The 56,426-nt window shown below is 57.0% G+C and carries 54 protein-coding genes (2 of these 54 cut by a window edge); 26 read left to right on the top strand and 28 right to left on the bottom strand.

What is annotated here, in order from left to right; translation table 11 throughout:
- Both Electrica_RS18880 and Electrica_RS18875 read left to right on the top strand, forming a co-directional pair.
- A protein-coding gene (locus Electrica_RS18880; RefSeq protein ID WP_141965169.1) for a serine hydrolase domain-containing protein crosses the window boundary here: on the top strand, positions 1-722 show its 3' portion. Its footprint begins 472 nt before the window's first position; only the last 722 of its 1,194 coding nucleotides appear in the window; its start codon lies off the left edge, out of view; the stop codon is at positions 720-722.
- Positions 719-1,891 (top strand): MFS transporter, encoded by a 1,173-nt coding sequence (locus tag Electrica_RS18875; RefSeq protein ID WP_141965168.1) that lies wholly within the window; start codon positions 719-721, stop codon positions 1,889-1,891. Before Electrica_RS18880 ends, Electrica_RS18875 begins: the two co-directional genes overlap by 4 nt.
- 215 nt (positions 1,892-2,106) lie before the next feature.
- On the opposite strand, the gene lldD is transcribed toward Electrica_RS18875, so the two are convergent.
- Positions 2,107-3,285 (bottom strand): FMN-dependent L-lactate dehydrogenase LldD, encoded by a 1,179-nt coding sequence (lldD, locus tag Electrica_RS18870; RefSeq protein ID WP_100685995.1) that lies wholly within the window; start codon positions 3,283-3,285, stop codon positions 2,107-2,109.
- 433 nt (positions 3,286-3,718) lie between these two features.
- Here lldD and Electrica_RS18865 point away from each other — a divergent pair, with 433 nt between their 5' ends.
- Positions 3,719-4,933: an MFS transporter gene (locus Electrica_RS18865; RefSeq protein WP_141965167.1), complete on the top strand. Its 1,215-nt coding sequence runs from the start codon at positions 3,719-3,721 to the stop codon at positions 4,931-4,933.
- A 137-nt stretch (positions 4,934-5,070) separates the two neighbouring features.
- Here Electrica_RS18865 and Electrica_RS18860 read toward each other — a convergent pair whose 3' ends face one another.
- Positions 5,071-5,421, bottom strand: coding sequence for a DUF1304 domain-containing protein (locus Electrica_RS18860; protein WP_100685997.1), 351 nt, complete (start codon positions 5,419-5,421; stop codon positions 5,071-5,073).
- Positions 5,422-5,593: 172 nt separating this feature from the next.
- On the opposite strand from Electrica_RS18860, the gene Electrica_RS18855 reads away from it, so the two are divergent.
- A complete protein-coding gene (locus Electrica_RS18855; RefSeq protein ID WP_100685998.1) occupies positions 5,594-6,880 on the top strand; it encodes a citrate synthase in 1,287 nt (428 codons plus the stop codon).
- A gap of 188 nt (positions 6,881-7,068) precedes the next feature.
- On the opposite strand, the gene Electrica_RS29370 is transcribed toward Electrica_RS18855, so the two are convergent.
- Positions 7,069-7,182, bottom strand: coding sequence for a YnaM/YnfT family protein (locus Electrica_RS29370; protein ID WP_407081239.1), 114 nt, complete (start codon positions 7,180-7,182; stop codon positions 7,069-7,071).
- 804 nt (positions 7,183-7,986) lie between these two features.
- Here Electrica_RS29370 and ymcF point away from each other — a divergent pair.
- From ymcF to Electrica_RS18840, 3 genes are all read left to right on the top strand, one after another.
- Positions 7,987-8,175, top strand: coding sequence for a cold shock small protein YmcF (gene ymcF, locus Electrica_RS18850; RefSeq protein ID WP_100686000.1), 189 nt, complete (start codon positions 7,987-7,989; stop codon positions 8,173-8,175).
- 88 nt (positions 8,176-8,263) lie between these two features.
- A complete protein-coding gene (locus Electrica_RS18845; protein WP_100686001.1) occupies positions 8,264-8,494 on the top strand; it encodes a hypothetical protein in 231 nt (76 codons plus the stop codon).
- A gap of 141 nt (positions 8,495-8,635) precedes the next feature.
- Positions 8,636-8,848: a hypothetical protein gene (locus tag Electrica_RS18840; protein WP_004858906.1), complete on the top strand. Its 213-nt coding sequence runs from the start codon at positions 8,636-8,638 to the stop codon at positions 8,846-8,848.
- A 9-nt stretch (positions 8,849-8,857) separates the two neighbouring features.
- Here Electrica_RS18840 and Electrica_RS18835 read toward each other — a convergent pair whose 3' ends face one another.
- Entirely contained in the window at positions 8,858-9,130 is a 273-nt protein-coding gene (locus Electrica_RS18835; RefSeq protein ID WP_100686002.1) for a hypothetical protein, read from the bottom strand.
- Positions 9,131-9,414: 284 nt separating this feature from the next.
- Here Electrica_RS18835 and Electrica_RS28960 point away from each other — a divergent pair, with 284 nt between their 5' ends.
- Positions 9,415-9,579 carry a YnfU family zinc-binding protein gene (locus tag Electrica_RS28960; protein WP_224742492.1) on the top strand — a complete coding sequence of 55 codons (165 nt, stop codon included), beginning with the start codon at positions 9,415-9,417 and terminating at the stop codon, positions 9,577-9,579.
- A gap of 109 nt (positions 9,580-9,688) precedes the next feature.
- Here Electrica_RS28960 and Electrica_RS18830 read toward each other — a convergent pair whose 3' ends face one another.
- On the bottom strand, positions 9,689-10,555 hold the full coding sequence (locus tag Electrica_RS18830) for a GNAT family N-acetyltransferase (protein WP_100686003.1): 867 nt from the start codon (positions 10,553-10,555) through the stop codon (positions 9,689-9,691).
- A gap of 371 nt (positions 10,556-10,926) precedes the next feature.
- Here Electrica_RS18830 and Electrica_RS28475 point away from each other — a divergent pair, with 371 nt between their 5' ends.
- The gene (locus Electrica_RS28475; RefSeq protein WP_167686211.1) at positions 10,927-11,079 is read left to right on the top strand and encodes a hypothetical protein; all 153 of its coding nucleotides are present in this window, start codon (positions 10,927-10,929) and stop codon (positions 11,077-11,079) included.
- A gap of 211 nt (positions 11,080-11,290) precedes the next feature.
- On the opposite strand, the gene Electrica_RS28470 is transcribed toward Electrica_RS28475, so the two are convergent.
- Positions 11,291-11,446 (bottom strand): hypothetical protein, encoded by a 156-nt coding sequence (locus Electrica_RS28470; protein WP_165457116.1) that lies wholly within the window; start codon positions 11,444-11,446, stop codon positions 11,291-11,293.
- Positions 11,447-11,700: 254 nt separating this feature from the next.
- On the opposite strand from Electrica_RS28470, the gene Electrica_RS18825 reads away from it, so the two are divergent.
- Positions 11,701-12,339 (top strand): CatB-related O-acetyltransferase, encoded by a 639-nt coding sequence (locus Electrica_RS18825; RefSeq protein ID WP_131047559.1) that lies wholly within the window; start codon positions 11,701-11,703, stop codon positions 12,337-12,339.
- Here the strand turns inward: Electrica_RS18825 and Electrica_RS18820 are convergent.
- Positions 12,336-12,629: a hypothetical protein gene (locus tag Electrica_RS18820; protein ID WP_141965166.1), complete on the bottom strand. Its 294-nt coding sequence runs from the start codon at positions 12,627-12,629 to the stop codon at positions 12,336-12,338. The two genes, Electrica_RS18825 and Electrica_RS18820, sit on opposite strands and share 4 nt — an antisense overlap.
- A gap of 33 nt (positions 12,630-12,662) precedes the next feature.
- Between Electrica_RS18820 and cadC the strand changes: the two genes are divergently transcribed.
- The 8 genes from cadC (at position 12,663) to Electrica_RS18770 (ending at position 26,000) form a co-directional block, all read left to right on the top strand.
- Complete coding sequence (cadC, locus tag Electrica_RS18815; RefSeq protein WP_131047561.1) at positions 12,663-14,195, top strand: lysine decarboxylation/transport transcriptional activator CadC; 1,533 nt, start codon at positions 12,663-12,665, stop codon at positions 14,193-14,195.
- 364 nt (positions 14,196-14,559) lie between these two features.
- Positions 14,560-15,897: a cadaverine/lysine antiporter gene (gene cadB / locus Electrica_RS18805; protein ID WP_141965165.1), complete on the top strand. Its 1,338-nt coding sequence runs from the start codon at positions 14,560-14,562 to the stop codon at positions 15,895-15,897.
- An 81-nt stretch (positions 15,898-15,978) separates the two neighbouring features.
- Positions 15,979-18,126 carry a lysine decarboxylase CadA gene (gene cadA / locus Electrica_RS18800; protein ID WP_141965164.1) on the top strand — a complete coding sequence of 716 codons (2,148 nt, stop codon included), beginning with the start codon at positions 15,979-15,981 and terminating at the stop codon, positions 18,124-18,126.
- Between the two features lie 140 nt (positions 18,127-18,266).
- On the top strand, positions 18,267-19,730 hold the full coding sequence (gene dtpD / locus Electrica_RS18795; protein WP_141965163.1) for a dipeptide permease DtpD: 1,464 nt from the start codon (positions 18,267-18,269) through the stop codon (positions 19,728-19,730).
- A 457-nt stretch (positions 19,731-20,187) separates the two neighbouring features.
- Entirely contained in the window at positions 20,188-21,705 is a 1,518-nt protein-coding gene (lysS, locus tag Electrica_RS18785; protein ID WP_141965162.1) for a lysine--tRNA ligase, read from the top strand.
- 811 nt (positions 21,706-22,516) lie between these two features.
- Entirely contained in the window at positions 22,517-23,440 is a 924-nt protein-coding gene (locus Electrica_RS18780; protein WP_100686009.1) for a sugar ABC transporter substrate-binding protein, read from the top strand.
- A gap of 33 nt (positions 23,441-23,473) precedes the next feature.
- Positions 23,474-24,958, top strand: coding sequence for a sugar ABC transporter ATP-binding protein (locus tag Electrica_RS18775; protein WP_100686010.1), 1,485 nt, complete (start codon positions 23,474-23,476; stop codon positions 24,956-24,958).
- Between the two features lie 19 nt (positions 24,959-24,977).
- Complete coding sequence (locus tag Electrica_RS18770; protein WP_191121248.1) at positions 24,978-26,000, top strand: ABC transporter permease; 1,023 nt, start codon at positions 24,978-24,980, stop codon at positions 25,998-26,000.
- A 45-nt stretch (positions 26,001-26,045) separates the two neighbouring features.
- Here Electrica_RS18770 and Electrica_RS18765 read toward each other — a convergent pair whose 3' ends face one another.
- From Electrica_RS18765 to Electrica_RS18735, 7 genes are read right to left on the bottom strand one after another with little or no spacing between them, the layout of a single operon-like run.
- A complete protein-coding gene (locus Electrica_RS18765; protein ID WP_141965161.1) occupies positions 26,046-27,287 on the bottom strand; it encodes a Zn-dependent hydrolase in 1,242 nt (413 codons plus the stop codon).
- Positions 27,284-27,766 (bottom strand): L-2-amino-thiazoline-4-carboxylic acid hydrolase, encoded by a 483-nt coding sequence (locus tag Electrica_RS18760; protein ID WP_141965160.1) that lies wholly within the window; start codon positions 27,764-27,766, stop codon positions 27,284-27,286. The genes Electrica_RS18765 and Electrica_RS18760 overlap by 4 nt, the downstream gene beginning before the upstream one ends.
- Positions 27,767-27,783: 17 nt before the next feature.
- Positions 27,784-28,941 carry a branched-chain amino acid ABC transporter substrate-binding protein gene (locus Electrica_RS18755; protein WP_100686014.1) on the bottom strand — a complete coding sequence of 386 codons (1,158 nt, stop codon included), beginning with the start codon at positions 28,939-28,941 and terminating at the stop codon, positions 27,784-27,786.
- A 27-nt stretch (positions 28,942-28,968) separates the two neighbouring features.
- Positions 28,969-29,688 carry an ABC transporter ATP-binding protein gene (locus Electrica_RS18750; RefSeq protein ID WP_131047566.1) on the bottom strand — a complete coding sequence of 240 codons (720 nt, stop codon included), beginning with the start codon at positions 29,686-29,688 and terminating at the stop codon, positions 28,969-28,971.
- The gene (locus Electrica_RS18745; protein ID WP_141965159.1) at positions 29,681-30,448 is read right to left on the bottom strand and encodes an ABC transporter ATP-binding protein; all 768 of its coding nucleotides are present in this window, start codon (positions 30,446-30,448) and stop codon (positions 29,681-29,683) included. Before Electrica_RS18745 ends, Electrica_RS18750 begins: the two co-directional genes overlap by 8 nt.
- Positions 30,445-31,551 carry a branched-chain amino acid ABC transporter permease gene (locus tag Electrica_RS18740; RefSeq protein ID WP_131047568.1) on the bottom strand — a complete coding sequence of 369 codons (1,107 nt, stop codon included), beginning with the start codon at positions 31,549-31,551 and terminating at the stop codon, positions 30,445-30,447. The genes Electrica_RS18745 and Electrica_RS18740 overlap by 4 nt, the downstream gene beginning before the upstream one ends.
- A gap of 9 nt (positions 31,552-31,560) precedes the next feature.
- Positions 31,561-32,511 (bottom strand): branched-chain amino acid ABC transporter permease, encoded by a 951-nt coding sequence (locus Electrica_RS18735; protein ID WP_131047569.1) that lies wholly within the window; start codon positions 32,509-32,511, stop codon positions 31,561-31,563.
- A 171-nt stretch (positions 32,512-32,682) separates the two neighbouring features.
- Between Electrica_RS18735 and Electrica_RS18730 the strand changes: the two genes are divergently transcribed.
- Positions 32,683-33,612 (top strand): LysR substrate-binding domain-containing protein, encoded by a 930-nt coding sequence (locus Electrica_RS18730; protein ID WP_131047570.1) that lies wholly within the window; start codon positions 32,683-32,685, stop codon positions 33,610-33,612.
- Positions 33,613-33,628: 16 nt separating this feature from the next.
- Here the strand turns inward: Electrica_RS18730 and Electrica_RS18725 are convergent, their stop codons facing one another.
- The 8 genes from Electrica_RS18725 to Electrica_RS18690 form a co-directional block, all read right to left on the bottom strand.
- A complete protein-coding gene (locus Electrica_RS18725; RefSeq protein ID WP_131047571.1) occupies positions 33,629-34,633 on the bottom strand; it encodes a LacI family DNA-binding transcriptional regulator in 1,005 nt (334 codons plus the stop codon).
- A gap of 30 nt (positions 34,634-34,663) precedes the next feature.
- The gene (locus tag Electrica_RS18720) at positions 34,664-36,064 is read right to left on the bottom strand and encodes a sucrose-6-phosphate hydrolase (RefSeq protein WP_141965158.1); all 1,401 of its coding nucleotides are present in this window, start codon (positions 36,062-36,064) and stop codon (positions 34,664-34,666) included.
- Entirely contained in the window at positions 36,064-37,434 is a 1,371-nt protein-coding gene (locus Electrica_RS18715) for a sucrose-specific PTS transporter subunit IIBC (RefSeq protein WP_131047573.1), read from the bottom strand. The genes Electrica_RS18720 and Electrica_RS18715 overlap by 1 nt, the downstream gene beginning before the upstream one ends.
- Positions 37,435-37,570: 136 nt before the next feature.
- Positions 37,571-39,088 (bottom strand): carbohydrate porin, encoded by a 1,518-nt coding sequence (locus Electrica_RS18710; RefSeq protein WP_141965157.1) that lies wholly within the window; start codon positions 39,086-39,088, stop codon positions 37,571-37,573.
- Between the two features lie 166 nt (positions 39,089-39,254).
- Complete coding sequence (locus Electrica_RS18705; RefSeq protein ID WP_141965156.1) at positions 39,255-40,178, bottom strand: aminoimidazole riboside kinase; 924 nt, start codon at positions 40,176-40,178, stop codon at positions 39,255-39,257.
- Positions 40,179-40,475: 297 nt separating this feature from the next.
- Positions 40,476-41,267, bottom strand: coding sequence for an ABC transporter ATP-binding protein (locus Electrica_RS18700; RefSeq protein ID WP_141965155.1), 792 nt, complete (start codon positions 41,265-41,267; stop codon positions 40,476-40,478).
- Entirely contained in the window at positions 41,264-42,289 is a 1,026-nt protein-coding gene (locus Electrica_RS18695; protein ID WP_160702570.1) for a FecCD family ABC transporter permease, read from the bottom strand. The genes Electrica_RS18700 and Electrica_RS18695 overlap by 4 nt, the downstream gene beginning before the upstream one ends.
- Positions 42,290-42,351: 62 nt before the next feature.
- A complete protein-coding gene (locus Electrica_RS18690; protein ID WP_131047576.1) occupies positions 42,352-43,470 on the bottom strand; it encodes an ABC transporter substrate-binding protein in 1,119 nt (372 codons plus the stop codon).
- Between the two features lie 268 nt (positions 43,471-43,738).
- Here Electrica_RS18690 and Electrica_RS18685 point away from each other — a divergent pair, with 268 nt between their 5' ends.
- The 4 genes from Electrica_RS18685 (at position 43,739) to Electrica_RS18670 (ending at position 47,863) form a co-directional block, all read left to right on the top strand.
- Positions 43,739-44,161: a hypothetical protein gene (locus tag Electrica_RS18685; RefSeq protein ID WP_131047577.1), complete on the top strand. Its 423-nt coding sequence runs from the start codon at positions 43,739-43,741 to the stop codon at positions 44,159-44,161.
- Positions 44,162-44,802: 641 nt separating this feature from the next.
- Positions 44,803-45,981: a M20 aminoacylase family protein gene (locus tag Electrica_RS18680; protein ID WP_141965154.1), complete on the top strand. Its 1,179-nt coding sequence runs from the start codon at positions 44,803-44,805 to the stop codon at positions 45,979-45,981.
- A 19-nt stretch (positions 45,982-46,000) separates the two neighbouring features.
- Positions 46,001-46,777 carry an ABC transporter substrate-binding protein gene (locus Electrica_RS18675; protein WP_131047579.1) on the top strand — a complete coding sequence of 259 codons (777 nt, stop codon included), beginning with the start codon at positions 46,001-46,003 and terminating at the stop codon, positions 46,775-46,777.
- Between the two features lie 132 nt (positions 46,778-46,909).
- Positions 46,910-47,863, top strand: coding sequence for an aldo/keto reductase (locus tag Electrica_RS18670; protein ID WP_131047580.1), 954 nt, complete (start codon positions 46,910-46,912; stop codon positions 47,861-47,863).
- A gap of 38 nt (positions 47,864-47,901) precedes the next feature.
- Here Electrica_RS18670 and Electrica_RS18665 read toward each other — a convergent pair whose 3' ends face one another.
- Both Electrica_RS18665 and Electrica_RS18660 read right to left on the bottom strand, forming a co-directional pair.
- Positions 47,902-48,693: a MoaF C-terminal domain-containing protein gene (locus Electrica_RS18665; RefSeq protein WP_141965153.1), complete on the bottom strand. Its 792-nt coding sequence runs from the start codon at positions 48,691-48,693 to the stop codon at positions 47,902-47,904.
- Positions 48,694-48,718: 25 nt separating this feature from the next.
- Entirely contained in the window at positions 48,719-49,495 is a 777-nt protein-coding gene (locus tag Electrica_RS18660) for an SDR family NAD(P)-dependent oxidoreductase (protein WP_141965152.1), read from the bottom strand.
- Between the two features lie 530 nt (positions 49,496-50,025).
- On the opposite strand from Electrica_RS18660, the gene Electrica_RS18655 reads away from it, so the two are divergent.
- From Electrica_RS18655 to Electrica_RS18645, 3 genes are all read left to right on the top strand, one after another.
- Positions 50,026-50,709 carry a helix-turn-helix transcriptional regulator gene (locus tag Electrica_RS18655; RefSeq protein ID WP_131047583.1) on the top strand — a complete coding sequence of 228 codons (684 nt, stop codon included), beginning with the start codon at positions 50,026-50,028 and terminating at the stop codon, positions 50,707-50,709.
- 116 nt (positions 50,710-50,825) lie between these two features.
- Complete coding sequence (locus Electrica_RS18650) at positions 50,826-52,016, top strand: MFS transporter (protein ID WP_141965151.1); 1,191 nt, start codon at positions 50,826-50,828, stop codon at positions 52,014-52,016.
- A gap of 1 nt (position 52,017) precedes the next feature.
- A complete protein-coding gene (locus tag Electrica_RS18645; protein ID WP_100686143.1) occupies positions 52,018-53,133 on the top strand; it encodes a class II histone deacetylase in 1,116 nt (371 codons plus the stop codon).
- Between the two features lie 78 nt (positions 53,134-53,211).
- Here the strand turns inward: Electrica_RS18645 and Electrica_RS18640 are convergent, their stop codons facing one another.
- The 4 genes from Electrica_RS18640 to Electrica_RS18625 all read right to left on the bottom strand — a co-directional run.
- Positions 53,212-53,769, bottom strand: coding sequence for a DUF3156 family protein (locus Electrica_RS18640; protein ID WP_141965150.1), 558 nt, complete (start codon positions 53,767-53,769; stop codon positions 53,212-53,214).
- Positions 53,747-55,246, bottom strand: a complete 1,500-nt coding sequence (locus tag Electrica_RS18635; RefSeq protein ID WP_100686145.1) for an APC family permease — start codon at positions 55,244-55,246, stop codon at positions 53,747-53,749. Before Electrica_RS18635 ends, Electrica_RS18640 begins: the two co-directional genes overlap by 23 nt.
- A gap of 191 nt (positions 55,247-55,437) precedes the next feature.
- Positions 55,438-55,803, bottom strand: coding sequence for a cupin domain-containing protein (locus tag Electrica_RS18630; protein WP_100686146.1), 366 nt, complete (start codon positions 55,801-55,803; stop codon positions 55,438-55,440).
- 13 nt (positions 55,804-55,816) lie between these two features.
- A protein-coding gene (locus tag Electrica_RS18625; protein ID WP_141965149.1) for an NAD(P)/FAD-dependent oxidoreductase crosses the window boundary here: on the bottom strand, positions 55,817-56,426 show its 3' portion. 692 nt of this gene lie beyond the right edge of the window; only the last 610 of its 1,302 coding nucleotides appear in the window; its start codon lies beyond the right edge, outside the window — the gene reads right to left on this strand; the stop codon is at positions 55,817-55,819.

Below are 56,426 nucleotides of genomic sequence, written 5' to 3'. Positions count from 1 at the left end.
GCCTTGCGGAGAACCTGCGCCGTATCGCCAGCGTGCCGTTGCTGTACGAGCCAGGTACGAGCTGGGGCTATTCACTGGCAACCGATGTGCTGGGGGCCTTGATCGAACGGGTGTATGGCGAACCGCTTGATATCGCCGTACATCAGCTCGTGACCGGCCCGTTGGCCATGGCGGATACCGGCTTTATCGCGCGGGATGCGCAGCGCGTAGCGACCGCTTACGTGAACGATGAACCTCAGCCGCACCCGCTGGCGGAAGGGGAAATCGTTTCGCCCTTCGACGGGGTGGTCGGTATTCGCTACAGTCCTCAGCGCATCTTCAATCCGCAGGCATTTCCTTCGGGCGGCGCGGGCATGGCGGGAACGGCCGAAGACTTTATGCGCCTGCTGGAAGCCCTGCGTCAGGGGCAGGGGGCGATTTTGCCCAACGAACTGATTGCGGAAATGGCGCGCGAGCGGACAACGAATATGGCGCTGCCCAATGTACCGGGCTTCGGCTTTGGGCTGGGATTTTCGGTTCTGCGCGATCCGACTCTGGCCGCCTCACCTGAATCAGAAGGCACCTGGCGTTGGGGAGGCGCCTATGGCCACTCATGGTTCGTGGATCGCGCGCAGGGGCTTAGCGTCGTCGCTTTCACCAACACCCTGTATGAAGGCATGTCGGGGCGCTTCGTCACCGATCTGCGCGATGCGGTCTACGGCGCTCCGGGGGCTGAGCGATGAATTCGACGATGCAGGAACCTATGCCCGTCGCATCGCTGCTGGCGCTTGCGATGGCGGCTTTCATTACCATTCTGACCGAAGCGCTGCCGGCTGGCCTGTTGCCCCAAATGGCGCAAGGCCTGGCCGTCAGTGAAGCATGGGTCGGCCAGACGGTCACTGTCTATGCCATCGGCTCTCTGGTGGCCGCCATTCCGCTGACCGCCGCCACTCAAGGCGTCCGTCGCCGGCCGTTGCTGCTGGCCGCCATCGCGGGTTTCGCTATCGCCAACCTGGTGACGACGCTCTCCGCCAGCTATGCGCTGACCATAGTGGCACGTTTCCTGGCAGGCGTGTCGGCGGGGCTACTATGGGCGCTGCTGGCGGGCTATGCGGCGCGGATGGTGCCTGACGCTCAGAAGGGCCGCGCCATCGCTATCGCGATGGTGGGTACACCGCTGGCGCTGTCGCTGGGCGTACCTGCCGGTACTTTGCTCGGCAATTTGCTGGGATGGCGCATGTGCTTTGCCATCATGAGCCTGATGGCGCTAATGCTGATGGTCTGGGTGAGACTGAGAGTGCCGGACTTTGCGGGGCAGCCCGCGGGCAAACGTTTCTCGTTGCGCCAGGTGTTCAGCCTGCCGGGGATTCGCCCGGTGTTGTTCGTCGTGCTGGCCTTCGTTCTTGCGCATAACATCCTTTATACCTACATTGCGCCATTTCTGATGAGGGCGGGAATGGCGGAGCGCACCGATGTGGTGCTGCTGGTTTTTGGCATGACCTCGCTATTCAGCATCTGGGTTGTCGGCGTGCTGATCGACCGGTACCTGCGCGCGCTGACCCTGGCAAGCACGGTCTTATTCGGCCTGGCGGCATGGCTGCTGGGGATAGCGGGCGGCGATCCCATCGCGGTCTACGCGGCGGTAGTGATGTGGGGTGTGGCTTTCGGCGGGGCGGCGACCTTGTTTCAGACCGCGCTGGCGAGAAGTGCGGGCGAGGCTGCCGATATGGCGCAGTCCATGCTGGTTACCGCCTGGAATGCGGCGATTGCCTGCGGCGGGACTGTTGGCGGCTTGCTGTTAGAGAGTCTCGGCGTAGAGGCATTCTCTCCTGCGCTGCTGGTGCTGTTGCTGGCTACGCTCCTGGTGGCGTGGTCTGCCAGGCGTCACGGTTTCCCCGCTTCAGCGGCATGAGACAGGAGAGAAGCGCGGCATCCTGACGGTGTAAAACCGCTCACTTTATCCGCGCAGATATCCCTCATGTGCCATAAACGAGACCTGGATCAATACGATGCCATGATGAAAGTCGCATAAATCAGCCACTATTGTCGTTTCCAGATGATAAATTAGCGGGCGACCAGCCGCGCTAAGCTTAGCGCCGGTCTGGTCGCGTGGCTCTCATGCACCGTTTATTGTCCGGAATGCGTCCTGGCTAGCTGCGCCATCTCTTTCTCTAAACGGTCGAGGCAGTCAGCGCGAATATCCGCCGGTGATGCTGCGCCTGTCAGAGTCATCGTCACCTTCATATCTTCAGCATACAGGCGCAGCAGGTGTGCAACGCCAGCTTCTCCTGCCGTCGCCAGCGCATAAATATATGAACGTCCCAGCAGTACCCCTTTCGCGCCAAGGGCAAGCATCCGGATAACGTCCACCCCGGAACGCACCCCGGAATCGACCAGAACCGTGAGGTCATCGCCGATGGCATCCACCACCCGGGGCAGCGCCCTGGCCGTTGGGATTGCGCCATCAAGCTGCCGGCCCCCGTGGTTAGAAACCACGATGCCATCAGCGCCCAGACGGACGGCATTCTTTGCATCCTCAGGGTCAAGGATGCCCTTGATAATCAACTTCCCTTTCCAGCTGTCGCGTATCCACTCCAGATCGTGCCATGCAATGGAGGGGTCGAAGTTATTGCTTATAAACCCCATATAGTCGTCCATCGTCATCTTGTGTCCGGTGTAGGCTTCAATGTTGCCAAACGACAGGGGTCTGCCAGCCAGCCCAACGTCTATGGCCCAGCGGGGATGGGTACAGGCCTGCAGGTATTGTCTCAGGGTGGCGCGCGGTCCGGACATCCCCGAGCGATTATCGCGATAGCGCGAGCCGGGGATGGGCATATCGACGGTGAAAACCAACGTTTTCATCCCTGCGGCCCACGAGCGTTCGAGGGCATTGCGCATGTAACCGCGATCTTTAAGTACGTACAGCTGTGACCAGAGTTCACCGGAGGCATGCTGTGCAACTTCTTCAATCGGGCATACCGATACCGTGGAAAGAGTATACGGGATGCCAGCGTCGGTTGCGGCGCGCGCCGCTTTGACTTCACCGCGCCGTGCGTACATGCCAGTGGCTCCGACAGGGCCCAGCGCGACCGGCATTGCCCATGACGTTCCAAGGATATTCGTCGTCAGCGTCGGGTCGCCAACACCGCAAAGCACCCGCTGACGCAGCGCAATTGAGGCGAGTTCAGTTGAGTTCGCGTGCATGGTATTTTCTGCTACCGCGCCGCCGTCAATATAATCAAACAGAAATCGAGGAAGACGATGACGGGCGGCCTCACGATAATCGGCGGGTGCTGAAACGATCATTTTTCTTTCCTTATGGGTCTTAACTAAGTTTATGTTCTGCAAGCAGAAAGACTATAGGCCCAATAAAATGAGGGGGAAAATGAAATTTTAGAATCCCGGTCATGCAGAAAGGGAATAACCTGTTTTTTTTAACGCTGTTGATTTTCCTGATGAAATATTTCTGGTGAAAATGCGTTCATTCGTTGACAGCAATATTTGCTAGTGAAATAACAATCTCGCTCTTGGGTTTTACTCTACGATTGTGTATTGTCCGGACGACATCTTACTTTCAATTTCACTACCCATAATGAATGGTGACCCTTTATCGGGTTGTTTAACAATGACGTTAATGAGGACAATAATGAGAGTCCTCATTATATTAATTCTTCAGGAATATGCTGGTTTGAACGTTTTCGTGCATGAAGCGGTGCAAACAGGCTAAAGGGTAGAAAATATGACTCTGCGTTCATTACAGGCATTGTGTCTGACGAGTTTTTTTATTGCCGATGTTCGTGACGGACTGGGACCTTTTCTCGGCATTTTTCTGACCCAGCATCACTGGCAACCGGATGATATCGGTTTACTGATGACCGCCGGCGGCATGGCAGGATTGCTGGCGACGCTGCCCGCAGGGTTCATCACCGACGCTTCGCAGAACAAGCGTCTGATGCTGGCGCTGCTCTGCGTCATCATTACCGGGAGCACACTTTTGCTCTGGTTCAGTCAGGGAAACGGCGTTGTCGCACTCTCGCAAATCGTCAGCGGCATATGCGCGGCTTTTGTCGGCCCGCTTATCACCGGCATTACGCTGGGTCTGACGGGGCAAAACGGCTTCAGTGCACAGATGGGCAAAAATGAGGCCTTCAACCACGCGGGAAATTTCGCCACGGCATTGATTGCCGGAGGGATCGCCTGGCGCTGGGGGATTGGCGGTATTTTCATCTTAATGGCCTGTACGATGTTATTAACCCTTGTTGCCTTGCTGGCTATACGCCGCGGCGATATCGATAACCAGGCGGCGCGAGGGCTGGAGTTGACGGATACCCCACAGATCCCCGACTTCTCGGTACTGACCAAAAACACCGCGCTGTTGATTACCGGATTGACGCTGCTGCTGTTTCATCTGGCGAATGCGGCGCTGCTGCCGATGCTCAGCATGCGAATTGCCTCCGCTCCCGGCGCCATCAACCCCGGGCTGTACGCTGCGGCCACGGTGATTATTTCTCAGGCGGTCATGATCCCGGTGGCAATCTGGACCGCCGGACGAATCGATAAATATGGATACTGGCGATTGATTATGCTGGCTCTGCTGATTATGCCGGTCCGCGCGGCGCTGGCGGCAAGCACTGCGGCACCGTTGATGATGGTGCCGGTACAAATACTGGATGGCTTAGCGGCCGGTGTGCTGGGCGTGGTGGTGCCGAGTTTCATTGTGGCGCTGCTGCGCGGAAGCGGGCACGTCAATGCCGGCCAGAGCGTGGTGATGCTGATGCAGGGAGCTGGCGCGGCCATGAGCCCGGCGCTGACAGGGATGATTGCCGGTCATTACTCGTTTGCCGCGGCCTTCAGCGTCCTGAGCGTTATCGCCCTGGCGGCGCTGATTATCTGGTGGCGTAATGCGCCGACGCTCTGCACATCGATAGTCACGCCCACCCGGTCATACGATTGATCCCGGAAGCGGCGAGCCCGTGCGGGCGCTGTTCCGTCTCCGGGCGGCATCAATCCTGACCTGTCCTTTCGCGCCGGGGGAGCGACCCGCATCCCGGCGCCGTCAAGGGCGGTCGGCGCGCTTTGCTGGCGTCAGCGCTAGCTGACGTACAGCGCTATCAGCGCCACCGTTGCCGGGAGAGCCTGCACATACAGTATTTTCCGACTGGCGGTTGCGGCGCCGAACAGTCCGGCAATGATCACGCAGATCAGAAAGAACGCTTTAAACTCAAACCCGCTCTGCGCACTCCAGAGTCCCCACAGCAAACCGGCGGCCAGAAAACCGTTATACAGGCCCTGATTGGCTGCCATCACCCGGGTCTCGCGGGCAAAGTTTGCACTGAGGCTGAATGCTTTGCGTCCGGTCTTACTCTCCCACAAAAACATTTCCAGGATCAGAATGTAGATATGGATGGCGGCGACGATAAAAATAAGCGTATTGGCTAACACGGTAGTCCTTATTCAGGTTAGAGCACAGGGAACCCAGGTAAAACCCGCTTTTTATCGCGTGTTTTACCGTTTATATCAAAGAATAGCCGCATCACCCTGGCTATGTTGGAAATTCGGCCTGGAGAATGTCTCCAGGGTGATCATGCGCTGGCTGTTGAGGGGAATTTACAGGATGGGAACGAAACCGTTAATACTTTCTTTGGATGGACAAGAGGCCATCCCTCTGAATACGGTGTCCGGGACGCTGGGTCACCTCGGTATTGATCTCCGCGCGCTCGCGAATTCAGGAATGTGCAGTTTTGATCCGGGCTTCAGCAATACCGCCGGGTGTGAGTCGGCCATTTCCTATATCGATACTGAGAATAGCGTCCTGCTGCACCGTGGCTACCCGGTGGATCAGCTTGCCAGGCAGTGTGAATTTCTGGAAGTGGCGTACATTATGCTGCACGGAGAGGCGCCCGATGAGGAGAGCTATCAGGCCTTCCGGGAAAAAATTACCCGCCACACCCTGGTGCATGAGCAGATGTCGAAAATGTGCAGCGGATTTCGTCGCGACTCCCATCCGATGGCGCTGATGTGTGCCATGGTGGGCGCGCTGGCCGCTTTCTATCACGATGTGCTGGACGTCGAAAATCCCGAGCATCGTGCGCTGGCCGCCACCCGCTTGCTTTCCAAAATGCCGACGCTTGCGGCGATGAGCTATAAGTTTTCCATCGAGCAACCCTCGGTCTACCCGAGAAATGACCTCTCTTACGCCGGGAATTTCCTGCATATGCTGTTTGCGATTCCTGCGGAAAAGTACCAGGTGAACCCGGTTATCGAACAGGCGTTGAACCAGATTATGGTGCTCCATGCCGATCACGGGCAGTGCGCGTCGACCACCACGGTACGAGCGGCCGGCTCCTCCGGAGCGAATCTCTTCGCCTGCGTGGCGGCCGGTCTGGCGTCGATGTGGGGGCCAATGCACGGCGGCGCCAACGAGGCCAGTATGCAAATGCTGGGGGATATTGAGAGCGTCGAACAGGTCCCGGCGTTTATCAGCAAGGTAAAAAGGGATCCCCTGGCTTTCCGTCGGCTGGGCTTTGGCAACTCGCGCTACAAATATCTCGATCCCCGGGCGGCCATTCTGCGCGAAACCTGCCATAAAGTGCTGGCGGAGCTGGGCATGTCGGATCGGCTGCTTCAGGTGGCAATGGCTCTGGAAGAGGTGGCGCTCCACGATCCTTACTTTGTTGAGAATGGACTTTCGCCGAGCGTTGATTTCTATACCGCCGTGATCCTGAAGGCGATGGGACTCCCTTCGTCGATGTTTGTCGTCATGACCGCGGTGGGACGCACGCTGGGTTGGGTCGCGCACTGGAACGAAATGCACGAGTCGCCGCTGAAGATTTACCGCCCACGGCAGATTTACACCGGAGAAGCGGCGCGGGATTACGTTTCGCGTCGCGGGATAAAATAAGGACATGCCTAGTCCGGCGATGAAAGCCATTGCCGGACTTTCCACTGGCGAGGCAGGACCCGGTGCGGTTAGCCGAAGAGGCGTCGCTATGCTACCTGAAACACCGCCAGTGGCGCGTTTCAGAATATCCGCGCAAGCGAAAGCGCAGAGGCGCTGGCCTTTACAGGAAGATTAAATGGAGATGAAGTTTATATATCTGTGTTATCCGGATTATTTGAAACGGCAATCCACAGCAGGGACAGAGAAAATAAAGCCAGCGCGGCGACGGAACCGATAATTCCGAGATAAATGAATACTGTCATCAACATAGTGTGACCTTCGGTGTGGTTAATCTGTGTCGGTTATATTTTTTTACAATCGAAAACGCTCTTCCAGGGCATTAATCGCATCGGTAAGAGTGGGTCTCCGGCGGACCAGCGCTGTCTGCCTCTGGGTTTTTCCGCAGTCCTGCAGGTGCACTGCCCCTGATAATGAGCGGACCAGCGTTCCTGATAATCGCTCTGACCGGCGGTCGCTGGATAAAGTTCCCGTCAAGAATCTATTTTGCTGTCATAAACATTCCCGGGACAGACCGAAGACCAAAAAATAAGTAGGCAATGGGGTGGCAGCAGGAATAAGTTACTGATTAAGTTGTCAGTAACGGTAAGTATGTGCATAGTTTTATCGGCAAAAAATACGGTAAAAAAACGGTAAAAAAATAATGCTTGCTAATTGCTGGCCTACATGCGTTAATGACTTCAACGGTTTGAGTCTTAAAAATTATCTGCAGTAGTTTCTGGAATTTTCTCATCACATTTATCTTCTGATATCTCCTTTTGGGTATTTTTCTCTTCGATAAGTTTTTTTGCAGGCCAGAGATGCCCTTGGGGCAAATTAAAAAAACGAACAACATATCTCAGACAATCACTACAATAAGTCATGATTAAGCCGGTGAAAAACCTCAGGTTAATCATGCAGAGAATGGTCGCAAAAGAAAGCGTATTCTTTGCCTGCTGTTCAGTACGGTGATTTCTGCACTAACCTTGAAAACCAGCGATCGGTTTTCAGCAGAGTATCACCTGTGGTCCCTGCGGTAGTGAATGTTGTCACACATAAAGGTTAACATCATGACTGAATACATTCATTTCAGATGCCCGTGTTGTCATGGGTCACAATACAGAACATCGCATTACGATGTGACGGAAAAAAATCCCTTTGGCGCAAAATGTATCTTTTGTAAAACATCAATGGTTACATTTGATAATATTGCTCCTTACATTTCCAGCGGCACGGCGACAATGACGTGTCAGAAATAACGCAAGGGCCCCGGACGGGGCCTTTTCTTTTTTCATCCCGTAATGCATGGCATAGCCAGCATTATGCTTGCAGCCAGGTGGTAGACTCATGAAGAAAGTCATCGTTTTTTTCAATGCATTACCGGCGGTTGTCGCAAAGATAGTACCGGGCGTAACAACAATATTACGTGAGTATCCTGACGGCGAACAAAAACAGCTGCAGATCATGTCTGCGGAATTTCCTTCCTTGACGGGCGATCATCGTATTGTGCACGTTGCCTCCGATCGCGATTTAACATCAGCCGAGATTCAACACGCGGCGGGAAAACTGTTGTCATAGCGCGGCGATGACCGGTGGCCGGCGGCAAGATGAGTCAGGCTTTATGCCGCGCCGACAGGGGCGACAGCATGATTTAACCGGTTAAGATCCTGTGAGCGCCTATAATTTAAAGGCGTGTGTTGCTAGCTGAGGTAAAGTTGTATGATTACGCACCCGGAAGTTCGCCGCTGGGCATCGGTCATGCTGACCTCCGCTTTACGCGGAGAGATGTCCCAGGAGGAAATATTGAAGCAGGTTCATATGATTTGTGAGAATCATGGTTCAGCGTGTCTGGAAGATGTTATCGATGAAATTTTAATTGAGGCGGGTCGTATTGGCTCAGGGCATAGCGACGGCACGTTTTATCGACATTGAGCCTGAGCATTAAAAGGCTATTGTGAAAGATCCTTTTTCATCGGAGATGGTCAGCTCTTTGCTTTCCGCCGCCCATACCATCTCCTGATTCTTAGAGCTAAAATAAGACCCGCGCATAATTTTTTCGTCGCCAAAATCAAATGTGATCTCAACAGGATGAACGGTGATATCAATCATATAGAGATGCCCATTGACATAACCTTTTACGCTGGCGGTGATTTGTTTTCCAATCCCGATATCGGTACGACAATTTTGAGCGTGAATTGTTGAGTTTCCAGTCATTTCTTATCTCTTGTTTGTCTGTAATCATTCGATATGAATGAACATTACCATATCTCATTCATCATATTAGAGTTAAATTAAGACTCATGCTATTTATCTTATTTTTATCGGGTTTTCTGCATTTAATAGGGCGATTGGGCTGTTTTTAGTGAAAACCCCTGAAACATAGCGATTAAAACCGCGATAAATTACCCACGATGGCCATTTCCCGGTATGTTTAGTGCTGTATGTTTTTCAATCGGCTAGTGGTATGATAGACCACATTCATTCAGCGGGTAAGATCTATGTCATTCTTCGACAACGCAATGAAGCGCTTGAGTTCCACCTCTGAGACCACGGTAACCTGTCCGGAATGCGGGCATAAGTCACGGCAGCCTGTTAACAAAATAAAGCATGGCGCGGCATTATTGTGTCCGCGCTGCAAGTCGATGTTTATCGTCACTAAATAATGTTTTCACCTCTCCCGTCACGCCCCTGGCGGGGTCGTGACGGATGTGGTTGCCGCCCGGACTTCAGTGTCAGAACGGACTTCGGCCAGTCGCAAGGTGCCCGGCCGATTCAGGCATGCGAGAGCGTCGGGAACATGAGCTTACGTTCCTTAAAGATATTTTCTTTTGCCGTATAGATGAAAAGAAAATCATCAATTTCAATCTTTTCGTATTCGCCCACGCGATCTTCCGTAGGGGTAAAGCCTAAAATAACCTGGCGGGTATGCTGCGCCGCAAGTTCATTCACGATCTTCGTCAGCGAACTCTCGCTGTCACAGAAAATATCAAAACAGAGCAGGGCATGATCGTTTTGCATGGCGATCGCCACGGCATTATTATTCTCCGAATAATAGACGAAGTGCTTCATAAACGCCGAGCAGTAGAACATCAACAGGCCGAAGTTATTGCGTGCCGAGAGGCGAGAAAATGGGTTGGATTTCTGATAATAGTATTTGAGGATATTCACATCGCTCTCTTTGTCCATATCCAGCTTGCGAAAATCTCCGGCGACAGGCGTAACCGGCAGGGCGTACTGGTACTCGTCGGTTTGTTCAAAGCCGAATTTGGGATAGAAATCAACGGTTGTGGAGTTCGCGAAGAGAAAAATACCGTCGGCCTGCTCCTGCCAGTCAGCCAGAATATGGTTAATCAGCTGGCTGGCCAGCCCCTTCTCGCGATGATCGGTGGCGGTCATCACGGTCCCAATCTGGATATAGCGCCGCGGCTGCCCCTGCCACATCAGATCGATAATGTTAGCCGACGCATTGGCAATGACTTTATTATGTTCGACAAATGCATAAGGAATATAGGACTCGCTCCAGTAGCCTTTTTTGTACCACTCTTTAAAAGAGAGGTCGAAGGTCTTAATTGCCAAATTAATGAAGCTGTTTCTTAACACATCATCATGGACAACCTGCTTGACTAATTTGTATTTCATTGGCCTGTATTCCTTTTTATAAGTTCTGAGACCCGACATGGCGACTACCAGTTTAATAGCAAAAATATTGGCTCATTTATAGCGTTGAGTATGAACTTTTCCTGATGTTTGTACAGTTTGTCCCGTCAGCGGTTTCTCAGGACGTTGGCTCGGTCACAGTACGCCGGGCCGGAAGGGGAGGCGGCCGACGAATGCGCTGAGCGATGGCCCGCGACCGCTATCATTTTTGCGGCCTCATTTTCCGATATCAGTCTCACCGGTAAAACTTATTCGCGCTGAGATTTAATTTCTATTAACTCTCACCTTTTTCACTCAGTACAAACTTGAAAATATATTTCGCATTGCGAATAGTTAAGCTGCCAGCTTAAATAATGAAAAGTTTAATCGATGCAACTCAGCATCGTGAATCGCGCCGTCCGCTTTATCTGCTGACGCCGGGGCGGAAGTGTCTACCCGGTCTCAATGGTAACAACAGTGATGAGGTCATCGCCGCGATTCTCGATGTGACCCCCGCCCGTCGCTAAGGCCGGAACCGATGAAAGAGCGCCAGCGGTTTGATGAGATGGCGCAGCGCCAGGGCGGACGGCAGAAGAGCTTATCGCCGGGCAGATGTCGATGGTGGCGTATCGTCTTTGGCCTGGGATCGAGTCCTTCTCCACCACCCTACCTACAGCCTGCATAATTTTATCGCTGGCGGCAGGAGAGGCGAAGAGTCCGGTGGCGAGCGCTTACTCATTACGCGTTCCTCCTGTCGCCGATAATCACGTGGTGACGACTCCGGCAGCCACAGCGGGCGGTATCGTCACCTTGCGTCTCTTGTGGCAGCGGCGAAAAATATCCCGCGCGGGAGGCCAGCGTCAACGGCAAAGGGAGAATGACAAGTCTGGACACAGAAAAACCTGGCAGAGTGGGAGAAACGGCCCGTTTTTATCATTAAGAATATGATCGGGGGTGGAGCTATTTTGTTTAATTATGGATAATGGCGGCGCGAGTAAATAAACATAATGTCTGTCAGTTTATTCTCAACAAAATATTTCCGGAGTCAGCCATCATGATACCGGCAGCGCTTGCTCCGGTATTAGGTTTTTCCGGCTTATGATGACGGGTCAGCAAGTGGATATATTAACGCAAGAAGGAATGCCTCGATGGCCAATAAACACTGGTCAATCACCGAACGCCTGCACCAGACGGTAACCAACCCTAATGTGATCATCCGCGGCAGTCACAGCTACTACAGCGACTGCTGGGATCGCGGGTTTGAACGTTGCGTGGTGCGCTACCTGCACGGCGATGCCGTTAGCGAAGGGTGGGAGCCCTTAGGCCATGTCGATAAGCTCTTTATTGGCAATTTCGTCTGCATCGCGCCGGAAGTGGTGATCCTGATGGGCGGCAACAGTACGCATCGGATGGACTGGGTCAGCCTCTATCCGTTTGTATCGTGCGTCAACGAAGCCTACCAGCATCGTGGCGATACCGTGCTGCAGGATGGCTGCTGGATTGGCATGCGGGCGATGATTATGCCGGGCGTCACGATTGGCGAGGGCGCCGTGGTGGCGGCGGGTGCGGTGGTCACCAAAGACGTACCGCCCTATAGTGTGGTAGGCGGAAATCCGGCCACTTTTATCAAGCACCGTTTTCCTGAGCCCGACATTGCGCGGCTGCTGAAGCTGAAGCTCTATGAATTAGAGGAAGAGACGCTGTTGACTCTGCAACCGCTGCTGTCGAGCCCGGATATTAGCGCGCTGGAACAGGCGGTGGCACGGCATCGGCAGGAGCGCCGTTAACTTGGCGGCAAGCGCGCCATGTGGGGTTTGCGGATCTGCTGCGCGGCGACGGCGGGGGAGTCCAGATAACCGGCTTTACCGCCGCCGAAGAAAGCCTCTTTTAATCGGCGAGAGTACCGCGGCCAATGATGCAGCAGGCGATTTTTGGGAAAAAATAGTGCAGATGTTAATAAAGTATTGCCGGTTTTGTTTAGAGGTAAAAACTGGATATTAGAAATAAGTGCAGAATGATATAACGCGATCAAGGTAATGACCCCTATCATAAACAGGGCGGGGGAATGTGCTATCATCGCGCCTTTCCCTTTTCGTTTCGGGCTCTTTTTATGCAACAACCTGTTGTTCGCGTGGGAGAATGGCTGGTTACACCCTCTGTTAACCAAATCAGTCGGAAGGGGCGTCAGCTTACTCTTGAACCGCGCTTAATCGATCTGTTGGTCTTCTTTGCCCGTCATCCTGGTGAAGTGCTCAGCAGGGACGAGCTTATTGATAATGTCTGGACACGTAACGTGGTGACCAGCCATGTCGTCACGCAGAGTATTTCCGAGCTACGTAAATCGTTGAAAGATGGCAACGATAGTAGCCCAGAATATATTGCGACGGTACCAAAGCGCGGCTATAAGCTTACGGTGCCGGTGATCTGGTGTACGGAAGAGGGGGAAGAACCGGCGATGGCGATCCCGTCCGCGCTCCCCGTAGCAACGCCTGAGCTGACGACCCTGGCGCTCTCGGTCGCCGGGGTTGAGCAAGGCCAGGCGCCGGTCGTAAAACCGGAGAAGCGCCGACGTATCACGACCTTTTGGGTATGGGTGCTGTTCCTGCTGGCGCTGGGGAGCTGCGTGGCCCTGGTTGCGCTGTCGACGATCGAATCGCGGCCACCGGTGAATAAAGCGCGCTTGCTGCTGAACCCGCGCGATATCGATATCCACCTGCTGAAAGGTAATTCCTGCACCAACTGGGTATCGCAGCACTCGTATGCGGTGGGCTTAGGCAGCCTGGTGACCACGTCGCTCAACAGCTTCTCGACCTTTATGGTGCACGACAAAACCAACTACAACATTAATGAGCCGAGCAGTTCAGGTAAAACGCTGACGATTGAGTTCGTCAATCAGCGGCACTATCGCGCGCAGCAGTGCTTTATGTCTGTGCAGATGGTGGATAATGCCGACGGTTCAACCATGATGGATAAACGTTATTTCATCACCAGCGACAACCAACTGGCGATCCAAAACGATCTGCTGAACAGCTTATCGGAGGCCTTAAAGCAGCCGTGGTCGGAACGTATGCAGACGATGCTGAAACAGTATCAACCATCGCACAGTACGGCGCTGACGCATTTCTACGAGTCGCATCAGTTATTAATGAACGGCGATGTCGATTCATTAGGTAAGGCCAGCGCGCTGCTTGATGATGTGATTAAAGACTCGCCCGAGTTTTCTTATGCCTATGCGGAAAAAACGCTGGTGGATGTATTACGTCATTCGCAACAGCCGTTAAATAAAGAGCAGCTCGGCGCGCTGTACGCTGAAATCTCCCGGGTCGGCGATATGCCGGGGATCAAAGATACGGCGGTCTTTTACCAAATTAAAACAGTGGATTTGCTGGGCCAGGGCAAAGTCGATGAAGCGTATAACGCGATTAATACCGGAATCGATCTTGAGATGTCGTGGATGAATTACGTGCTGCTGGGTAAAGTCTACGAGATGAAAGGAGAGAACCGGGAAGCGGCCGATGCTTATCTGACGGCATTTAATTTACGTCCGGGCGAGAACACCTTTTACTGGATTGAAAATGCGGTCTTCCAGACTTCCGTCACCCGCGTTGTACCTTACCTCGATAACTTCCTCTCTTCAGAATAAATAAACCCTCACCATACTCAGGATATTGCGCGTGGTGAGGTTAATTTTATGTTTCTCATGAGCACCCTGATTGTTATATGTGTTTAACGCGTAAATCGCGGGGTGCAACACAAAATCAACACACGCTCTTTAACGTAACTACTTGTAAATAAACAGTGTTTATCTTTTTATGATATCAACATGTCATCCTGATATGTTAATTGAAAAAGGTCAAAATATCATTTGTCTGATGTTTGTAGTTATTTCACTTTATCTTTAGGACTTATCGCGTACTAATCCGTAATCTGGTTGGCAGTTGGTCGGGTCAATAAAAGTTTCATCATCATGATCTGTACCGCAAAATAAACTCAGGAGAAAAGAAAGCATGAGTTCTGCCAAGAAGATCGGGCTATTTGCCTGTACCGGTGTCGTAGCCGGTAATATGATGGGGAGCGGTATTGCATTATTACCTGCAAACCTCGCTAGTATCGGTGGTATTGCCATATGGGGGTGGGTGATTTCTATTATTGGCGCGATGTCTCTGGCTTATGTTTATGCCCGGCTGGCGACCAAAAATCCGCAGCAGGGTGGCCCTATTGCCTACGCGGGTGAACTATCTCCGGCGTTCGGTTTCCAGACCGGTGTCCTTTATTATCACGCCAACTGGATCGGTAATCTGGCCATCGGGATTACCGCCGTCTCTTATTTATCAACGTTCTTCCCAATTTTAAATAACCCGGTGCCGGCAGGCATTGCCTGTATTGCCATCGTATGGATATTTACCTTCGTGAATATGCTCGGCGGGACCTGGGTTAGCCGTCTGACGACGATTGGCCTGGTGCTGGTGCTTATTCCGGTCGTCATGACCGCAGTGGTCGGCTGGCACTGGTTTGATGCCGCAACCTATCAGGCGAACTGGAACACCTCCAGAACCACGGACAGCCACGCGGTCATCAAAAGTATCCTGCTCTGCCTGTGGGCCTTCGTCGGGGTAGAATCCGCCGCCGTCAGTACCGGGATGGTGAAAAACCCGCAACGTACCGTGCCGTTGGCTACCATGTTGGGCACCGCGATGGCCGGTATCGTCTACATCGCCGCGACGCAGGTTATCGCCGGTATGTATCCTGCCTCGCAGATGGCCGCCTCCGGTGCGCCGTTCGCGATCAGCGCCTCGACCATTCTCGGCGGCTGGGCTGCGCCGGTAGTGTCGGCCTTCACCGCCTTTGCCTGCCTGACGTCTCTCGGCTCCTGGATGATGCTGGTGGGCCAGGCCGGCGTACGTGCCGCTAACGACGGTAACTTCCCGAAAGTGTACGGTGAAGTGGATAACAACGGTATTCCGAAAAAAGGTCTGCTGCTGGCTGCGGTGAAAATGACTGCGCTGATGGTGCTGATTACCCTGATGAACTCCACCGGCGGTAAAGCTTCCGACCTGTTCGGTGAATTGACCGGTATCGCCGTCCTGCTGACCATGCTGCCTTACTTCTACTCCTGTGTTGACCTGATTCGCTTCGAAGGCATCAATGTACGCAACTTCGTCAGCCTGATTTGCTCCGTACTGGGCTGCGCGTTCTGCTTCATCGCCCTGATGGGAGCAAGCTCCTTCGAACTGGCCGGTACCTTTATCGTCAGCCTGATTATCCTGATGTTCTACGGCCGCAAAATGCACCAGCGTCAGAACAACGACAACTCCGCTGATAGCAACACCGCCAGCGCGCATTAATCAGCAACCCTATTCCTGAGGCTCCTTCCATCACCTGTCACAACGTGGCGGGAGGGGCTTTCTTTATCTGGAGATTTGACTATGAACGTTATCGCAATCATGAATCACATGGGTGTCTACTTCAAAGAAGAACCCATCCGTGAACTGCATCGCGCCCTTGAACGCCTGGACTTCCGTATTGTCTATCCGAACGACCGCGAAGATTTACTGAAACTGATCGAAAACAATGCCCGTCTGTGCGGGGTGATCTTCGACTGGGATAAATACAATCTCGAACTGTGCGAAGAGATCAGCAAGCTGAACGAATATATGCCGCTGTATGCTTTCGCTAACACCTACTCCACGCTGGACGTCAGCCTCAACGATCTGCGGATGCAGGTACGCTTCTTCGAATATGCGCTGGGGGCCGCCGATGACATCGCCGATAAAATCAGACAGAACACCGATGAATACATCGATACCATTTTGCCGCCGCTGACCAAAGCGCTGTTCAAATATGTGCGTGAAGGTAAATACACCTTCTGTACCCCAGGCCATATGGGCGGGACCGCCTTCCAGAAAAGCCCGGTCGGCAGCATCTTCTATGATTTCTTTGGTTCAAACACCATGAAATCCGATATCTCGATTTCCGTTTCTGAACTGGGTTCCCTGCTGGACCACAGCGGCCCGCATAAAGAAGCGGAAGAGTATATTGCGCGCGTCTTTAACGCCGAACGCAGTTACATGGTGACCAACGGCACCTCAACGGCGAACAAAATCGTCGGCATGTACTCCGCACCAGCTGGCAGCACCGTACTGATTGACCGTAACTGCCACAAATCGCTGACTCACCTGATGATGATGAGCGACATTACGCCAATCTACTTCCGTCCGACCCGTAACGCTTACGGCATCCTCGGCGGTATTCCGCAGAGTGAATTTCAGCACGCCACTATCGCCAAACGGGTAAAAGAGACGCCGAACGCCACCTGGCCGGTACACGCGGTGATCACCAATTCCACCTACGATGGTCTGCTGTATAACACCGACTTCATCAAGAAAACGCTGGATGTGAAATCTATCCACTTTGACTCCGCGTGGGTGCCTTACACCAACTTCTCGCCAATCTATGCCGGTAAATGCGGGATGAGCGGCGATCGCGTGGAAGGGAAAGTGATTTATGAAACCCAGTCCACGCACAAACTGCTGGCGGCGTTTTCTCAGGCTTCGATGATTCACGTTAAAGGCGCTGTCAACGAAGAGACCTTTAACGAAGCCTACATGATGCACACCACCACCTCTCCACACTACGGCGTGGTCGCCTCGACTGAAACCGCCGCGGCGATGATGAAAGGCAATGCCGGCAAGCGGCTGATCGATGGCTCTATCGAACGTTCCATTAAGTTTCGTAAAGAGATCAAACGTCTGAAAGGCGAATCCGAAGGCTGGTTCTTCGACGTCTGGCAGCCGGAACATATCGATGGCCCGGAATGCTGGCCGCTGCGTTCCGATAGCGCATGGCACGGTTTCAAAAACATCGATAACGAACACATGTACCTCGACCCGATCAAAGTCACGCTGCTGACGCCGGGGATGAAGAAAGACGGCACCATGGATGAGTTCGGTATTCCGGCAAGCATCGTGGCGAAGTATCTCGACGAACACGGCATCGTGGTGGAGAAAACCGGTCCGTACAACCTGCTGTTCCTGTTCAGTATCGGTATCGACAAAACCAAAGCGCTGAGCCTGCTGCGTGCGCTGACCGATTTTAAACGTGCCTTCGACCTGAACCTGCGCGTGAAAAACATGCTGCCGTCGCTGTACCGCGAAGATCCTGAATTCTACGAAAACATGCGTGTGCAGGAACTGGCGCAGAACATTCACAAACTGATTACGCATCATAACCTGCCGGAGCTGATGTTCCGCGCTTTCGAAGTGCTGCCGACCATGATGATCACGCCGTATGCCGCGTTCCAGAAAGAGCTGCACGGTCAGACCGAAGAGGTGTATCTCGAAGAGATGGTGGGGCGCGTCAACGCCAACATGATCCTGCCGTATCCTCCGGGAGTGCCGCTGGTTATGCCGGGAGAAATGATCACCGAAGAGAGTCGTCCGGTACTGGAGTTCCTGCAGATGCTGTGCGAAATCGGTGCCCACTATCCGGGCTTCGAAACCGATATCCACGGCGCTTATCGTCAGGCGGATGGTCGCTACACCGTGAAAGTGCTGAAAGAAGAAAACAACAAGTAATTGAAGCTCCTGGGAAGTGGCGGGCCACTTCCCTTTTTTCATTGCCGGGTGGCGCTGCGCTTACCCGGCCTACGATCCGCATGTCGGCCCGTGCGAGCAACGCGCCGCCGGGCAAATTTGACAGACCGCAGGGAGACCTCATGAAAACACCCTCACAACCGCGTGCGATCTATTACATCGTCGCGATCCAAATCTGGGAATATTTCAGCTTTTACGGCATGCGTGCCTTACTCATCCTCTACCTCACCCATCAGCTTGGCTTCGATGACAGCCACGCCATCAGTCTGTTCAGCGCTTACGCTTCTCTGGTTTACGTTACCCCCATTCTCGGCGGCTGGCTTGCCGACCGCCTGCTCGGCAATCGCACGGCGCTCATTGTCGGCGCGCTGTTGATGACGCTCGGCCACGTCGTGCTGGGCGTTGAATCGGATGCAACCTGGAGTCTGTACCTCGCGCTGGCGATCATTATCTGCGGCTACGGCCTGTTCAAATCCAACATCAGCTGCCTGCTGGGTGAACTCTACGCTGCTGACGACCCTCGCCGCGACGGCGGTTTCTCGCTGCTGTACGCTGCCGGGAACGTCGGCTCCATCGCGGCACCCATCGCCTGCGGGATGGCGGCGCAGTGGTATGGCTGGCATATCGGTTTTGCGCTGGCGGGGATCGGCATGTTTATCGGGCTGCTGATTTTCCTCAGCGGCCATCGCCATTTCAGCCACACCCGCGGCGTCGACAAACAGGCGCTGCGTACGGTGAAATTTGTTCTGCCGACCTGGGGCTGGCTGGTGGTCATGCTCTGCGTGGCGCCGGTGTTTTTCACCCTGCTGCTGGAAAATAACGGCGCTGGCTATCTGCTGGCCATCGTCTGCGTTTTCGCCGCCCAAATGGTGGCGCGCATTATGGTGAACTCCCCGCAGTACCGTCGCGCGCTGTGGCAAATCGTACTGCTGATGCTGACCGGCACGCTGTTCTGGGTTCTGGCGCAGCAGGGCGGTAGTTCGATCAGCCTGTTTATCGATCGCTTTGTTAACCGCCAGCTGTTCGCCATTGAGGTGCCGACGGCTCTCTTCCAGTCGGTAAACGCCGTTGCCGTGATGGCGGCGGGCGTGGCGCTGGCCTGGCTGATGCGCCCGGAAGGCAGCACGCGATCGGTGCTGCGCGTGTGGCTGAAATTTGCTTTTGGCCTGCTGCTGATGGGCTGCGGGTTTATTGTGCTGGCCCTCAACGCACGTCACGGTGCGGCGGAGGGGCAGGCATCGATGGGCATGATGGTGGCCGGCCTGGCGCTGATGGGCTTTGCCGAACTGTTTATTGACCCGGTAGCGATGGCGCAGATCACCCGCCTGAATATGCCGGGCGTGACCGGGGTGCTGACCGGCATTTATATGCTGGCGACCGGGGCGGTGGCCAACTGGCTGGCGGGTATCGTCGCGCAGCAGACCACCGAGTCGCAAATCAGCGATACGGCGATTGCCGCGTATCAGCACTTCTTTGCCCAGATGGGCGAATGGACGCTGGGCAGCGTGGCGGTCATTGTCGTCGTCGCCTTCGCCGCCGTGTTCAGCGTTGGCAAACGCCGCGCGGCTGCCGGTGAACTTCCCTGAGGCGGCACCGGGCTTACCGGGGCGACAACATCATGCCGCCCGGTAGCCAGGTAGCCCGGCTAAGGCGTTTACGCCGCGAGCCGGGGAGGGCCCGAACGCAGCGTCGCCTCCGGGGTCAGCATCCCCGACACTGGAGCCAGGTAGCCCGGCTAAGGCGTTTACGCCGCGAGCCGGGGAGGGGCCGAATGCAGCGTCGCCTCCGGGGTCAGCATCCCCGACACTGGCGCGAAATCCGCTCCTTGCACCGTTTACTGAATAGCGGGAGGATATTCTGGCAGGTAATGAAGCCGAAGATAAAAAACTGTTACGTAAGCAAAGACTGAGTGAAATCAGCCGCAACCGAAGCCAGGACCATGAAGATTGTTCTCCGGAATCAGCGCCGGAACAGGGCGCGCCGGAGAGTGGCCTGGGGCAATGTATCGAAGCAAGTTTGAAAGCAGGGTTATGAGGAACCAACATGTCTGAACAACAAGCACAAAGTGCCGATGAGGCAATTGACCTTAATAATGAACTGAAAAACCGTCGTGAAAAGCTGGCTCAGCTTCGTGAGCAGGGCATCCCGTTCCCGAACGATTTTCGTCGTGACCATACCTCTGACCAATTGCACACTGAATTTGATGACAAGGATAATGCAGCACTCACCTCCTTGAACGTTGAAGTCTCTGTCGCTGGTCGTATGATGACCCGTCGCATCATGGGGAAAGCCTCCTTCGTCACTCTGCAGGACGTCGGCGGCCGCATTCAGCTGTACGTCGCGCGCGACGATCTGCCGGAAGGCGTCTACAGCGAACAGTTTAAAAAGTGGGACCTTGGCGACATTATCGCCGCCCGCGGTAAGCTGTTCAAAACCCAAACCGGCGAACTCTCCATTCACTGCAGCGAGCTGCGTCTGCTGACCAAAGCCCTGCGCCCGCTGCCGGATAAATTCCACGGCTTGCAGGATCAGGAAGCCCGTTATCGTCAGCGCTACCTGGATCTGATTGCCAACGACGAATCCCGACGTACGTTTAAAGTCCGTTCGCAGATCCTCGCGACGATGCGCCAGTTCATGGTGAGCCGCGGCTTTATGGAAGTCGAAACCCCGATGATGCAGGTGATCCCCGGCGGCGCGGCGGCGCGTCCGTTTATCACCCATCACAACGCGCTGGATATGGACATGTACCTGCGTATCGCGCCGGAGTTGTACCTGAAGCGTCTGGTTGTGGGCGGCTTCGAACGGGTATTCGAAATCAACCGTAACTTCCGTAATGAAGGTATCTCGGTGCGTCACAACCCGGAGTTCACCATGATGGAACTCTATATGGCGTATGCGGATTACAAAGATCTGATCGAACTGACCGAATCCCTGTTCCGCACTCTGGCGCAGACCGTGCTGGGTAAAACGGAAGTCCCCTATGGCGACCAGATCTTCGACTTTGGCAAACCGTTTGAAAAACTGACCATGCGTGAAGCTATCAAGAAATACCGTCCGCAGACCGAGATGGCGGATCTGGATAACTTTGCCGCAGCGAAAGCCCTTGCCGGGTCCATCGGCATTCACGTTGAGAAGAGCTGGGGGCTGGGGCGTATCGTCACCGAAATCTTTGATGAAGTGGCGGAAGCGCACCTGATTCAGCCGACCTTTATCACCGAATACCCGGCGGAAGTCTCTCCGCTGGCGCGCCGTAATGACGTGAACCCGGAAATTACCGACCGCTTTGAGTTCTTTATCGGCGGCCGTGAAATCGGTAACGGCTTCAGCGAGCTGAACGACGCCGAAGACCAGGCGCAGCGTTTCCAGGACCAGGTGAATGCCAAAGCCGCCGGGGATGACGAAGCGATGTTCTACGACGAAGACTACGTGACCGCGCTGGAATACGGCCTGCCGCCGACCGCCGGTCTGGGGATCGGGATCGACCGGATGGTGATGCTGTTTACTAACAGCCACACTATCCGCGACGTCATCCTGTTCCCGGCAATGCGTCCGCAGAAATAAGTTACGTCCACGACCAGGCCCCCCGTTCGTCAGAGCCGGGGGCTTTTTTATGCCTCATATTTGCCGGTGGAAGGCCGCCGTCCACGCGCCAGACGGGTGAGGGACGGCCTCTGGGCGCTGTTTTGCGTTTCAGTGGCCCGGGCTGAGTGAAATGACCCGGTTGTAACCGTCAGCCCATCGGCATTCATCGTCTTAGGGGGGGAATTGTGCTCGTCCACACGCCTCGCCACCCTGTGCTGCGCAACCTGGTTCATCCCCCCCTCCAGGCTGGCCTTCAGCGTATTTTTTATCCTCCCCGTGACGTCGCGTCCGGGGGGCAGGCAAGCGTCTGCGGCAGCTCAGACGCCTGAAAACGCCGCTGATGTTTCAAATACCCCTTTTATTCAGGTGGGTAATCCCCTCTGGCGGATTGCCAGCAGCAGGCCCGCGGCTTGTGCGCAAACTGCTGGGCGCCTCTCATTTTTTGCGCGTTTATGCCGCAATGTTAGATATCTGTCAAAGTTCTGTTATCAGGTGGTTTTAAAATTTTCATTTCAGTTATTTAATTACAAAAGTTTCATATGTGTTGTTAATGAAATAAACCATCTGAAATTGACCAGCCGATAAATCGTATGATTTATGAACTACTGTTTTAATAACTCATTAAAAAAACCACTGAATTAAGTGGTTCTGGTAAAAATGTGCCAAAACAGTGCAGTCAGAAGAAAGATTTCTGACTGGCGAGTCGGTCGGTATCAGAAAGACGTTTCCGAAATGAATTTTTCATTTCATCTCGATGAACTGGCATATCACTGAACCCCAAGGAACAACTATGAACATCAAGAAAACGATTGTTGCCTCTTTGTTAGTCTGTATGTTGCCCGCCGCGGTGATGGCAAAAGATCTCTCCGTCGGCGTGTCGATGGCGCTTTTCGACGATAACTTCCTGACTATCCTGCGTACTGCTATGCAAAAAGAGATGCAAAAAGAGGGAGTGAAATCGCAGGTTGAGGATGCCAAGGGCGATGTCGCGCAGCAGTTGCAGCAGGTGCAAAACTTTATTGGCCAGGGCGTCGATGCCATCATCGTCAACCCGGTCGATACCAACGCCGTGAAGCCGATTATCGATCAGGCGACCAAAGCCGGGATTCCGTTGGTCTTCGTTAACCGCCGCCCTCAGGTTCCGCTGACCGACAAAATGGCCTACGTTGGTTCGGATTCGGTGCTGGCCGGCCGTCTGCAGATGGAAGCGCTGGCGAAGGCGATGAACGGCAAAGGTAACGTGGCGATTCTGCTGGGTGACCTGGCGAACGAATCCACCCGCGACCGTACCAAAGGCGTGGAAGAGGTCGTCGCGAAATACCCGAATATCAAGATAGTCCAGAAGCAGACGGCGAAGTTTATGCGTAACGATGCCGTTGATGTGGTGAGTAACTGGATGACCAGCGGGGAAGATATTCAGGCGATCGCCTCCAATAACGATGAAATGGCGATTGGCGCGCTGCAGGCGCTGGGGAGCAACCCGAAGCACATTCTGATCGCCGGGGTCGACGGGACGCCTGACGCCCTGCAGATGCTGAAAAACGGCAAGATGATCGCCACGATTTTCCAGGATGCCAAAGGGCAGGGGGAAGGGGCGGTGGATGCGGCCGTCAAACTGGCGCACGGGGAAAAAGTCGAAAAAGTCATCGATATCCCTTACCAGCTGATTACCAAACAGAATATGTCTGAATTTGTCAGTCGTAATCAAAAATAATCATTTCTGGCTCAGCGGTACGGAGGGTGATGTATGAACGCTTTTGCACTTGAAGCCGAAGGTATCAGTAAGTTCTTTCCTGGCGTGAAGGCGCTCGATAACGTCTCATTACGCGTGCGCCCGGGGACGGTGCACGCCCTGATGGGGGAAAATGGTGCGGGAAAGTCGACGCTGATGAAGTGCCTTATCGGGATTTACCGTCCCGATAAGGGCGCGATCCGGGTGAAGGGTGAACCGGTGCAGTTCCAGGATACGATGGATGCGCTGCGCGCGGGGATCTCGATGATCCACCAGGAGCTGAACCTGGTGCCGCATATGACGGTGGCGGAAAATATCTGGCTGGGGCGCGAGCCGATGAAATACGGCTTTGTCGACCATCGGCAGCTGACCCGCCAGACTCAGACCCTGCTCAATAAACTGAATATCCGTTTATCCGCCGACCGGCTGGTGGGCGATCTCAGCATTGCCGCCCAGCAAATGGTGGAAATAGCCAAAGCGGTATCGTGGAACGCGGATATTGTCATTATGGATGAACCCACCTCGGCGCTGACGGAAAGCGAAGTGGCGCACCTGTTTACCATCATTCGCGATTTACGCGAGCAGGGCAAAGCCATTATTTATATCAGCCACAAAATGGATGAGATTTTCGCGATTACCGATGAAATTAGCGTCTTTCGCGACGGGACCTGGGTGGGCAGTCGGCAGACGGGTGAATTTACCCGTCAGTCGCTGATTACCCAAATGGTGGGCCGCGAATTAACTCAGCTGTTCCCGAAATTCAATAATACGATTGGCGAGGAGGTGTTAACGGTCCGCAATCTGACGCGCCAGGGCTATTTCGAAGAGGTGAATTTCAGCGTCCGCCGCGGAGAAATTCTCGGCGTTGCCGGTCTGGTCGGCGCCGGGCGCAGCGAAGTGATGGAGAGCCTGTTCGGGATGGAGCGCTTTGACAGCGGCGAAGTGTTGATTGACGGCCAGCCGGTGACGATCGACTCGCCTTCCGTGGCCATTGAAAAAGGGATGGCGCTATTGACGGAAGATCGCAAAAAGTCCGGGCTGTTCCTCGTGCTCTCGGTGATGGAAAACATGAGTATCGTCAATATGCCGGAATATATCGGCAAGAGCGGGTTCGTCAAACATATGAAGATGGCGGAAGACTGCATGGAACAGATCCGTCGACTGAATATAAAAACCCCGACCATGGATCAAATTATTAATAACCTGAGCGGCGGTAATCAGCAAAAGGTCTTAATTGCCCGCTGGCTGCTGGCACAGCCGAAAATATTAATTCTTGATGAACCAACCCGCGGGATTGACGTGGGGGCGAAAGCTGAAATTTATCATCTGATAAGCGAACTGGCCAACCGTGGCGTCGCGATCATTATGGTCTCTTCTGAACTGCCGGAAATTCTCGGCATGAGCGATCGGGTTATGGTCATGCACGAAGGGCGTATTACCGGCATCCTCGACAAAGACGAAGCCGATCAGGAAACCATTTTGTCGTTGGCATCCCACTGAGGTGTAGAGAATGAGTAATATGAAACTAACCGCAACCGCGGCAAATGAGCGATCCTCTTTCCTCGGTAATTTACGCCATAAATTGCCGAAAGATACCGGTATCTTTATTGTTATGCTGGTTATCGCCCTGACATTTGAAATTGCCGGCTGGTTTGTCCGCGACCAGTCTTTTCTGATGAATACCAACCGCCTGGTGTTGATCGTCCTGCAGGTCGCCATTATCGGGATTATCGCCGTCGGCGTCACGCAGGTCATTATCACCACCGGGATTGACCTCTCCTCCGGTTCGGTCATTGCCCTTGCCGCCGTGGTGGCAGCAAGTCTGGCGCAAACCTCGGATAGCCTGACGCCGATGTTCCCGTCGCTGGTTAACCTGCCGGCGGTCATTCCCATTTGTGCCGGGATTGGCGTCGGGCTGATCTGCGGATTAACCAACGGCTTTTTGGTCACCCGCACCGGGATCCCGCCGTTTATCGCCACCCTCGGGATGATGGTTTCCGCCCGCGGTCTGGCGCAATATTACACCCAGGGAAATCCTATCAGCTTCTTGTCCGACAGCTTTACGTCGATTGGTCAGGGGGCGATGCCGGTGATTATTTTCTTCGTGATTGCCGCCCTGTTTCACATCGCCCTGAAGCACACCCGCTACGGTAAATATGTTTACGCCATCGGCGGCAACATGACCTCGGCAAAAGTGTCCGGCATCAATGTGAATAAGTATCTGGTTATCGTCTACACCATCGCCGGCGCGCTGTCGGGGCTGGCCGGAGTGGTGCTGGCGGCGCGCGTCAGCAGCGGGCAGTCCAGTATGGGGATGTCCTACGAACTGGACGCGATCGCCGCGGCCGTTATCGGCGGCAGCAGCCTGATGGGCGGCGTCGGCCGCATCACCGGGACTCTGATTGGCGCGATGATTCTCGGTTTAATCAAAAGCGGCTTCACCTTCGTCGGCGTCGACGCTTACGTTCAGGATATTATCAAAGGGATTATTATTGTTGCGGCGGTGACGATAGACATGCGCCGTAACCGCAAGAAGCATTAACCGGTAAGAGCCCGCGGCCTGAGCTGCCGCGGGCTCTATGACTTTCTACGCCGCGTCCGGTTCCGGCTCATCGGCGGCCAGGCGTAAACTGTTGAGCAACACGTTGGCCCCTTTTTCTGCCCATGCGGGCAGAATGTTTTCCGCCTCGTTATGGCTAATCCCTTTCTCGCAGGGGATAAAAATCATGCTGGCGGGCGCGACCTTGCTGATATAGCAGGTATCGTGACCGGCGCCGGAGACCATACGTCGGGCGCTGTAGCCCAGCGCTTTTGCCGCCTGCTGGCTGCGGGCCAGACACTCTGCATCAAAGGCGATAGGGGCGTAATCGAAAATACGCTCGACTGTCGCCGTCACGCGGCGTGCCGCCAGCTCTGCGGCGGCACGATGCAGCGCCTGTTCCATCGCTTCCAGCGCCGGGGTTTGCGGGTGACGAAATTCAACGCTGCAGGTTACGCGCCCCGGCACCACGTTGCGCGATCCCGGTATCACCTGCGCCATGCCGATGGTCGCCCGGCCATCGGGATTGTGGGCGATGCCGATTTGCTCAACCGCCAGCGCCAGCTCGGCGAAAGCGGTCAGCGCGTCGCGGCGACTGCCCATTGGCGTGGTGCCCGCGTGGGCGGAAAAGCCCTCCAGCGCGACGTTGAACCAGCGTTGGCCCATCGCCGCGTCCACCAGCCCGATATCAACCCCTTCTTCTTCCAGAATCGGCCCCTGTTCGATATGCACCTCATAACAGGCGTGCAGCGGGAATGCGGCTGCCGGACGTTCGCCGCGGTAGCCGATAGCCTCCAGCGCCGCGCCGACGCTGATGCCGTCGCGATCTTCGCGGGCCAGCGCGAAAGCTTCGCTAAACTGCCCGGCCCACACGCCGGAGGCGAGCATCGCCGGGGCAAAGCGCGCCCCTTCCTCGTTGGTCCAGTTGACCAGCACGATATCGCGCTCGGTCTCTATGCCGCGATCGTTCAGCGTGCGCAGCGCCTCCAGCCCGGCCAGCACGCCGTAAATGCCGTCATAGCGGCCGCCGAGCGGCTGGGAATCGACGTGCGAACCGGTCAACACCGGGGCCAGCTGCGAATTTTTACCGGCGCGGCGGATAAACATATTGCCCATACTATCGACTGTGCAGGGAAAACCGGCTTCCCGCGCCCACTCGCGCAGCAGGTCGCGCGCCTGCCGGTCCTCATCGCTAAGCGCCAGTCGGGTGACGCCGCCCGCAGGCGTGGCGCCGAGACGCGCCATCGCGTTGAGCGTTGACCACAGACGTTCGCCGTTGACGGTTATCATGGTTTGTCCTTTTTCACGCGATAGCGGAAGTCGCAACACTTTCCGCCCTGCATAATGGTGGTGGTGCGGGTCAACTCCACGTCCGGGGCGTAGCCGACGATAAACTTGTCATCGCGGGCGCAGGAGAGCAGGTGACCAATCTCGCCGAGGCCCATTTCGTGGTACATCTCGGCGTAGCGGCAGCGGTTAACGTTGTAGTTATACTGCTGGTCGTCGGCGTCCAGCACCTTGACCTCCAGCGCATTGTCCTTTTCCCACAGATATTGCAGGGCGACAAAGCTCTGGATGTTCGCGCCGTCCGGCTCCTGGCTGGCAAAGGCTTTTCCCGCCTCGATGGCGGCGTTTTCAATCGCTTCGCCGATGACCGTCTGGGCGCGAGCCTTGCCTATCTCGCGCACCAGGATGGCGTAAATCGGCTTAATAATTTCGGCTTCAATCTTGCGGCGGGCGAGAATGCCCAGCTCATTATTATCACTCATCACATTGCCTCACTGCGTTACTTCGTTGTTGCGCCGCCGAGTACGGTTTGCGGCTGCCATTTGCCGTCGACGACTTTGTAAACGGTAAAGGTTGGCGATTTCAGGTTGCCCTCTTTATCAAAGGCGATTTTCCCGGTGACCCCGGAGTAGTCGATCGCGCGCAGAGCGGGCAGGTAGTCGGTCGGGTCGACGGAGTCGGCTTTTTCCATCGCCGCCACCAGTACGCGGGTGGCGTCATAGGCGAACGGCGCGTGCAGCTCGATATGGGTGTGGTAGCGCGACTGGTAGGCTTGCTCAAAGGCTTTGCCGCCCGGCATCTGGTCGACCGGCAGGCCCGGCTCCAGTGCCACCACGCCGTCACCCTCTTTTTGCGCCAACTGGAGGAAGGTCTGGCTGACGAAACCGCCGGCGCCCATCAGGGTGGCGTTCATCCCCAGCTGTTTGATCCGCCGCGCCAGCGGAGCGGCCTGGCTATCGACGCCGCCGAAGAAAATCAGGTCGGCGTTTTTGCTGCGGATCGCGGTCAGCACGGCGCTGAAGTCGACCGTCTTGTCGTCAACATACTGGCGGTCAACAATTTTCACGCCCTGTGCTTCCAGCGACTTAATAAACTCGTCCGCCAGCCCCTGACCAAAAGCGGTACGGTCATCGATCACCGCGATGCGTTTGGCCTTCAGAGTTTGCACCGCGTACTGTCCGGCAAACTGGCCGCCGTCATCGTCGTGGCCCATCACGCGGAAGCTGGTGTCAAAGCCCTGTCTGGTATAGGCGTGTCCGGTGGCGACCGGGGCTACCTGGGCGATGCCGGCATCGTGGTAAACCCGTGCGGCGGGAATGCTGGTGCCGGTATTCCAGTGACCGACCACGCCGGCGACGCCGCTGTCCACCAGACGCTGGGCAACGGCAACCGCGGTACGCGGATCGGACTGATCGTCTTCCGATTGCAGTTTGAAGGTCACCGCCTTGCCGCCGATGGTCGGATGCTGCTGGTTGATATCATCAATCGCCAGCTGCGCGCCGTTTTCCAGATCCTTACCGATACGGGCGGAAGGGCCGGTCAGCGGACCCGCCAGGCCGATAATGACGGTTTCGCTGGCCGCAGACCAGGCGGCGGATGAGGCAAAGCCGCTGAGCAGAATAGCGGCGCTGAGCGCACTGATTTTGACTGTTTTCATTGTTTTTCCCTGAGGCTGGTTAGTGTGTCAGGCGGGTATTTCGCCCAAATAAATCTGTGCGATACGGTCGTCGGCCAGCAGCGCCTGCGAGGCACCGCGCTCGACAATGCTGCCGCTGTCCATCACCCACGCGCTGTCGGTGGCTTCCAGCGCCAGGCGCGCGTTCTGCTCAATCAGCAGTAGCGCCACGCCGCGCTGACGGAGAGTGGCTATCACGCGGAAAACGTTCTCGACCATCAGCGGCGCCAGGCCCATTGACGGCTCATCAAGGATCAGCAGACGCGGCTGGCTGAGCAGGGCGCGGTTGAGCGCCAGCAGCTGCTGTTCGCCGCCGGAAAGCAGCCCGGCCAACTGATGCTGGCGTTCAGCAAGGCGCGGGAAGTTGGCGAAGATTTCGTCCATCTCCTGTCGGACCGCCGCGCTATCGCGACGCAGCCAGGCGCCCATTTGCAGGTTTTCCAGCACCGTCATGCGGGTAAAGATGCCGCGGCCTTCCGGTACCATCACCAGCCCTTCGCGCAGCAGCGACTCCGCTTTGCGTCGCCGCAGCGGTTTACCGTTGAAAATAATCTCGCCGCTAAAAGGCTCCAGCCCGGTAATGGCGCGCACGGTGGAGCTTTTGCCCGCGCCATTGGCGCCGATTAACGTAGCCTGCTCACCCGCTTTAACGCTGAATGAGACATCGCGCACCGCCTGGATACCACCGTAGTGCACGCCGAGGCCGGTGACGGTTAACAGATCAGACATGGGCATTCCCTCCAAGCCAGGCGGCGATTACCGCCGGATCGCGGCGCACGCTCTCCGGCGTTCCGCTGGTCAGCGTTTTGCCGTAATCCAGTACCATCAGGCGATCGCAGATGCCCATCACCAGTTTGACGTCGTGCTCAATCATCAGCAGGGTTTTGCCGTCGTCGCGGATGCGCAGCAGCAGTTCGCCCAGCGCCATCTTCTCGGCGGCGTTCATCCCGGCCGCCGGTTCATCCAGCGCCAGCAGGCGCGGATCGGTCGCCAGCGCGCGGGCAATTTCCAGCCGCCGCTGGTGGCCGTAGGCGAGGTCGCAGGCGCGGTAGTGGGCGAACTGCGCGATACCGGTGTAGTCCAGCCAGTGCCACGCCAGCTCGCGGGTCTGTGCCTCTTCGGCGCGGGCGCGTTTATGGCGGGAGAGCGCGGCCCACAGACCGTTGCGGGTGCGCACGTGGCGGCCGACCATCACGTTTTCCAGCACCGACATCTCGTTAAACAAGCGCACGTTCTGGAAGGTGCGGGCGATACCGGCGGCGGTGACCTTCTCGATATTTTTCGGGAAGTAGGGCTGCCCGGCGATAGCGAACTCGCCGTTGTCCGCCGGATAGAGCCCGGTTATCAGGTTAAAGCAGGTGGTTTTCCCCGCGCCGTTTGGCCCAATCAGGCCGTAAATTTCGCCTTCGTTGATGGTCAACGAGACGTTATCGACCGCCGTCAGGCCGCCGAAGCGCTTTGACATATGACGTACGCTTAACAGGCTCATACTTTGACTCCCTGATGACGCGCGGGCCAGATGCCCTGTGGACGCAGGAGCATGACCAGCACCAGCGCCAGGCCGTAGAACAACTGGCGCAATATTTCCGGGTCAATCAGCACCTCGCCAAACAGCGCCTGCTGTAGCGGCGCCGCCTGGCTGCGCAGCAGCTCCGGCAGCGCGGTCAGCAGCACCGCACCGAGGATCACGCCGGGGATATGCCCCATTCCGCCGAGCACCACCATCGCCAGCACCGCGATCGACTCCTGCAGGGTGAAGGACTCCGGGGAGACAAAACCCTGGAACGCGCCGAACAGCGCCCCCGCCACGCCGCCGAAGGAAGCGCCGATAGCGAAGGCCAACAGCTTGTAGTTACGCAGGTTGATGCCCATCGCGCGGGCGACGTCTTCATCCTCGCGGATGGCATGCCAGGCGCGGCCAATGCGCGAGTGCTGTAGCCGCAGGCAGACAAAAATAATCGCCACAATCACCAGCATCAGCAGGTAGTACCACAGCCACAGCGCCGGGACTTTAAAACCGAACCAGTGATAGACGCCGCTAAACTTCAGCCCGAACAGATTCAGCGAATCGACCCCGGAGATGCCTTTTGCGCCGTTAGTGATGTTGACCGGACGGTCGAGGTTGCGCATCAGGATGCGGATAATCTCACCAAAACCGAGGGTGACGATGGCCAGATAGTCGCCGCGCAGCTTCAGCGTCGGTGCGCCGAGTACGATGCCGCAGCCTGCGGCCAGCAGCGCGGCGAGCGGAATAATCACCAGCCACGAGGTATGCAGGCCGTCCGGGAGCCAGTGATTTAACAGCGGGAACACGTCCAGCAGATGCGGCGAGGCCAGCAGCGCCGCCAGATATGCGCCAACGGCGTAGAAGGCGATAAAGCCCATATCCAGCAGGCCGGTGTAGCCGACCACGATATTCAGTCCCAGCGCCAGCATGATATACAGCAGGGCGAAGTCGATGACCCGCACCCAGTAGTTGCCGCCGAGCTGGCTGGCGACCATCGGTGCCACCAGCAGGGCGCAGACGAACAGGGTCATCCCGGACCAGAAGCGGCGGGAGGCGACAGGCGTGTCGAGTTGTGCCGTTGTCATGATTTTCTCCTAAGCCCGGTGCGCAACGCGCTCGCCGAGTAAACCGGCAGGGCGGAAGACCAGCACCAGGATCAGCACCATAAAGGCGAAGATATCCTGATAGTTGCTGCCAAAGACGCCGTGGGTCAGGTCGCCGAGATAGCCGGCCCCGAGGGATTCGATCAGGCCCAGCAACAGGCCGCCGACCATCGCGCCGCGAATATTGCCGATGCCGCCGAGCACCGCGGCGGTAAAGGCTTTAATCCCCGGCAGAAAGCCCATGGAGAAGCCGGCGCTGCCGTAATTGCTGGCCATCATCACCCCAGCCAGCGCGGCGAATACTCCGCCGATGGCGAAGGTGAGGGTAATAATGGCGTTGGGATTGACGCCCATCAGCGTGGCGATGCGCGGGTTTTCCGCCACTGCGCGCATCCCCCGGCCTAAGCGGGTGAACTCCACCAGCAGCCACAGGCCGAGCATCACGGCAAACGCCAGCGCGACGGTGACGATACCGGTGACGGTCACGAGCGCCGGAGGATGCGCAGCGCTCCCCTGGGTCACGGCGATCGGGTCCATCGGCAGGATCTGCGGGAACATCAGCGGATTGCGCGACCAGACGATCATCGCTACGGTTTGCAGCAGCACCGAGACGCCGATCCCGGAGATCAACGGCGCGAGGCGCGGAGCGTTACGCAGGCGGCGGTAGGCAAAGCGTTCTACCGCCATCGCCAGCAGGGCGCACACCGCCATGGCCAGCAGCAGCGCCAGTCCGAGCTGCGCCAGCGGCGGCAGAGTGGGGAAATGGGCATTCAGCGCGTTCATCCCGGAAAGGGTGGTTAACGCGCCGACCATCAGAATATCGCCGTGGGCAAAGTTAATAATGCGCAGGATGCCGTACACCATGGTGTAGCCGAGCGCGATCAGGGCGTAGATGCTGCCGAGCATGACCCCGTTGATAATTTGTTGTATGAGTGTGTCCAACTGATTCTTCCGACAAGATGCTCGAATGACAGCTACCATCCAACAAATGAATTAAATTGTAAAATACGCATATATTCTTTCTTATTATAAATGCGTAGTTAACTATCTTTATGATTTTTAATATTATTAAATAATGCATCAGGTAGCGAAATACGCTAAGAAAATCAATATATGAAAAAAACAGAACAATCACAGGAGCCTGTTAGCTGGTCGGAAAGTACGTTAGCCAACGATCCGCCGCTGCGGGCGGTGCGCGCCTTCGAGGCGATCGCGCGGCTGGGCAGCGTGACCCTGGCGGCGCAGGAGCTGGCGATTTCGCCCTCGGCGGTAAGCCATCAGCTGAAGGTGCTGGAAGGCTATTTGCAGATCCCGCTCACCGAACGCCAGGGGCGGCGGCTGACCCTCAGCCAGCAGGGGCGGGAGTATTACCGCTCTATTCGTGCGGCGTTTAACGTGCTGCGCCAGGCCACCGAACATCTGGTCGAGCAGGTGCAAACCCAGCAGGTGACGATCAGCCTGATCCCGCTGTTTGGCATGGGTTGGTTTATTCCCCGCCTGCCGTCGTTCGTCCATGCCAATCCGCATACCGAAATCAACGTGGTTTACGCCAACCACCGCAACTACCTCAGCGACGCCTCCGATATGTCGATCCGCTTTGGCAACGGCCACTGGACGGGCTATCAAAGCGAAAAACTGATTTCCGGAAAAATGGTGCCGGTATGCAGTCAGGCTTTTCTGCGCCTGCACGGGCATATCGATACCCCGGAGCAGCTCTTGCAGATGCCGCTGCTGCACGACGAGGAGCGCACGACATGGAACCAGTGGTTTGTGCAGCAGGGGGTTAAGCGTCCGCCGCGCTCGACGGGAGCGCTATTTGAGGATGGCCTGCTGACCCTGGCGGGCGTACAGGCGGGGCTGGGCTGCGCGCTGATGCGCGAGCCGCTGATAGCCCCCTACCTGAAGAGCGGCGAGCTGGTGAAAATCTTCGATGCGGCGATCGATGATGGTCGGGATTACTACCTCTGCGTGCGCCAGGACAGCGAGATGACGCCAAACGGCAAACTGTTGCAGAGCTGGTTACGCAACGAGGCGTTAAGCTAAGCCCCGCGTTAATGCGTCAGCGATGCCGAATCTGCAACGTCGCGGGCAGGTAGCGTTGTAGCGGCTCTGGCGTATTGCCGTCGATCAGCTGGCTTATCAGATCATAGCAGTGCCAGGCCAGCTGGCGATTGTCCTGCTGCACGGTATCGATACGCAGCGACAGTGAATCATAAAGGTAGTGATCGTCGAAACTGGCCAGGTGGATATCGGAATCCAGCAGATGATGCTGGCTCATATAGCGCAGCACCCCTTCCAGCAGACCGCAGGCGGCGGTGAACAGCGCCTTCGGCGGCCGGCCGAGACGCGCGCAGAGCGCGGCGAACATCTCATAGCCGGAGCTCGGGTGATAGTTGCCGTTAATCACCCACTCGGGACGCAGTTCGACCCCGGCGTTTGTCAGCCCCTGGGTAAACCCGGCGAGGCGATCGCGGGAGGGCGACAGGCGCGGCTGCCCGCCGAGAAACCAGAACTCATCGCGATGCGAAGGCGCAATGCGGGAAATCAGATCCGCCGTCGGGCTGATGGAGTCGGTCATCACCAGCGGCAGCGTGCTGTCGTTGGGGCAGCGGTCAAACAGCACCACCGGCAGCTGTTCGCTGAGCTTGAGGTAATCGGCGTCGTTATGCATACAGGAGGCGACGATCAGCCCGTCAACCTGGCGGGCAATCATATTATTGACCACCATGCTCTCCTGACCGGGGTTTTCGTCGGTACAGGAGATAAGCAGTTGAACGCCCGCCTCGCGGCAGAGCATTTCCAGCTCATGAGAGAAGACGGCAAATCCGTAGTTGGTGATTTCAGGCACCACCAGGCCGATGGTGTGGCTGCGGTTATCGCGCAGCAAGCGAGCGTGGATACTGGGCTGATAATGTTGTTCGCGGGCGATAGCCTGCACGCGCTCGCGCGTTTCCTGCGCCACGCGTAGCTCTTTGCCACGACCGTTCAGCACCAGGCTGGCGGTCGCTTTCGACACGCCAGCCAGTTCAGCGATATCTTTAATGGTAACGCGTTTGGTTTTCATCACAACAACATGCGCCTGAAAGCAAAACGCTTATTCTACCATGCATGGCTCCAGCGGCCAGTAGCAGAATGTTGCCGGCGTCGCGCCGCTGAAAACCAGCTGTGCGGGATAGTCCGGGAACAGGCGGCTGCTCATGACCCCTTCGCCATCGTTAATGAAAATCTCCACGCTCGAGCGGTCGATAAAAATCCGCAGCGAGCGGACTTCGCCGCGCCAGTAACGATAGAGCATCTCGTCGTTGGCGAGGCTGCATCGCGCCAGGCGGATTCCGCTGCCGTCGCGCTCAAGGGTTAACGCGCCGCCGAAATCGAGACTTAACGCGTCGTCACCGGCGGTCTCGAGGGCGATTTCCAGCGGTGCCAGCGGCAGAACGTTGCCCTGCCAGCCGCGGGCTTCGCCGCGCAGGGCGCTCAGTTCGCGCAGCGGGCGCTGAAAGAGTTTGCCGTCCACCCACGCCAGTTCGCGCAGGCAGGTCATCTGGTGGATCCAGCCGTGGGCTCGCGTCGGCTGGCGCATCTCCTCGCCGTCCGGTACGCCCATCCAGCCGACCAGCAGCCGACGGCCATCGCTGGTCTGCATGGTTTGCGGGGCGTAGAACTCAAACCCGGCATCCAGTTCGTGCAACGCGCCGTGCGTGAAGGCGGCGCTGGCATAGTCGAAGCTGCCGGCCATCCACACCGCCGGATAGCTGTTGAGGTAGCGCTCTTTCTCGCGGGCTATCCCCTGCGGGCAGCAAATCAGAATATGCTGGTCGGCGAGCGGGAACAGGTCCGGACACTCCCACATGTAACCGGCATCGTGCAGTCCGTTGATGCCGGCGCCGGCGATTTCGCCTTCGTTGATCCATTGATGGAGATCCACAGAGCTGAACAGCAGCACCTTGCCGCGTTCTTGTCGATTCTGGGCACCCAAAACCATGTACCAGCGGCCTTCATGCCGCCATACTTTCGGGTCGCGCACGTGGCCGGTATAGCCCTCCGGCAGCGGCAGGACCGGCCCCAGCTTGCTGAAGGTGCCGTCGGCATTTTCCGTCGCCAGGCACTGCCAGGCGGTTCGGCTGCCGTCGGCAAACTTGACGTTGCCGGTATAGCACAGGGTCAGCGCCCCATGATTATCCACCGCGCTGCCTGAGTAGCAGCCGTTGCGGTCATACTCCTCGTCCGGCATCAGCGCAATCGGTTCATGCCGCCAGTGCAGCAGATCGGCAGAACTCCAGTGCCCCCAGCATTTGAACTTATGGTCGCAGGCGAGCGGGTTCCACTGATAGAACAGGTGATAGCGCCCGGCAAATTCGACAAAGCCGTTGGGGTCGTTCATCAGCCCGGTGACCGGCGCATGGTGCCAGCGAGGATAGTGACTATCGGCCAGCGCGCGCGGCTGGCCCTGCATAACGGCCTGCAAAATCGCAGGCAGGCGTGATGGAAGTGACATTATTCCGCGTCCGTTTTGTATTTCAGCAGCAGGGAGACGATAAAGGCAACGCCGAAGGCGATGACCATCCCGATAATGTAGTTCAGCAGCGAGCTGGCCTGCACGATAGCCATACCGGGAATCGCCGTCAGGCCCACCGCGGTCATGTAGACGTGCATGGAGACGACCCACGCGCCGCCCGCCGCCCCGCCGATCAGCGCGGCGATAAACGGCTTCATAAAGCGTAAGTTGATACCAAAAATCGCCGCTTCGGTGATGCCCAGCATAGCGGAAAACGCCGACGGCAGGGCAATGGCTTTGATTTTGATATCTTTGGTTTTAAACCACACCGCCAGACAGGCCCCGCCCTGGGCGACGTTGGCCATTGCCCAAATCGGCAGCAGGAAGTTGACGCCGATGGACGGGTTGCCCAGCAGGCCCGCTTCGATGGCGTGGAAGCTGTGGTGAATACCGGTGATCACAATAACCGAATAGAGACCGCCAAACAGCAGTCCGGCCAGCCAGCCGGCGTGGCTAATCAGGGTGCTGAGAATGAATGAAATGCCGTCACCCAGCGCGCGACCCGCCGGGCCGATAATCAGCAGGGCGATAAAACCGGAAATAATCACCGTCAGGAACGGCGTCAGGATCAGGTCCAGCGCATCGGGGATCACGCGGCGCAGCTGCTTCTCAACGATGCTCATAAACCACACCGCCAGCAGCACCGGGAACACCGTTCCCTGATAGCCGATCATGGCGATCTCGAGGCCGAAGAAGTTCATGGTATGGAAACCGGCGGCCACGCCCCAGGCGTTGGTCAGCGCCGGGTGGGTCAGAATGCCGCCGAGCGTCGCGCCGAGATAGGGGTTACCGCCGAATTCGCGGGCGGCGGTAAAGCCAATCAGGATCGGCAGAATAATAAACGCCGCCGAACTGCACATATCCAGCATGATGTAGATAGCGTTGCCCGGGTCGACCCAGCCGTAGGTTTTGACCATGCCGAGCAGGCCCATCAGCAGGCCGGAGGCGACGATGGCCGGAATGATCGGTACGAAGATGTTCGACAGCAGGCGAGCGATACGCTGGAACGGATTAAGCTTTTTCGCCGCGATGTCGGCGGCTTCCGATTTGCTGGATTCGCCGATGCCGGCGGCCTGAATAAAGGCGGCGTAAACTTTGTTTACGACCCCGGTGCCAAAAATAATCTGCATCTGTCCGGCGTTGCGAAAACATCCTTTTACGCCTTCAATTTTGCCGATAGCCTGCTGGTCGGCGAGCGCATCATCGACCAGTACCAGACGCAGGCGCGTGGCGCAGTGCGCGGCGCTGGCAATGTTTTCCTTGCCTCCCAGAAGCGGAAGCAGCGAGCGGGAAATCTGTTCAAAATCCATAGTACCCTCTGAATGCGTAATGATTTTCGTGTTGTGGTCCCGTGTGCACGGGGGCGCAGTTTCTGCGTCGTTATTGTGTCCGGGGCGCTGGCCGACTCGCCGCCGCCCCGGTTTTTCTGGCGTCAGACGCTAGCCGTCAGAACCAGGTCTCCATTTGCATACCGAACGACCATTCGCCGCCCGATTTAAAACCGTTGCTGCCTAAAGCGTCATCGTTGGCGTAATTATCCAGTTTTTTGCTCCAGTCCATCCACGAGGTGTAGAGGCGGATCTCCGGACGGCTGAAGAAATCACCGATGCTACCGACCTTAAAGGTAGGGGCGAAGGTGAGTTTATAGAAGCTACCGTTCACCGCATGGCGGTCGTTGTAGCCTTCGGGTTTGAGATCCATGTACTGATAGCTGCCTTCGTAAGCGAGGGCGAAGTTCTGAGTGATCTCCTGAATCAGACGCAGGTTGAGCGTCGCCCACTGGTAGCTGTCGCCATCGACATAGCGATCTTTACTGCTCTGCGTCAGCACCGCCGGGGCGATAAACCAGTTCTTGCTCAGCGGCGTGGTGCCGTAGCTGGCGAAGCGCCAGGTGTTTGCTCCCGGGCGCAGCGCGCCGTCGGAACCCACGCCTTTCACTTCTGCGCCTAGCCCGTGGCCATAGAGCAGAGCCGTTTTGCTGAGCCCTTCACGCAGGCCATAAAAGCTGTCGTTGTGCAAACCGAGCAGCGTATGCACCCCGGTATTGGCCGCATCGCCTTTGACCAGATTACCGTTGGTATCTTTACGCTCGTCATTATCTTTCGCCCGCATCCCGCTGACCATCACCTGCACCGGGCCGATGAAGTTGTTCATGCTGAGGATGTAGTTCTGCACACTATTGCTGGAATCAGCAATATCACCGAAGTTGCGCCCGTATAACGAGAAGTTACTCCGCAGGCTGTCGTTCCACTTCACGTCATAAATACCGCCGCCGGTCCCGGCGAGGAAGACCACGTCGGAATCTATCCAGTGAATATCAAAGTTGTCGCGGTCGAAGCGTTTCCCGGCCCACAGGGTCGAACCTTTGAAGGGGCCCTCGAAGGTGGGCAGATTACCCAGTTCGACGAAAGCCTGGCGCACGTTCAAATCGCTGCTGCTTGCCGTCCAGTCGTTATAGGTGGTTTGGCCGTCGGCCACCATCACTTTGAAGCGCGTCGTTGCCCCGTTATCCAGCGTCTGCTTATGTTCAAGGTTCATTTCGACATAGGTGTCGGCCTGATTCCCCAGACGGCCGATGGCTCCGCCGGTTTCCCCGGCAGGCGTCATGTAGGCGCCGGATTTGGTACTGGCGGCGGAGTCATTCATGATGACGCCGGAACGGGCGTAGCCGTGGAACTCAAACCCGCTTTTCTCGTCGGCTTTTTTCTCCAGCTTCGCGGTGCGTTGAACGACTTGCTGGGTTGTGTCCTGCGTTTTTTGCTGCTGCGTGGTGAGCTGCTGGACTTTTTTCTCTGCCGACTCGGCGCGGTTTTCTGCGCTTTGAGCCCGGTTTTCTGCATCCTGCAGGCGTTTCTCCAGTGCCATCAAACGGGTTTCTATACTACTCAGATCCGTTTGCGCATGAGCCGAGGCCGCGCCGGTTAGCAAAGTAATAAGAACCGCAAGTGTGCTTTTTTTATACATGTTAGTCGCATCCCAAACGTAAAATTGACAGAGTTGTGTTTTTTGCTAAACCGGTTTAGGCGCTATGTTAAACATGACCTTTAACATCTGGAAATAGAAATTGCTAAACCGATTTAATAAATGTGATGGATGCAACAAAGTGGGCTGCCGGAGCAGCCCGAAAGGATCAAAATGAGTGATGCAGATCGTGCTGGTAGGGCAGGGCGGTCATCGCCCCTTTGGCGGTAGTGGCCAGCGCCCCGCAGGTTTGTGCCTGCATAATTGCCGGTTCCAGCGCCGCGAGATCCGCGGGCATTCCCTTAGCGGCAAGGCTGGCAAGCAGCCCGGCGACAAATGCATCGCCTGCGCCGGTGGTATCGACGCTGACCACCGGCTGGGCGGGGAAGTGGGTGAACTGTTGCTGAAAAGCGGCGAGCACGCCGGCTTTGCCCTGAGTGACCAGCAGGAGTTCTGGCTGATAGCGCCGGGTCAGGGCGGCTATCCCCGCGGAGACATCATCGCTGCCGCCGATCAGCGCCAGCTCTTCTTCGGACAGCTTCACCACGTTCGCCAGACGCAGCGCGCGGTCGAGACAGGTGCGTAGCAGCTCCGGATCCTGCCAGAGATCCGCGCGAATATTGGGGTCGAAGCTGACCCGGCCGCCGGCTAATTTGATTCTCTCCATCGCCGCGAAGGTGGTGCTGCGGCTGGGCTCGGCGCTGAGCGCGATGGAGCAGACGTGCAGCCATTCGTTGGCGGCGAAGGACGGCAGGTCTTCCGGCTGTAAAAACAGGTCCGCGCTGGGGCGCACCATAAAGGTAAAGGTTCTCTCCCCCTCGCCGTCGAGATCGACCACCACGGTAGACGTCCGGTGCTGCGGGTCAGCGTGCATGTAGCGGATATCCACCTGTTCGTGGCGCAGAGTTTGCTGCATAAAACGCCCAAAGGGATCGTCGCCGACGCGGCCGATAAACCCGCTGTTGCCGCCCAGGCGGGCGACGCCTACCGCCACATTGGCCGGCGCGCCGCCGGGGCACTGCAACAGGCGACCGCCGCTTTCCGGCAGCAGGTCCACCACCGCATCGCCAAGTACCCATACTTTTGCATTCATACTGTTTCCACCTCAATGCTAAACTTAATTAAACCGGTTTAGCTTATTTAAGCATAGCCTGATGATGAACGAAACGCCGCGATCGATAAAGTGAGAAGCCGGGCAAAAAAACGGCGCAGCGGGAGCGGGGAGCATCGTTCCCGGCGTTAGCGGAGAGGGGGGCACGCCGGGATGAGCATGGTGCGGCTGGCAATGGACGAAAGCCTGTTTGTATCCCGGAGGTTAACGTTTAGTTTGCCAACGCCGTGAATCCGGCGCCGACCGGGCATCGTTGTTTACCCGGACGGCGTCTTATTCTCACTCCGCCAGGCCGTCGATAATCACCTGCATGATTCCCTGTGAGCAGGGCTCAATCCGTCCGCGTACGCCATAGACCGTCGCGAGTATCTCCGGGGTAATCACCTGCGACGGCGCGCCGTCGGCCAGCAGTCGGCCTTCCTTTAGCATCAGCACATGATCGGCATGGCGCAGGGCAATATTAATATCATGCACCACGACCAGGGTGATGATATTGCGCCGCCGAGTCTCCCGGCGAACCAGGTCCATCACGTGAAACTGATAGTTCAAATCCAGCGCGCTGAGCGGCTCATCCAGCAGGAGTAATGACGGCTGACGGATAAGTGACTGGGCCAGGCCGACGAGCTGTTTTTGCCCGCCGGAGAGCTGGTCAAGGTAGCGTAACGCCAGATGCGCTATGCCTAACTGGCGCAGCAGGGACATCACTTCCTCCTCACTATCTGCACGTACGCCGCCGGCAGCGTGTCGGGCGACGATAATCGACTCCAGTACGTGCAGATGCACGCCCGCAGGCAGCGTTTGCGGCAGATAGACCACTTTTTCCGCGCGCCTGGCGAACGGCAGCGTCAGCAGGTTTTCCCCGGCCAGCGACAATTCTCCCGTCGACGGGCCAAGGCCGGCCATCGCCCGCATCAGCGTGGATTTTCCGCTACCGTTGGGGCCGAGAAGCGCGGTGATTTTGCCGCGCGGCAGATGGGGGACGGTCAGATCGTGAATGACCTGACGTTTCGGATAACCGGCGTTGAAATGACCGAGCGCCAGCCCTGATTCCGCCGAGGTGTGCAGGCTCATACGTTCCCCCGATGGCGTAAAATAATACTCAGGAAGAAAGGAACGCCGACCAGCGAGGTGACGATCCCTACCGGGATTATCGCCCCAGGCAGCAAATTTTTCGACGCCACCGAGGCCAGTGACAGCACCAGGGCGCCAGTCAAGGCGCTGGCGGGCAGATAAAAGCGGTGATCCTCACCAAAAACCAGGCGTGCGATATGCGGCGCGACGAGGCCAATAAAGCCGATTGGGCCAACGAAGGCCACCGACAGCGCCGACAGGATGCTGATTCGCAACAGCGTGGTCAGACGCAGGCGACGGACGTTGATGCCAAAGCTGATAGCCCGGTCTTCGCCGAGGCGCAGCGCGGTCAGCTTCCAGGCATTGAGCATGGAAAGCGGCATCACGACCGCCAGGACGGCAAACAGAATCCCCACCTTTTGCCATGAGGCGCGATCGATACTGCCCATAGTCCAGAATACCAGCCCCTGCAGCGTGTCCTCGTTGGCAACAAATTGCAGCATCGACACCAGGGCGTTAAAGGTAAATACCAGCGCGATACCAAATAAAATGACCCCGGAAGTGGCGACCTGGGTCCAGCGGGTTACGCCGTCCAGCAGCAGGGCGGCCAGCAGGGCAAACAGAAACGCGTTAGCGGAGGTAAACCACTGGCCGGGAATGCCGGGAATCCCAATCCCCAGCACGATAGCCAGCGCCGCGCCGAACGCCGCCGCCGAGGAGACGCCGAGGGTAAAAGGGCTGGCGAGCGGATTATTGAGGATAGTTTGCATCTCGGCGCCAGCCAGCCCCAGCGCAAGGCCAACCACCACCGCCATCAGCGCGTAGGGCATACGAATATCCCAGACAATCACCCGCGTTCCGGCCGCTGCGCTGCCGGGATCCGTCAGGGTTTGCCACAGGGTATGCAGCGACATGCCTGACGGCCCGAGCACAAAGTCGAGTAGCAGCGAGGCGACGATCAGCAGCAGCAACAGCAGCAGCAAGACGACACGGCGGCGCAGAATGCGACGGTAGTGCGTCATGGCGCTGTCGGGGCCAGCGTTCAGCGTGTGGATATCGGATTCAGTCGTCGAACTCATGTCGATTATTCACCCTGTTTCCAGGAAAAGACGAACGGCAGGTCCGGCAGGGAGGTGAAGCGACGCACGATCTCGTGATAGGTCTCATCGGGATTCAGCGCGGTAAACGCCTGCGGGTAGATATCTTTTGCCAGATACTCCATGCCGACGATATTCCACGGATGGTTGTAGAAATGGTGGTAAACCCCGTAGGCCCGCTGCGCTTTTACCGCCGGGATATCGCTGACGCCGGTTCGTGCCAGCAGCGCCTCGCCCTGGGCATTAACCTCCTGCTTGCTGACCTGATAGCCTAACGGCAGGACCTGGCTGTTGCCGCGTTTCGAACCGGTCATGATGTAGGCATCGGGCTTCATGCTGATAATTTTTTCCAGCGCCACGAAACCGGAGGCGCCGGGCAGGACCTGCGAGCCAATATTGGTGGCGCCGACGGCTTCCACCAGTCCCCCCCAACCGCTGTGTCCGTGGGTAAAGCAGCAGGCATCGCTATTGCCGGCGATCGCTTCGACAAAGACCGTGGCTTTCGGGGCGATAGTGGCCGTTTTCTGTTCGATAGCCTGCAGGTGCTGGCGATAGAAATCGGTATAGGCTTTGGCGTTGCTCTCGCGGTTGAGCACCTGGCCTAACAGATCGATGCTGGGAGCGGTATCGCGGGCAGGATTGACCTCATAATCCACAAATAACACCGGAATATTCAGCGCGCTAAGTTTGCTGATAACCCCGCTTTCGGTTAGCGCCGGCTTCGCGCGTAGCTGGGCAATCATCAGGTCGGGCTGGCGGGAGAGCACGCTTTCCAGGTCAACGTTGCCCTTGTCACTAAAGCCCATATCGAGAATCGCCGCCGATTGCGGCCACTTCTGTTGCAGCATTTTCCAGGTCGCCACGTCCTGTTTTTTCGCCAGATTGTTCCAGGCCACAACGCGTTTAAACGGGTTGTCCCGGTCCAGCAGCGCCAGCGACATAAGATCCCGCCCGTCCTGCAGGATGATGCGCTGGGGTTCGTGCTGGAGCGTTATCTGGTGGCCATCGAGATCGGTGACCGTGAGGGGATATTGCGTTGCGTGGCTGATAACGGGGATCGAGATTAACCCAGTAAGAATGAGAGAACTTACTGATTTTCTTGCCATAATTTGATTTCCGTCGCTTACTTATAACTATAATGATTTTGATAAGTATTCGCGTATAAAAATAAACGGCAGGTATATGAAAAACAAATTTCATAAGTTGTAACAACTTAGCGGAATATTCTGGCGTATCCTGATCAGGATGATGGTTAGCCTGAAAACGGGGAAAAGAAGACGGTTCTGGTTTTAAGAACTATCCCTAATGCCATGACCGGAATGTTATGCCATGCTGTTGATGACTCATAACATTAAGCACGTTAGAGAGGAAATGATGAAAAAAGCAATGATTGCGTTATCTGCGATTCTGGTAGCAGCCCCTGTTTTTGCTGCGACAACACACGCAACTGATGATACCGTCGCGGCGGCCCATGAAGGGGCGAATACGGCGAAAGAAAAACTGCACCAGGCCCAGAACGAGGGCAAGGAGCTGAAGCTGAAATCCGAGCACGCGGCGCAAGGTAAAAGCGACAGCGTGAGCAGCCAGGTAAGCGAAGACGCTCAAAAAGCCTGGCATAAGACCAAAGAAGGCACGGAGAAGGGTTGGGATAAGACCAAAGAAGGGACGGAAAAAGGCTGGAATAAAACCAAATCCGCCACCGAAAAAGGTTGGGATAAAACCAAATCCGCTAGCGAAAAAGGCTGGGATAAAACCAGGCAGGGTGCGGAAGAGCTGAAAAATAAAGTTACCGAATAATCCCGGTGGCGTTGTAAAAAATAAGGTCGCGAAAGCGGCCTTTTTTTGCGCCCTCATTTACGACAATGGATATTAACGCCGGGGTAATACCTGCCTCGCGACGGGCTTTCGGCGAGAGCGAATCGAGTTTACTCAGTGTTTCACGGGTATTTTTGAATACGGGTAGCGCTGCTGGCTGGCGGTACGTCATCGCGGTTCCGCCGCGTGCTCACTGCCCGCAATATGGCGCCTGCCGAGGCAATCTGAAGATATTGAATAAGCTGATTCAGGCGTGGCGATTGTGGAATAAAAGCGCACCGATAGCCCAATAATTAAAGGTTTATATTTAAATTTCGCCATATTTATGGTCTGTATCACTATTAAAATGAAATTTATTAGCATGATTTTTTACAGGCTGTTGCACGCCTCCTTCTTTGTTGTATTGCCGGTAACTGGCTGAATAATCATTAGTAAATGAGATGAGACGCACGCCGGAAATCAGAAATCTTACTTGCATTAAATGCTTATCCAGATAAGTTATTAAGTCTGAGTTTATTCTTCATCCTTCACGTTTTGGGGTTCTGGCCCCCCATTTTCCAACGTTCGTTTAGCTGAAGCCTGAATGAAGCAAAATATCGATTTCTTATTTCCCGGAGAACGGCATGAGCCATTTTGTGATTCCAGAAATTAAAGCAGCTGAAGAAGAAATGATTGCGATCCGTCATTATTTACATGCCCACCCGGAATTAAGTCTGGAAGAGTTTAATACCAGCGAGCTGGTGGCGGAAAAACTGGCGCAGTGGGGCTATACGGTGACCCGCGAACTGGGGAAAACCGGGCTGGTGGGATCGCTAAGCAAAGGGCATTCATCACGTACGATTGGGCTGCGCGCCGATATGGACGCGCTGCCGATTGTTGAAACCACGGAATTACCCTGGGCCAGCACCGTGGCGGGAAAAATGCACGCCTGCGGCCACGACGGCCACACCACTATCCTGCTGGCGGCGGCTAAATATATTGCCTCGCCGGCCTGCCAGTTTAACGGCACGGTGCACGTCATTTTCCAGCCAGCGGAAGAGGCCATCGGCGGCGCGGACCTGATGATAAAAGACGGGTTGTTTGAGCGCTTCCCCTGTGATTGCGTGTTTGCGCTGCACAATATGCCCGGGCTGCCGGTCGGCAAGCTGGGCTTCTACGCCGGCAACTTTATGGCGTCGGCGGATACCGTCAAGATAACCATTCACGGCTACGGCGGCCACGGCGCTCACCCGGACCGCGCGGTCGATCCCATTCTCGCCGGCTCGGCGCTGGTGATGGCCCTGCAAAGTATCGTCGCCCGTAACGTGCCGCCGGGGGAAACCGCCGTGGTGACCGTCGGCACCTTCCAGGCGGGCATCGCCTCCAATGTGATCCCGGAAAGCGCGGTCATGGAGCTGACCGTGCGGGCGATGAAGCCGGAAGTGCGCGATCTGCTGATCAAACGGATTCACGACATCACCGAATTTACCGCCAAAAGCTACGGCGCCACCAGCGAGATTGAGGTCTACGACTCCTACCCGGTGCTGACCAATAGCGTGGAGGAGACCGCTTTCGCCAAAGCATTAGCGCTGGAGGTCTTTGGCAGCGAACAGGTACTGGAATCCGTTGCGCCGATGAACGCCAGCGAGGATTTTGCCTTTATGCTGCAGGCGTGTCCGGGCTGCTATTTCCTGCTGGGTAACGGCGAGAAGGGCGATAAAGGTGGCTGCATGGTGCATAACCCAGGCTATGACTTTAACGATGACATTATTACCACCGGGGCGTCGTTTTTCGCCCGCTTAGTTGAAACACACTGCCGTTGATCTCTGGAGCTCGTAAATAATGAAAAAATCACTACTGCTGTGGGTCGCGCTGATGGCGTCCACATCGGCGCTGGCCGCAGAACAAAAAGAAATTCGTTTTGGCGTCGATCCCACTTTTGCACCGTTCGAATGGAAAGACCCGCAGGGCAAGCTGGCGGGTTTTGATATTGATTTAGGCAACGCCATCTGCCAGCGGTTGCAGGCGAAATGCGTGTGGGTGGAAAGCAACTTCGACGGCATTATTCCGGCGCTGAAGGCGCGTAAATTCGACGCGATTCTCTCCGGCATGTATATGACCGAGAAACGCAAAGAGCAGATTGGCTTTAGCGACAAGCTGTACAACGGCCCGGTGTTCCTCGTGGCACGTAAAAATACGCTGACCGGCAATACGCCAGAGCAGCTCAAAGGCAAAACGATCGGCGTGGAGCAGGGCTCGGCGCAGGAGACTTACGTCAACCAGCACTGGCGTCCGTCGGGCATTAATATCGTGGCCTATCAGGGCGCTGACAGCGTGGTGCGGGATCTGGAATCCGGGCGTATTGATGGCGCGGTGCTCTCCGGAATGATGGCGGACTACAGCTTCCTGCAACAGCCGCAGGGTAAAGATTTCGCCTTTGTTGGCGGAAATTTACAGGATAATAAGCTGTTCGGTGCCGGGGCGGCGATTGGCCTGCGAAAAGAGGACGATGCGTTGCGTCAGGAAATTAACCGCGCGATCGCGCAGATTCTCGCCGACGGAACCTATAAAAAACTGTCGGGTAAATATTTTAGCTTTGACGTCTATTCCGGGACATAATGTTGTAATGCATCCGGCGGGCACGGACAGGCCCGCCGCAAGATTCCTTTTCTGACTCTCCACTCATGGTTCTTTCCCGCCCGTTGCGGCCTGGCGAAGGATGCAGAATATAAGCGATAAGGAGTGAACGGCATGAATACACGTCCATTGGGCAAAACCGGATTTTCCATCGCGCCGCTGGTCTTCGGCGGCAACGTGTTTGGCTGGACCTGCGATGAAAAAACCAGTTTTGCCATTCTTGATGCTTTTGTCGACCACGGCTTTGACGCCATTGATACCGCCGATGTCTATTCCCGCTGGGCGGACGGCAATCAGGGCGGCGAGTCGGAAACCCTGATTGGCCGCTGGCTGCAGGCGCGTCCGGGGATGCGTGATAAGGTCAAAATCTTCACCAAAGTGGGCTCGGATTTAGGGCTGCCCGGGCAAAAAGGGCTGCAGAAAGCCTGGATCCAGCAGGCCGTGGAAAACTCACTGCGCCGTCTGAACACCGATTATATCGATCTCTACTTTGCCCACTGGCCGGACCCGGAAACCCCCGTTGCCGAGACGCTGAGCGCTTTTCACGCGCTACAGCAGGCGGGAAAAATTCGCGCGACCGGGGCTTCTAATCTGGATGCCCAGCAGCTTTCCGCAGCGCTGGAGGTGGCGCGTAAAGAGGGGCTGCCGGCCTGGCAGGTGCTGCAACCGGAATACAATCTCTATCACCGCGCCGCTTTTGAGGGGGCGCTGTGCGACCTGTGCATCAGCCGGGAAATTGGCGTCGTCACCTACTACAGCCTCGCCTCCGGCTTCTTGACCGGTAAATACCGCCAGCAGGCCGATCTGGCGCAAAGCCAGCGCGGCAGCGGCATTGGGAAGTATCTCAACCCGCGCGGAATGCGGATTATCGATACCCTGGAAGAGGTCGCCGCTCAACACCATGCAAAACCGGGTGAAGTGGCGCTGGCCTGGCTGATGAGTCGGGAAGGGGTGACCGCGCCGATTGCCAGCGCCACCAGCGTGGCCCAGGTCGAAAGCTTTGCCCGCGCCGCTCAGCTGACGCTGAATGCCGCCCAGCTGGCGCGGCTGGAGATTGCCAGCGCCTGACGGCGACGTGCCGGAGCCGCCTGGCTCCGGCGCTACGCTCAGGACGCATGGTTCGTCACATTCAGAATCTGCGCGCTGGCCCCGACCGGGAAATTGCTCAGCGCGGCAAAATCGCTTCCCTGATAGCCGAGAATCTTGCCGTCGGTGCGCATCAGTTGCAGATCGATAAGGATAACCCCCAGCGTCGGAATGATTTTCTCGCGCCAGACAAACAGCGTCAGATCGTCCGCCACCTGCACGTAGTGACAGCGATCGACATCCGCCAGACCTTTCTCCACGCCGTCCAGACACTGCCAGGCATAGAAGTTATCGTTGAGATAAATATGCTCATAACGTTCGGTCGGGCTGTAGGTGTACTGGTTACGCATCCCCACCAGCGCGCGGGTGAAGGTCGGCAGCGGCCCCGGCTCGCGGTTCAGACGGGCAAAATGAAAGTGGACGTCGACTGCCGTCAGCGGCAGACCCTGCTCGACGCGGCTGAACGCATCGAGGCGCGCGGCCTGCTCCGTCGGCAGCTGGCCACAGACCAGGGTGGCGTTATTGTCCGTCAGGTTGCATACCGCGCTGATGCTGGCGTTTTCCTTACCGGGATCGAGAAAATCGATCAACAGTACATCGGGGCGAATGGCGGTCACGCGTCCGGCAACGAGCTGCCCGTCCCAGAGCAGGGCGTGGGCATCAACTATCGTCAGCCGATGACAGGCGCCGTCGGCCAAATAAAAGGTCAGGGATGTTCCATCAGATATCGAGGCGGCCGGCAGGACGTTGCCGTGAGGGGCAAAGCCGTCTGCAAGCGCCCCGACCTGAATAAATACGGCTTCTGAAGTCATGTGAGATCCTTGTGGTGTAAAAACGTTAAGCAAATGCCAGCGTCGGGACATCCACCGCGCTGGCGCCGCCGTCGGCAACCAGCGTCGCGCCGCTGATAATCGACGCCTGCGGGGAGCAGAGGAACTGGCAGGCGAGGGCAATCTCCTGCGCGCTGGCCGGACGGCGCAGCGGGACGTCGCGACACACCTGCTGATAGGCCTGCTCAAGGTTGATACCCTGCGCGGCCATCAGCGGCTGCATCTCCTCATCGGCCATCGGCGTGGTTACCCAGCCGGGACAAATGGCGTTGGCACGCACCCCTTGCGGGCCATAATCCCGCGCGACTGAACGCATCAGACCGATCGCGGCGTGTTTCGCGGTCACGTAACCACAGGCCTGCGGCCCGGCGGCGAGGGAGGCTATTGAGGCGACAAACAGCACGTTGCCGCGCCGGGCAATCAGCGACGGCAGGCAGGCGCGGACGCTGGCAAACGCGCTGTCGAGATTGCTCTCCAGCGCCGCACGCCACTGCCGATCGCTGGTCTCGACGGCGGCGCCGTTGCCCATGCCGCCCGCGCTACAGATTAAAACGTCGATATGGCCCGCGCGTTCAACAATCGTCGGCAGCAGATGCGTCTGCCACTCATCGCCGCTGGCGGCATCGCCCGCCAGTGCCACGGCGCCGGTCTCTTCCGCCAGCGCTTGCAACGGGGCGAGACGGCGGCCGGTAATGAACACTGTCTCGCCCGCCGCCGCCATCAGTCGTGCACAGGCGGCGCCAATCCCGGTACCGCCGCCGGTAATCACTACCACTCGACTCATCGTCTCTCTCTCCAAAAGCGTCTGCTTTGTCCTTTAGATAAGCCTGAACAGCCCGCCTGCTCAGTATTCATCATCAAACCCGTCCGATATCGGCGCCGGGCCGTGCTCGCGCACTCAGCCCCGGTTTATTCTTGCCCGCGTCTCTTTCCGGGCAGCAGAAAATCCTGCGCTTGCCTGGAGAGTTAAGCGCCTGATGAAAATGATTTGCGTCATATTTATCAGGTATAGAGGAGTCGTTTAAAAAGACTATCGTTCTAAAGGACGAGATCGCGGCTGAAAAGCGTGAGAATGTGAACCGGGCGGCGTCAGAACATAAAGTTAATAACTTTTGTTTATGTTTTAACGTTATTTCGATAACACAGCGACATGCTGAATAATAATATTTTAAATAACAGTTAGTTAAATAAAATTTTGTAACCGATATCACATTGTTAATATGTTAATGATTGTGTTGCTTAAATGTGAAATGTATGCTTCTTGTATCGTTGCTCATCCGCGTTTAACGCACTTTCACCTCGACGGGAGGGATCATGTCTGCTTTATTAAAAGCCAGTCGTAATGATGCGATAATTGCCCGTTGTTTACTGACTATTTCACAGTTAATTCCACTGTCGTCGGCGGTGTTTTATCGGGTCAATGATGGTTTAAAACCAGAACATTATATTTTGCATAACATTTCCGCGAATACGCACCAGCAATATCTGGAGTGTTTTCAGCCGTTAGATCCGCTGCTGCCGTCCCGCTTTAGTCATCAGGCGATTACCATGGCGGCGATGACCCCAGGCGTCTGTGACCGCAACCGTCATTACTATCATGAGTTTATGTTGCCGAATAATGTTCGCGACATGACCGAAGTCTTTATTCGCCGCGACCGGCGGATTATTGCCGGTATCTCCTTAATGCGCGACGTCGCGTTTTCCAGCGAGGAGCGTCTGCGCGCCCAGGCGGTGCTGCCGCTGGTGGAGCTGGCCATCCACGATTGCCTCCAGCAAGAGGATGACCTGCCGGCGATGCTGACGGCGAAAGAGCGTGAAATTGTTGGCATGGTCCGCGAAGGGGCCAGTAATAAGCTGATTGCCCGTCAGCTGGATATTTCTCTCTCCACGGTGAAAACCCACTTACGCAATATTTTTGCCAAGACCGAAGTGGTCAATCGTACCGAGCTTGTTTCCCGAACCTGGATGCCATCCGCTCAGCGCACGCTGCATCTGTAATCTGACTCATCGCATCCCGCGCGCGCCGCTGACCGCGGCGTTTTCCTGATGCCTGACGGTATCACTTCCTGGACTGCTGTCCGGGGGGAGACTTTTTGACTGGAGCACGCACCACGATGTCGAGTACGCCTGTTGCCGAAAAGCTTTTATCCCAGCCGTCCGGGCTGGTTTTCACCGCCCGCCTGCTGGCGGCTATCGTCATTTTCGCGGCCGTTGCGCCGGGGATTCTGATGACCGCGCCAGCGGTCGCCGCGCAACTGGCCAGCGAATGGCAGCTGACGCCCGCAGAGATCGGCTATCTTTTCTCCGCCGAACTTGGCGCCATGAGCCTTGCGACGCTGCCGGCATGGTGGTGGATGAGTCGTCTGGACTGGCGCCGCGTGGCCCTGTGTGCCTGCGCGGTCTTTCTGGTGGCGAATCTTGTCTCATCGGCGGTCAGTCAGTACGAAACGCTGCTGATCGTCCGCTTCATCGCCTCGCTGGCGGGGGGCACTCTGATGATCCTGTGTATCAGCTGTGCGGCCGGAACGGCCAATCCTTCCCGGGTGTATGCCTTCTGGGTGCTGGGACAGCTGCTGCTGGGCATGGTGGGATTGCTGGTGTTACCGGCGCTGTTTGCCAGCTTCGGCCTGAAGGTGGTGTACCTGATCCTCGCCGCGATCATGCTCTGCTGTCTGCCGCTGGTCCCGGCCTTTCCTTCGCGCTTTCAGCCGATGTCCGCCGCTTCCCGCCAGCCGCCCACGGTCGCGCCGTTACGTAAACTGTTCGCGGTTCTGGCGGTGCTCACTTTTTACATCAGCCTCAGCGCGGTGTGGACGTTTATCGGCACCATCGGCAGCGCGGCGGAATTGAGCGCGGCGCAAATCGGCATGGTGCTGGCGGCCGCGACGGTGTTCGGCATTATCGGCGCGGGCGCAGCCGCGCTGCGCGGTACGCGGTGCCCGGACCGGATACCGGTCTGGCTGGGCTACGGCCTGCTGATCCTCAGTATTGTGCTGCTCCTCAGCCATCCGCTGCTGGTGCGCTTCGCGCTGGCCGCGTTGCTGTTCAAATTCACATGGACCTTTGTGCTGCCGTTTATTCTCGCGCGGGTTGCCGGGCTGGATAACAACGGTCGCCTGATGAACAGTATCAATCTGGTGATTGGCGGCGGGATGGCGGCCGGTCCGGCGCTGGCCGGGGCGCTGCTACAACGTTTTTCCAGCGCCGATGCGCTGCTTGCGGCGGCAGGCGGCTGCGCGCTGATCTCAGCAGGATTAATTCTGGCGGCCTCGTCCGCCGGGAAGAGTGAGCCAACGGGAGGATAGAGTGAAAAGAAAAACCGGTTTCTTCTTTGATGAACGTTGTTTCTGGCACAGTACCGGGCTGCATGCGGTGACGCTGCCGGTTGGCGGCTGGGTGCAGCCTCCGGCAGGGGGTGGCCATGCGGAATCGCCGGAAACCAAGCGCCGGATGAAAAATCTGATGGATGTCGCGGGCCTGACTGCGCAGCTTCAGCTGCGCGGTGCCGCGGCCGCCAGCGAAGAAGATTTGCGCCGTATTCACCCGGCGCATTATCTGGAGCGCTTTAAGGCAATCAGCGATAGCGGCGGCGGCCTGCTGGGCAAAGAGGCGCCGCTGGGGCCGGGCAGCTATGAAATCGCCTGCCTTTCTGCCGGGCTGGCCTGCGCCGCGGTTGAGGCGGTGCTAAGCGGCGAGCTGGATAATGCCTACTCGCTGTCGCGGCCGCCGGGCCACCACTGCCTGCCGGATCAATCGATGGGCTTCTGCTTTCTCGCTAATATTCCCATTGCCGTGGAGCGGGCGAAGGCGCGGCTCGGGCTGGGGAAAGTGGCGATCCTCGACTGGGATGTGCACCACGGCAACGGTACGCAACATATCTATTTGCAGCGTGACGATGTGCTGACTATCTCGCTGCATCAGGACGGCTGTTTTCCGCCGGGCTATGCCGGAGAGGACGATCGCGGGATCGGCGTCGGCGCTGGCTACAACATCAATGTTCCGCTGATGGCCGGTGCCGGGGACGACGGCTGGCGCTATGCGCTGGAAACGATCGTGCTGCCGGCGCTGGCGCGCTTTGAACCAGAGCTGATTATCGTCGCCTGCGGCTACGATGCCAACGCCATGGACCCGCTGGCGCGAATGCTGCTCCACAGCGACAGCTTCCGCGCCATGACCGAACGGGTGCAGGAGGCGGCCGATCGCCTGTGCGGCGGCAAACTGGTGCTGGTTCATGAAGGGGGCTATGCCGAATCCTATGTGCCGTTCTGCGGGCTGGCGGTGATGGAAGCGTTAAGCGGGGTAAAAACCGAGGTTGAGGATCCGCTGCTGACGTTTATTCAGCAACAGCAGCCGCGTGAGGCCTTTACCCGCTTCCAGCGTCAGGCGATTGATGAACTGGCGCAGCGGTGTGGGCTGAAGTAATCTCCGTCGCTTCTCCGCTATCGATACAGGCGGAGAAGCGCTCTCCTGGGTGGGACTCTGTTTCACTTCTCTTTTATGTCACTTCTCTGTCGCCGTTTGCGCCATCCACTGACCGATCGCCTGATGCAGCATATTCATAACGCTCAACAGCAGCATCCGCTGGTGCTTTTCGAGGCGCAGATAGCGGCGCAGCGGCGGCATTTTGCAGACCACTTCGCTGGCGGCCCACAGCTCAATGCAGCAGCGCCAGCGCTGGTTATCAAGGGTTAAAGAGAAGCGGCGGTAGTCCAGTTCGCTCAATGTCTGCTGTAAACGCGGAAACAGGTTGAGGTAACGGGCGAGGTCGGCGGCCGGTTTCGCCGCCCGGAAGGTCACCGGCTGGCGTTTAAGCCAGCCGGATTGATGGGCGCGAATGTTACCCTCAGCGGGCCGGGTGACCGGCCCCTCGACAACAAATTCGCAGCTGTGAATGCTGGCCATAAACAGCCGTTTCTGGCGAACGCTGAAGGTGACGTCGGTGGTGGCGTTCAGGTGCAGCACCGCACTGCGCTCGCTGAGCTTTTCGCTGTCCCAGCCGGCTAAATCGCGCTGCACCGCATTCATCAGCGGCGTACTAAACGAGGGGACGGAGGGCATCTGGCGTCATCTCCCCTTGGTTCTGTTTCTCATAGTTGCCAATCGCGCGTTCCACCACCTCTTCAACCGGCACCGGGCGGAACGGGTTGACCCGCTGGACGCACACCGTCCAGAAGAGGGCATAGGCGGCGGTCAGGCCGAGCATGATGCCGAACGGCACCAGCACTTCGCGCTTGTCCATCCCCGGCGGGGTGATATTGATGATGGCGATAATAATCCCGACGCTGGAGATAATCTGCGGCAGCGGGAACCACGGCGAGCGGTAGGCGCGGGGCAGGTCCGGACGACGAATACGCAGCAGCACCACCGAGAGGGTCACCAGCAGATAGGCGACGCCCCAGGCGCAGACGGCGGCAAGGATCAGCGGCACGATACGATCGATATTGCCGTTCAGATACCAGGCGTGCAGGCAGGGAATCGCCACGCCAATGGCAATGGCGATAACCGGCGTTTTGAAGCGCGGGTGCAGCCAGGTCAGGAAGCGCGGGAGCGCGCCATCCAGCGCCATGCCGTAGATAATCCGCGGGACGGCGGCCATCAGAGTATTAATGGTCGCGCAGCCCGCCAGCAGCAGGCCGACGCCCAGCCAGTACTGTCCGGCGTGGCCCATCACCCGTTCGGCGAAGGCCGGAATGGCCATCGGCGTATCCAGCAGATGGACATTGTTGGCCGCGTCCAGCACCACGTTCTCGACCTGGCGGTTGATGGCCGCGCCATAGATAAACATACAGCTTGCGACGCCCAGCAGGCCCAGCGCCATCGCACGCGGAATGGTCCGGTGCGCCTGTTTGATCTCCGGGGCCATGGGGGTGACCAGCTCGCAGCCGACGAACATAAACATCGCCATGCCGATATAGCCGAACAGGCCCGAGAGATCGCTGACGTTAAGCGGCGTGCCGAACCAGCCGGAGAGGTGGGTCACCGGCGCCATAAAAATCCCGCACAGGCCGAAGATGGTCAGCGTGCTCCACATCCCGAAGGTCAGTACCACTTCAACCTTACCGAAGATCTCGACGCCAATAGCGTTCAGCAGGCCGAACACCACCACCATCCCGACGCCGACCATCCAGGTATTCTGATGAGCGGCCATCTGGCTGCTGATGGACTCGAAGTTCACCAGCGCCATCACCCCGGCGAGAATGGTTTCCGCGGTGCCGGCAAAAATATGTACGATCAGATAGGCGCACAGCGCGCCGGTAATGGCGAAAAAACGCCCCATGCCGCAGGCGATATAGTCATATACCGAGCCGGTAGTGGGGATCAGCGTCGCCGCTTCGGCAAAGGTGGTGACCTGCGCCTGCATCATGATAAACGCCAGCAGTACCGCCAGCGCGAAGGTATCGCCACCCATACCGAAACCGCTGGTCACGGTCAGGATAACCGGGCTGGCCATAATCAGTCCGACGGAGCTGGCGAGGGTAGTAGGAAAGCCGACGACGCCGCGTTCAAGATGGCCGGCGAGTCTTTTACTGAACATAGTCAACCTCTGCACAAGAGTGGTTAGGGCAGGGAGTGGCTGGAAGTGAATAGCCATTCCGGATAGTCATAATTTAGGTTGGCATCCGGCTCAATGAATATCGTCCTGAAGGTGGAGAACGGCGGGTGAATCTGTGATCGGGTGCATGAATACAATCCCCGCCGCCGGGCACCGGGGATTGTCTGCGTTTATTAGCGGCTTTCGACGTTCGCCAGGTAGTGTTTGACGAAACGCGGGGTGAGAATTTTCCACTCCACTTCGGTGCCCTGTTTCACAAACCAGCTGTCGCCCGGGGAGAAACGCTGCGGCTGGCCGCCCGATACGGTCAGCTCCACTTCGCCTTCCAGTACGGTGGCGTGTTCGGTAAACGGATAGGTCATGGTGAAACTCCCCTGAGTCGATGAAAACAGCCCGCAGGTAAAGGCGTCCTGCGGTTCGCCGTAAACCATAGCGCCCGCTACCTGCGGATCGCCTTCGGTTGGCGTTGCGCCCAGCAGGCTGACGCTGCCGATAGGCTGCAGTTCAGGAACCGGTTGATCGAGTTTGAATGCTTGCATGATGTTCTCCTGGTTAACTCCGGCCTTTCCAGTAGCCGGCGGTTTGATGCATGAGTTTTCCGGCGGTGACCAGCAGCAGACGCAGGCTGTCACGACCGTGGATTGTCGCGTGGGGAATACTGCTCATCAGGCGGTAACGATCTGAGCCGCCGTTAATGCCTTCGGCGAGAATTTTGCACACGATATGCGAGGGGGTAACGCCAAACCCGGAATACCCCTGGACGTAAAAGACGTTATTGCGATCGCGCAGGGTGCCGATTTGCGGGAACAGGTTCGCGCTACAGGCCATCGGGCCGCCCCAGGCGAAGTCGATTTTGACATCCTTAAGATAGGGGAACACTTCCGCCAGCAGCGTGCGGTTCCAGGCAGCAAAATCGTTCGGCGTATATTCAAGGTAGCGCGTGGCGCTGCCGAACAGCAGGCGGTTTTCCCGGGTAATGCGGTAGTAGTTGATGACCGGGCGAATATCGCTGAAGGCGCCGCGCAGCGGGCTGATACGTTCGATCAGCTCATCGGAAAGGGGTTCCGTTGAGACCTGATAAGAGTAGGTCACCAGCGTCTTGTTGTAGATCTCCGGCTCCAGATTATTGAGAAAGCTGTCGCAGGCCCACAGCAGCTTAGCC

It is taken from the genome of Klebsiella electrica, from assembly GCF_006711645.1.
Classification (GTDB): Bacteria; Pseudomonadota; Gammaproteobacteria; order Enterobacterales; family Enterobacteriaceae; genus Klebsiella; species Klebsiella electrica.
This window is presented reverse-complemented; position numbering and strand designations above follow the sequence as displayed.

Excerpts from the sequence above, each read along its gene's own strand:
- ymcF (WP_100686000.1), top strand. The coding sequence starts at position 7,987 with ATGACTGAATACATTCATTTCAGATGCCCGTGTTGTCATGGGTCACAA.
- Electrica_RS18655 (WP_131047583.1), top strand. The coding sequence starts at position 50,026 with ATGTCTGCTTTATTAAAAGCCAGTCGTAATGATGCGATAATTGCCCGT.
- Electrica_RS18865 (WP_141965167.1), top strand. The coding sequence starts at position 3,719 with ATGACTCTGCGTTCATTACAGGCATTGTGTCTGACGAGTTTTTTTATT.
- cadC (WP_131047561.1), top strand. The coding sequence starts at position 12,663 with ATGCAACAACCTGTTGTTCGCGTGGGAGAATGGCTGGTTACACCCTCT.
- Electrica_RS18775 (WP_100686010.1), top strand. The coding sequence starts at position 23,474 with ATGAACGCTTTTGCACTTGAAGCCGAAGGTATCAGTAAGTTCTTTCCT.
- Electrica_RS18725 (WP_131047571.1), bottom strand. The coding sequence starts at position 34,633 with ATGAAAACCAAACGCGTTACCATTAAAGATATCGCTGAACTGGCTGGC.
- Electrica_RS18730 (WP_131047570.1), top strand. The coding sequence starts at position 32,683 with ATGAAAAAAACAGAACAATCACAGGAGCCTGTTAGCTGGTCGGAAAGT.
- Electrica_RS18840 (WP_004858906.1), top strand. The coding sequence starts at position 8,636 with ATGATTACGCACCCGGAAGTTCGCCGCTGGGCATCGGTCATGCTGACC.
- Electrica_RS18670 (WP_131047580.1), top strand. The coding sequence starts at position 46,910 with ATGAATACACGTCCATTGGGCAAAACCGGATTTTCCATCGCGCCGCTG.
- Electrica_RS18830 (WP_100686003.1), bottom strand. The coding sequence starts at position 10,555 with ATGAAATACAAATTAGTCAAGCAGGTTGTCCATGATGATGTGTTAAGA.
- Electrica_RS18770 (WP_191121248.1), top strand. The coding sequence starts at position 24,978 with ATGAAACTAACCGCAACCGCGGCAAATGAGCGATCCTCTTTCCTCGGT.
- cadA (WP_141965164.1), top strand. The coding sequence starts at position 15,979 with ATGAACGTTATCGCAATCATGAATCACATGGGTGTCTACTTCAAAGAA.
- Electrica_RS18695 (WP_160702570.1), bottom strand. The coding sequence starts at position 42,289 with ATGACGCACTACCGTCGCATTCTGCGCCGCCGTGTCGTCTTGCTGCTG.
- Electrica_RS18665 (WP_141965153.1), bottom strand. The coding sequence starts at position 48,693 with ATGACTTCAGAAGCCGTATTTATTCAGGTCGGGGCGCTTGCAGACGGC.
- Electrica_RS18755 (WP_100686014.1), bottom strand. The coding sequence starts at position 28,941 with ATGAAAACAGTCAAAATCAGTGCGCTCAGCGCCGCTATTCTGCTCAGC.
- dtpD (WP_141965163.1), top strand. The coding sequence starts at position 18,267 with ATGAAAACACCCTCACAACCGCGTGCGATCTATTACATCGTCGCGATC.
- Electrica_RS18855 (WP_100685998.1), top strand. The coding sequence starts at position 5,594 with ATGGGAACGAAACCGTTAATACTTTCTTTGGATGGACAAGAGGCCATC.
- lldD (WP_100685995.1), bottom strand. The coding sequence starts at position 3,285 with ATGATCGTTTCAGCACCCGCCGATTATCGTGAGGCCGCCCGTCATCGT.
- Electrica_RS18820 (WP_141965166.1), bottom strand. The coding sequence starts at position 12,629 with ATGATAGCACATTCCCCCGCCCTGTTTATGATAGGGGTCATTACCTTG.
- Electrica_RS29370 (WP_407081239.1), bottom strand. The coding sequence starts at position 7,182 with ATGACAGTATTCATTTATCTCGGAATTATCGGTTCCGTCGCCGCGCTG.
- Electrica_RS18765 (WP_141965161.1), bottom strand. The coding sequence starts at position 27,287 with ATGATAACCGTCAACGGCGAACGTCTGTGGTCAACGCTCAACGCGATG.
- Electrica_RS18715 (WP_131047573.1), bottom strand. The coding sequence starts at position 37,434 with ATGGATTTTGAACAGATTTCCCGCTCGCTGCTTCCGCTTCTGGGAGGC.
- Electrica_RS18680 (WP_141965154.1), top strand. The coding sequence starts at position 44,803 with ATGAGCCATTTTGTGATTCCAGAAATTAAAGCAGCTGAAGAAGAAATG.
- Electrica_RS18690 (WP_131047576.1), bottom strand. The coding sequence starts at position 43,470 with ATGGCAAGAAAATCAGTAAGTTCTCTCATTCTTACTGGGTTAATCTCG.
- Electrica_RS18710 (WP_141965157.1), bottom strand. The coding sequence starts at position 39,088 with ATGTATAAAAAAAGCACACTTGCGGTTCTTATTACTTTGCTAACCGGC.
- Electrica_RS18740 (WP_131047568.1), bottom strand. The coding sequence starts at position 31,551 with ATGACAACGGCACAACTCGACACGCCTGTCGCCTCCCGCCGCTTCTGG.
- Electrica_RS18630 (WP_100686146.1), bottom strand. The coding sequence starts at position 55,803 with ATGCAAGCATTCAAACTCGATCAACCGGTTCCTGAACTGCAGCCTATC.
- cadB (WP_141965165.1), top strand. The coding sequence starts at position 14,560 with ATGAGTTCTGCCAAGAAGATCGGGCTATTTGCCTGTACCGGTGTCGTA.
- Electrica_RS18825 (WP_131047559.1), top strand. The coding sequence starts at position 11,701 with ATGGCCAATAAACACTGGTCAATCACCGAACGCCTGCACCAGACGGTA.
- Electrica_RS18750 (WP_131047566.1), bottom strand. The coding sequence starts at position 29,688 with ATGTCTGATCTGTTAACCGTCACCGGCCTCGGCGTGCACTACGGTGGT.
- Electrica_RS28475 (WP_167686211.1), top strand. The coding sequence starts at position 10,927 with ATGAAAAGTTTAATCGATGCAACTCAGCATCGTGAATCGCGCCGTCCG.
- lysS (WP_141965162.1), top strand. The coding sequence starts at position 20,188 with ATGTCTGAACAACAAGCACAAAGTGCCGATGAGGCAATTGACCTTAAT.
- Electrica_RS18675 (WP_131047579.1), top strand. The coding sequence starts at position 46,001 with ATGAAAAAATCACTACTGCTGTGGGTCGCGCTGATGGCGTCCACATCG.
- Electrica_RS18660 (WP_141965152.1), bottom strand. The coding sequence starts at position 49,495 with ATGAGTCGAGTGGTAGTGATTACCGGCGGCGGTACCGGGATTGGCGCC.
- Electrica_RS18745 (WP_141965159.1), bottom strand. The coding sequence starts at position 30,448 with ATGAGCCTGTTAAGCGTACGTCATATGTCAAAGCGCTTCGGCGGCCTG.
- Electrica_RS18685 (WP_131047577.1), top strand. The coding sequence starts at position 43,739 with ATGAAAAAAGCAATGATTGCGTTATCTGCGATTCTGGTAGCAGCCCCT.
- Electrica_RS18640 (WP_141965150.1), bottom strand. The coding sequence starts at position 53,769 with ATGCCCTCCGTCCCCTCGTTTAGTACGCCGCTGATGAATGCGGTGCAG.
- Electrica_RS18780 (WP_100686009.1), top strand. The coding sequence starts at position 22,517 with ATGAACATCAAGAAAACGATTGTTGCCTCTTTGTTAGTCTGTATGTTG.
- Electrica_RS18650 (WP_141965151.1), top strand. The coding sequence starts at position 50,826 with ATGTCGAGTACGCCTGTTGCCGAAAAGCTTTTATCCCAGCCGTCCGGG.
- Electrica_RS18700 (WP_141965155.1), bottom strand. The coding sequence starts at position 41,267 with ATGAGCCTGCACACCTCGGCGGAATCAGGGCTGGCGCTCGGTCATTTC.
- Electrica_RS18875 (WP_141965168.1), top strand. The coding sequence starts at position 719 with ATGAATTCGACGATGCAGGAACCTATGCCCGTCGCATCGCTGCTGGCG.
- Electrica_RS28960 (WP_224742492.1), top strand. The coding sequence starts at position 9,415 with ATGTCATTCTTCGACAACGCAATGAAGCGCTTGAGTTCCACCTCTGAG.
- Electrica_RS18705 (WP_141965156.1), bottom strand. The coding sequence starts at position 40,178 with ATGAATGCAAAAGTATGGGTACTTGGCGATGCGGTGGTGGACCTGCTG.
- Electrica_RS18720 (WP_141965158.1), bottom strand. The coding sequence starts at position 36,064 with ATGTCACTTCCATCACGCCTGCCTGCGATTTTGCAGGCCGTTATGCAG.
- Electrica_RS18845 (WP_100686001.1), top strand. The coding sequence starts at position 8,264 with ATGAAGAAAGTCATCGTTTTTTTCAATGCATTACCGGCGGTTGTCGCA.
- Electrica_RS18835 (WP_100686002.1), bottom strand. The coding sequence starts at position 9,130 with ATGACTGGAAACTCAACAATTCACGCTCAAAATTGTCGTACCGATATC.
- Electrica_RS18635 (WP_100686145.1), bottom strand. The coding sequence starts at position 55,246 with ATGTTCAGTAAAAGACTCGCCGGCCATCTTGAACGCGGCGTCGTCGGC.
- Electrica_RS18760 (WP_141965160.1), bottom strand. The coding sequence starts at position 27,766 with ATGAGTGATAATAATGAGCTGGGCATTCTCGCCCGCCGCAAGATTGAA.